Genomic DNA, 54765 nt, shown 5'->3' on the forward strand with positions numbered 1-54765 from the left:
CGCTGGTCTGCTTCTCCGATGCCCTGGAACATGCCGACTGCCTGGGCGGCGGTCAGAGACATCTCCGAGGCGAAGTGCACGTCGTTGTTCGGATCGAAAGCGACCTGGGTCTAGCTGTCGGCGTTGTTGGTGTCTGCGTAGATGGGCTGCACGGTGTCCAGGTCGACGACCTGGCCCACTCGAAGGGTGTTCAGCCCGCGGAGCATCGCGATCTCCTGCTTGCGCTCTGCGACCCCTGCGGGGCTCAGCGGCCGGCCGTCCTGCCTGAAGTTGCCCTCTTCGAGCATCTGCTCCAGCGTGTTCTTCCACTGGTCAACCTGGTACTGCGTGATCTTCTGCGTGCGGGCCATGGGGCAGTCCTCCCCTAGAAGGGCGTGATGTGGGTTGGATGCTGCGCGTGATGGTGGAGTTAGGCGCGGGGCTTCAGTGCCATGCGTCGGCGCAGGCTCTGCCCTGCGCCGGCGAGGACGTCAGTGACCTCCTTGGGAAACGTCACGTAGACGAAGTCGAGGGACGTCACCTTGTCGAACAGAAGCATCACGGCCTCGTGGCGCTGGATGCCCCGGCTCATGAGGTAGAACAGCTCCTCTTCGTCGAGCACTGGCTCCCCTCCGAGCGAGTTGAGGGTCGCTTCGGGATCCGACGCGAGCTCCATCGGGCGGTCGGCGACGACGTACTCGTGCGGCCACAGGTGCAGGTCTCCCCGGGGCGTGGCGATGACCGCCTGCTTGGGGTACACCTTGGCGGCCTGCTTGCCATGGCCGACGGTTATCGCGCCGGAGTTCAGCTGGTGGGGACGGGCACGCCACATCGACAGCTCGGGGACGCGGAACCTCGAGCGCAGCTCGGTCATCGGCTCCTCGACCACGATGATCCACGCGCCCTCCTCCGGGACGGCCTTACCGTCCTGCTCGGGGAAGTACATCGACGGCTCAGCGCCGATGGAGGCGCCGATGCTCCAGCCGTCGTCGGCGTGCTCCTTCATGGCGACGAGAGAGCGAATGTGCGGGGCGGCCTCGGTCAGAGAAGTCATGGGGTGCCTGTCTGTCAACGTTTGTTGGTGCGGATCAGCAGATCCGCGGGGAAGTCGCCGGCGTCGGGCGAGACCAGGGCGACGAGACCGTCGGTGCCGATCCTGACGATGGTGTCGGTGCGCCCGGCGATGCCATCGGTGATCGAGAGCGACCTCGCCGCGATGCGGTCCGCCGTCGCTCCTTCCGGGATCAGCACCGAGTCGCCGGCGCGCAGTGGACGGTCGAAGTAGTCGTGGACGGAGTCCGGTTCCGCGTCGGGGAGGGAGATCTCTTCGCACCCGGTGAGCTGTTCGAACACGGACTGCGGGATGACCAGTGCTTCGCCGAAGGTCACCTGGGTCTCGTCGGTGCTGCCGACGTAGACGATCAGCGGTTCACCGTCGTCGGCGAGCCGGGTCACCCGGCCGATCGCCAGGGACGCGCAGGACTCGTAGCCCTTGTCGATGCCGGGCTCGGCGACGAGGACGTAGTCACCGGGCTTGGGTCGGTCGGTGTTACGGAACATGTGTGGGCTCCATTTGGATGTGCGGGGCATCGATGCTCATGACGGGCCTCCTTCCGGATCTGCGAATTCCGTGATCCGATCGAGCAGGCCACCGATGAGGCTCCAGAGCTCGTCGTCGTTCTCGTGCTCGGCCAGCCACTCGGCCGCCCGTAGCGACTCGTCGTCTTCACGGTCGCGCAGCGCGTCGGCGAGGGCCCGCGGTACTGCGTTGTCCCAGACAGCAGGCACAGCCCCGTCGACGATGTCGATGGCGCTGCGGACGTGTTGCTTGCGCTCAAGCAAGTCCGCGCGCTGGGCGCTGCGTTCCTCGAAGCGGGCGAGGTGCGCCGCGCAGCAACTGTCGAGCGGTCCGGGCTTTTCGGTGTCCCCGGTAGGAGCTGAGGTACCGGTCGGTCTCGGCGGATTTGTCGTACAACGCGTCGATGGTGACGCTCTGCTGGCGTTCGGTCAGCTCGATGCTGATGGTGGGTTCGGTGGCCGTCATCGCGAAGCCTCTTTGTGATCGGACGCCACGCCCTCGGCACAGAGCCTGACGAGGGCCATGAGCATGTCCATGCGGTGCCCGCCCCAGTGGACGGTCCGCTGACCCTCCAACTTGACGGTGATCACCGGGGTCTGCTGGCAGCCGAGCTTCTCAGTGACGTGGCGGTGGTTCTCGTCGCCCGGCTCAAGGTCGATCTTCGTGTAGGCGATGCCTTTGCGCTCGAAGAGCTGTATGGCCTTGTCGAAGTTTGGGCAGTCCCGCGGGCCGTAGATCGTGATCGTCGGCAGAACACGCGCCGTCTGCGGGAGGTCCATGCTGTTGACGGTGGGCATGCGGATGCCTTTCTGGCTCGTGGGAGGGACTGCGGCTGTGTGGAGGCACGGTGCGCAGCTAGGGCGCGACGACGGTGACGCCCTCGTCGAGCACAGCGCGGATCTCGTTGATGCGCTGCCGGTCGATCTCCGTCGTCGGCTCAGCGGGAGAATCGGCAGCATGCCGCTGCACATGAGTGCGCTGGGCGGAGGTTCCCCTCTTCTTCGGTGGCACGCCGGCGTCCATCGAGATGGTGACGGCGCGTGCAGTGCCGCCGCTGCCGTCGGCCATGTCAGGGACCAGCTCACAGAAGTAGTGGCCGGCTTCGATGTCGAGTGCTTCGTCGAACTTCCACCCGGTGATGTATGCGGTTCCGTTGGAGTTGAGCCCACGGACTTCGTAGACGTGCTCGCCGGTCTCGTCGTCGGCGCAACGCTGCAGCATGAGCTTGCGGGCATCCCGGTCCACAAGGACGATGAGCTTCATCTTTGGCATGTTGCCCGGCCAGCGAGCACCGGCGTCGCCGGGCGATGGACGGAGCCAGTCCCGCGTGCCCGCGGACAGGGTGATCTGCGAGCGTCCGTTCTCGCTGTGGAGCACGGTGAGCTTCGCTGGTCGCTGCTTGCGCCGCGACTGGCGCAGGTCAGGGCGATAGATCTCGAAGGGCATGATTGCGCTCCTTCCAGAGGCCGGTCAGGAGGGTGTGCCTGGGTCAGCCGGCGAGGTGGTGGCTCAGACGCGCGATGTAGTCGGCATAGCCCTGCGCGACGGCGAAGCCGCTCGTCTTGGTCGCCAGCCGGTCTTCCCACGAGGCGTAGGTCTGGCGGGTGGTGTTGTAGGCCTGCATCAGCGAGCCTCCTTGGTGTCTGGTTGGCGGCCGATGCGTGTCCCAGCTGGTGCACTGAGGGGCCTCATCGGTGTCTTGCCCGGGGCATCGGCGATCAGCGTCGCCCTCCCGTCTGGCCGGTGGCTGCGACGCGTCTTGCTCGGTGCATCACCGGGACTCGGAAACGCCACTGACGAGACGTCGATGGACAAGAAGGGAACGGGCCGGGTGCACGAACACCCGGCCCGTTCCGGTATCGATCCCGCACCCGGGTCGGCTATGCCGACCCAGACCCCCGAGGCCAGCGCCCGTAGGGCGCGAAACCTAGGGGGACACGCTGTCACCCATCGGAACGTGACGCGAAGTGCTTGTTCCACCGGAGGGCGGTGATCTTCTTCATGAGGGAGTCCTCTTCTTGATCATGCGTGTTCGGTGTGCGGTCGCCGCAGTGACCGCCCGGCTGTGGGATCACAACCGGGCCGTCGTCGGATGGGTACGGGTTAGCCGGTAAAGGGCAGCGGGGTACGGGGACGGCCTCGGGCCGGGACGGGTGTCCGGGCGCGGGGCCGTGGCGGAGCTGTTCAGTGGATCGAAGCGACTGAGGGGTATGCCTTGAGGTCTCGTGTGAGTGCCGCAGCAGTGACGAGGTCCGCCGGGCGGCGGCCCGTGATCCCTACGTGAAGCACCACCTTCGGGGGCTCGTGTTGGGCGGTCGATACGTGGTAGCGCCTGCTTCGCACCTGGAAGTGGTAGCTGCCGAGGCAGATCACATCGCTGTCCTGCGGTAGCGGTGCTCCGAGGAGATCGAGCTCGAAGGTTACGTAGGTCGGGTCCTCCGGCTCCTGCTCGCCACGCAGCCGAACGACGACGCGTACAACATCTATGGTGTGCTCCTGGTCACGGGTGCTGGTGGTACTCGGGGGCTGGGGCATGTCGGTCCCTTCGGATGCGGGGTGGGGGCCGCCGGGAGCGGGGCCGTCGTCGGATGGGTACGGGTATCAGACCCGCTCGGAAGCCCAGAGGTCGTTGAGGTCCTCGCGGATCTCTTCTTCCAGGGCGGCGAGGAGTGCCTGCTCGGCGTTGAAGTCCCCGGACACGGCCTGGATGAGGTCGTCCTGGACCTGCTGCTTGCCGGCGAGCACCGAGGGCATCCGCTCGTCCTGCGTTCCCTTGGCGATGAGCCGGTGGATGATCACTGGCCGCTGCTGGCCGGGGCGGTGCAGCCGACCGTTCGTCTGCATGTAGTGCTCGAGCGAGAACGGCAGCGTGTACCAGATCATTGTCGAGCCGCCGTGCTGCAGGTTCAGGCCGTGCCCCGCGGCGGCGGGGTGGAGCAGCATCACCGGGATCTGCTTGGCGTTCCACCGGCGGACCATGTCGCGCGAGCCGTCGAAGGCCTGCGCGTCGATGCCGACCTTCCGGAGCCTCGTAAGCAGCTGCTCCTTGTCCGACTTGAAGTGATAGGCGATGAGCACGGGCTCGCCGCCATTGTTGCGCACGAGGTACTCGGCCATCTCGAGCTTCTTGTCGTGGATGACCTCGTACCGGCCCTTCGTGGCCGGGTCGTCGGGATCCGCAGTGTAGAGCGTGCCCGAAGCGAACTGCATGAGCTTGCTGGTAAGCACCGCCTGATTCTCGGCGATGATCGACTCGACGCTCTGTGTCACCTTTCCGTCGTCGTCGGTGTAGGTCCGCACGATGTCCAGGACCAGGTCACGCTTGAATTCCTTGTAAGCCTGAAGCAGGTCAGGCGGGAGCGTGACGTTGACGTCCTGGATGGTGAGCGATGGCAAGATCAGTGTGGTGTTCTGCGCGCTCATCACCAGGTGCGAGATGGCCTGATGGATCTCGGCCTCGGCGTTCGCCGTGGGGATCCACTTCGCCGGCGTCGTCGTACCGGGAACCATCTTCGGGACGAACCACCGGTTGCGGAACTGGGTGATATCCCGGCCGAGCGCTTGGCCTTGGTCGAGCAGGTAAATCTGGCTCCACAGGTCGTGGAGACCATTCGGGCTCGGTGTTCCCGTCAGCTCGATGAGCCGGGTCATGGCCGGCCGCACCGTTGCCAGGGCCAGGAAGCGCTGCGAGTTGTGCGACTTGAAACCCTGGGACTCGTCGATGATGACCGTCTGGAAGGGCCAGATGATGGTGTTCTGGCCGTTGATGTTCTGGACCGGCAGCTGGTCGACCAGACCGAAGCGGCACTGAGCGCAGCCTGCGCCGGAACAGGTTCGGCAGTCATAGGCTTCCCACGCCACCAGGGCCGACTTGAGCAACTCCTGAATCCAGGCGCGGATCTTGGCCTTGGCGGGGACCCGGTTGTTGGCGTTGCCGGCGACCAGAGCACGGTATTCGTCGATCAGCTCGTCTCGGCCCAGTGGCCCCCGTGCCTGGAGCAGACCCAGGATCGCCGTCGCCTCCGGTGAGACGGTCGGGGCAGGCACTGCGCCTGGCACTGGCGTGATCAGCTTCGTCTCCTGGGACGGCTGAGTCAGCAGCTCCTGGTTGATGAAGTACATCGTCGGCGGATCTGTGGCGACTTCCTGGAAGCGCTTCAGGCGCTTGGCCTTGGAGAGCTTCCTGTCGTTCTCGTCGACGATGAGCGACTTCGTCCGGATGGGGAAGCCCCACTTCTCGATCTCGTCGATCCAGGTGGAGCGGGCGATCGCCACGGGCGCTATGACGAGGATGTGACCCATCGGGCGGATCGTCTGTAGTACCGCGAGGGTGCTGAGCGTCTTCATGCCACCTACGGGGACCCATGCACCTGCGAAAGGGTGGTCAACGAGGAAGTCGTGGATCTGCTGCTGATGCGGCATCAGCGAGATCGGGGACGGAGCAGTAGCCGTAGTCATGTCGCTGGTCATCCCTTCTCTTCGAGTGAGTGGTCAGGCATGGAAGGCCTCTTGAATAGGGGCGAGTCGGGGATGGGCCTCGTCGGCTCTCTGTTTTTGCTGCGCGACCTCGGTCTCCAGCTCGGCGACCCTCGCTTCGAGCTGCGTGACGCGCGTTGGCTCCAGGGGGCGGTCGAGGACGCCGTCAGGCGCGGGTGCGGGCGGTGGCCTGCCGGGCGCGGAAGGTGTTGATGAGTGCTGCTGCGGCGCCCTCGGGGGAGTGGTAGGGGTCGGTGATGCCGGGTCCGGTCCAGCGGCCGTTCTCCGTGTACCGGATCGGTCCGGTCTCGGTGTCGTCGACGCGGACCGAGCGGGTGCCGGCGTCGGTCTCGCGGCCCAGCTCGGCGTCCTGGAGGGCGCTGAGGATCGTGCGGACGCTGCCGTGGCGGCCGGCGTCCTCGAGCAGGAGCGCCGTGGACTCCAGCCGAGCACTGGTGTCGGTGGCGATGGCGGACAGTTCCTGGGCGAGGGCGCGGACTTCAGGCGCGGTATCGGGGGCGGAGGCTTCGACGCTGCGGGCCGCGGTGGCCAGTTCGTCCAGGGCGGAGGCGGCCGCTCGGCAGTCGGCCCGGTTCTTCGCGCAGGGGCCGCTGGGCAGCTGGGCCGCCGCTGCGTCGAGGGCGGCGAGCGCGTGGAGGGTGTCATCAGGCAGGGAGGCCAGGGTGCGGGTGCCGGCCTGGACGTCGCGGTAGGTGCGGAAGGCGGTGGCGAGGGCCTGGTCGGCGGCGTGGGGGTCGGGGAAGGGGCCGTCGAGGTCGGAGGGCGGCTTCGACGCGGTGGCGCCGAGGCGGGCGGTGGCCAGTTCGGTGAAGGCCAGCAGGCGGGCGAGGGGGAAGGCCATCTATTCACGTTCGTCGCCGGTGGCGTCGGAGAGCAGGGCCCGGGCGGGTTCACGGACCTGGTCCAGGAGGCGGACGACGCGCAGGCATCCGCCGCGGGTACCGGACGCGTCGTGCTCCCGCACGATTGCCTCCAGGCCGTCGAGGATCGCGGCCACGTGCGGCTGGCGCAGGGCGTGGAAGAAGTAGGCGCGGGCGGCGGAGTCGACGATCTCCTGGCGCTGGAGCGGAATGGGGGAGAGCGCGGCCCGGGCCTCGGAGACACTGGAGTACGGCTGGTGCTCTGCGTCGGCCGTGCCGTGCAGGGCGATATGGAAGACCCCGACGTCCTCGGCCGCCCGCGGAGCGTCCGTGCGCCGGGGGCCGACATCCGTTCCGACGCGGCCGCGGTAGGCGCCGCCGGCGGCGTCGACCTGGCCCACGACTACGTCGTTGGCGTCGACGACTTCGGCCGATGCGGAGCCGTCGGCGGGCGGGCGCAGCCGGAATGCCGGGAACGCCTGCAGGACCGGGCTGTTCATGGGTCTCCTCTGGTGGTGGAAGTCGGGCCGGCGCGGGCGGGTGCGCCGACCCGGGGCGAGCGGATGGTCAGTTCGAAGTGCTCAGGGCGGGAAGGTTGCGGACCCGCGGGTCGGGCCCGAGGGCTTCGCGCACGCGTTGCAGCACTGCCACCGGGTCGTCAGGCTGCTCGACTGCGCCAACCTGTCCGTCCTGCTCGTTCAGTGCGGTGTTGATGACGGTGGGGTTCTACTGCCGCACCTTGTTGCGGGCGTCCTTGTCAGCCTGGTGATGCTGGTCGCTGAGCTGCTGGACGTGGCTGAGGTCGCCTCGGCGGGCGGCGGCACGCACGTTGAGGGCGAGGGCGCGTAGCAGTTCGAGTTCGCCGACGTAGGCCTCGTCGTCTGGCGTCTGGTAGTCGGCGATCTCTTCGAGCTGGGTGATCGCGTCGTTCCAGCCAGTGCCGTACCAGATGGGTCCGGTGAGGGCGGTACAGGTGACCGGGATGGCACGGAGTCGGCCGATGCACTTCTGGATGACCTCAGTGCGGTACCCATCCAGCAGTTCGACGATCTCTGCGTCGGCAGTGGCGAGCACTCCGGGGTGATTGATGATCCGATCGCGAGTGCTCATGCGGCACGCCCCGAGCAGCGGGCCGTGCGCCGGTTGGCGTCGTGGACGCTGCACCTCTCGCGGCCCTGCTTGCGGGCCCACCACGTCTGCGCGACGTCCGTCTGCGCGTTGATCTGCGCCATGTGCCCATTTACCAGGCCGATCACGGTGGTGGCGTAGCCGACGACGTACAGGCTGATGAAGACGGTGTCGGGCTCGCGCAGCATCCCGGAGGAGAACTCGTCGCGCTGGCCGGAGTCTTTGGTCTCATACTGCGGTTGCCGGGCCGCGGCTATGTATGTGTGGGTCATGGTGCTGCTCCCTGTTGGTCGGATGAGGTCTTGAGGAGGTGCGCGATGAAGACGTCGACGCTCGCCTTGTCATCGACGACGTGAACCTCGGCGCCGTGGCGGCGCAGCTTGGCGTGCGTGAGCTGTTGCAGCTTCCGCAGCTGGCCGCCGGGGCGTTTGACCTCGACGAACACGGTGCCGCGGGGGGCGACGACGATCCGGTCGGGCACTCCCCCGCGGGCTGGTGAGACGAATTTCAGGCACAGGAAGCCGTGCGCCCGGCACTGGCTGAGGAGATAGTCCTCGATGGTGCTCTCTCGCGTGCGAGCCATCAGCGCTGTGCCGTCTCGTCCGAGGAGACCGTCGGCACGCCGTACTTCAGCTCACTGGGATCGACGAGGCGGAAGCCCGAGGAGTGCTTGTGCATCCGGGAGACGCTGATGGTCGAGCGCCTCGTGCCGTAGTGGGCCCGGACCCGGGCCCTGCCGTTTTTGACGAACTCGACGACGACGCGGCGCTGGTTCTGCCGGGTGTCGAGGTCCTCCCAGATCTGACCCGGGCAGACCAGGATGCCCTCGCGGGTCGTGTTCTTTTCCTGCTGGACCTGGGCGTCGTCGTCCTCGGCGGAGGTGTCGGTCGCGGCACTCACAACTCGTCGCCCCCCTCAACGGTGCGGACGGGAAGTGTGGTCTGGAACATGACGTCTCTCGATTCTCTTGCCATGGCGAGCAAGACTCGCCTTCATCCGAAATTCGAATCGGGCCCCGAGCAGCGTCGTGTCGGCACGGCCCGGCACCCTGCGGTCCGATGGTGGAGCGGGGAGCTGATCAGGCGGCGTTCTTCCAGTTCTTGGTGAACGTCTCGTCGAGCATTCGGGTGTAGATGCCGAGATCGAGCGCCCCGATGAGCTGCTCGACTCGGGCGGCCGGCAGCGCGCGGAGGTCGTCGTTGACGACGATCACCGACCAGTGCGGGTCGATGCCGTTGATCCGGCGGATCACGACGTCCTGGTTATCGGGCAGCAGCGTGAGGCCGTCGGAGATGCTGGCCTCGCTGCGGTTCTTCGCCCACCCGTGGTGGCGCAGGATCTCCAGCGCGATCGGGTCACGTCGCACCCCGGCGCTGCCGGACTCGCGGCGCTTGCCCTGGCTGGCCGGGTTCACCTTCCATGCGCCGGCGTTGTGCAGGCTCACGGCACCATCAGTGCCGTCGTGGACGATGAAGACCCGGTTGACCATCTGCAGGGCCCGCGGGTTCACCAGCTGCGCATCGGCGTCCTCGTTGTCGTCACGGTCGGGCGCGGCGCTGACCGGGTCGGCGGCGAACGGGTAGGTGATTGATCCGCGCGAGGCGGCGAGGACGTTCTGGAACAGCAGCAGCGTCCGCACGGGATCGGCCGGGTCGATCGCCTCCTCGATCATCTTCCGGCCCAGCACAGGATCGAACGGCTCGGCGAGAGCCTCCTCTCCCCTGCTGGCGACGGTCTGCAGGTAGCGGGCCAGGGCGAAGTCGATCACGGCCGGGTGGGCCAGCGACTTCGTCGGGGTAGGACCCGCGTGGCAGGCCAGCGTCCCGCCGGAGGCGGTGATGATCGGGCTGTCGGCGACGCTCCGGTCCTCACTGGGCGACTCCAGCTCGAGCCGGTTGTTCGAGTCCTTGCTAACCTCGCCGTTTCACTTGGGTACGGCTGGCTTTGGGGCGGAAATGCGAAAGTGCCTTCCTGACCTGGGACGATGAACCTTGCTGAGGAGTTCTGTCGGTCCAGGCGGAGGGCACTTTCTACGTGCAGGCTATCGGGTTGCGTCCCAAGATCCAGGTCAGTGCAGATGGTTCGGGGGTGGTCGGGCATGCCGGGGCACGGTTACTGGCCGATCTCGCTGATGCCACCGGGCTGACCGCCGCGTACTCCACCGCGCTCAGGCCACTTCGGCCGCGCGGGACCGGGCATGATCCGGGCCGGATCGCCACCGACCTGGCGGTGGTGCTCGCCGACGGCGGTGAGGCCATCGCGGACCTGGCCGTACTGCGGGACCAGGCAGGGGTGTTCGGTTCGGTCGCCTCGGCACCGACGGCCTGGCGACTGCTCGCCGACACCGACGAGAGGACACTGGCTTCTCTGCGCGCGGCGCGTGCCCAAGCTCGGGAAGTCGCCTGGATGCAGGCCGCCGAGCAAGGCGAGGGCATACCCGCAGTCCGGGCCGCGGGACGCATTCTGCCCGGGCTGGTCCTGGACCTCGACGCCACGCTGATCACCTGCCACTCCGAGAAGGAGCAGGCCGCACCCACCTATAAAGGCGGCTTCGGCTTCCACCCGCTGCTGTGCTTCCTGGCCAACACCGGCGAGGCACTGTCGGGCCGACTGCGTCCCGGAAACGCCGGTGCCAACACCGCGAGCGACCACATCACGGTGTTCGACCAGGCACTCGCGCAGATCCCCGACGCTCAACTTCACGGCACCGACATCCTCGTCCGCACCGACAGTGCCGGATCCGCGAAAGCATTCCTCGCCCACGTCCGCGACGTGCGGAAACGAGGAATCCGTACCTTCTTCTCGGTCGGATACGCCATCACCGAGCCGGTCCGTCGCGCTGTCCGGGCCATGCCCGACCGCCTCTGGCATCCCGCCCTGGACCAGGACGGGACTCTGCGTGATGGCGCCGAGGTCGCCGAGCTGACCGGCATGGTCGATCTGGACGGCTACCCGGCCGGCACCCGCATCATCGTGCGCCGAGAGCGGCCGCACCCCGGAGCCCAGCTGTCCCTGTTCGACCAGGACGAGGGCCTGCGGCATCAGGTGTTCCTCACCGACACCCCGTACTCCGGTGGCGGTTCCGCCCAGTTCCTGGAGGTCCGCCACCGCGGACATGCCACTGTCGAGGACCACATCCGGTGCGGCAAGACCACCGGCTTCGGCCGCTTCCCTCCCGCGACTTCGCCGTCAACGCCGTCTGGCTCGAACTCAGCCTCGCCGCGATCGACCTGCTCGCCTGGACCCGTGTCCTCCTCCTGGACGGGGAGCTGGCCACCGCCGAGCCGAAGAAACTCCGCTACCGGCTACTGCACGTCACGGCCCGCCTCACCCGCGGCGGCCGACGCCTCCACCTGCGAATATCGGCGACCTGGCCCTGGAGACACGAACTGGCCACGGCCTTCCACCGCCTCGCCGCACTGCCCCGACCCGCCAGCTGACCAGCAAACCCCCGTCCGCCCACGACCCGAAAGAACCCGGAGAACCCGACCACCGCGCCGGGACTCCGACCTGCCCAAGCACCGAAATCACATCGGCCACCCAACAGTTGGCGATCAGCGACGCCGCCTCAGCCCAACCGAAACGGCGAGGCTAATGAGGAACATCAGCTCCGGTTCGATGTCGATGCCGATGGCGGCCTGCTGCTCGGCGAGCACCCGGTTGTTGGTGGTCTCATCGAAGCCGTTCTCGCCGCCGACGACGGAGTAGAGGCCGTCGGTGTTCGTCGAGATGATCCGCGCACCGGCCAGCGTCTGGGCCTGCCCGATCCGCCAGCTGAACAGCTGGCCGATGATCCGCATCGAGATGGTGCGGTTGTTCATCCTGATCGGGGTCCGGTGCGCGGCGTCAGCAGCTCCAGAGGCCGAGTTGAGGATCAGCTTCGTGCCGTTGCGCAGGGTCGTGAGCCGGGCCTTCTCCTCGGAGGAGATACCCGGCTTCTTCATCTCGAAGCCCAGGCGCTCCTTCTCGAAGAAGATCGTCGTGTAGCGGTCCGCGCCCAGCTCGGGGTTGTAGAACGCCCTCATGTTGCGCAGCAGGTTCGGGTAGTAGCTCGTGAAGTCCTCATGGATGACGAGGCCTGCCGAGGTCCGTGCGAACTTCGGGTGCAGCTTGGTGGATTTGTCGGCCTTCGCAGTGAACAGCGTGGGGGCCTTCTTCGCCGGCTCATCGCGATAGACGGCCTTGACCGCCGAGGTGACGGCCAAGACTATCTTGCCGTCGAGCACGGTCCCGTCGGCCAGGCGCACGTGCATCGCCTCGGTGTCCGGGCGCTGCGTATCCAGCAGCTGGGCCGGATCCGGCACTTGGGCCTGCGCACGCGCGAGCTGCTCGGCCTGGTCCTGGTCGCCCTTCTTCGACTTGCGGTACTTCACCTTTTTCGGGTCCGAGCCCAGCAGCACGAGCCGTTTGTCGACGGTCGTCCCGTCGGGCAGCGCGAGCAGGTTGTGCTGGCGCTTGGCCTCGGCGACGAAGTCCTTCGCGTCCGGGTAGAAGAGCTTGGCGAGGCCGATCATCGCTGCCTGTTCTCGGTGCTCGAAGGAGTCGGCGTCGAAGACTGTCATGTCTGCCTCGGCTCCGTGGATGCCGCCTGTGCTGAACGTGGCGAAGCACGATGACGGAGAGGCGTCACGGTGGAAGTAGGGCACGTTGTTCGGTGTCTTCGGCAGCTCGCGCAAGGACTTGGCCGGGAGGTCGAACAGGTCGCGGTACTCCTCGGAGTCGTTGAAGTTCTGTCCCTCGATCGAGCGGTAGTAGTTGACGACCTGCATGAACTGGCGGTGCGCCTGCGCCTGTGCCGGCGTCGCGGATGGGTCCTTGGCAGGGTCGGGGGCCACGTTGTCCTCGAAGAAGCGCACGCACTCGTCGAGCACGTTGACCTGGGAGATGCCCTGCTCCTCGGCCACCTCCTTGGCCGGATAGAGGAACGACACGGCCTCGATGTCGTTCAGCGAGGTGTACGGCGCGAGGATGCGGCCGACGAACTTCGCGGAGGACGAGTCGATGGTCAGGCGGTCCCGGCGCACCGAGCCGTTCTTGGCGTAGACGGTCTCGGAGTACTGCGCCAGCAGACCGGCCTTGAGGTCGAAGTTGCTGGCGTAGGCCGGGTGCTGGAAGAGCTGGGCCAGGCCCAGGCAGTCGGAGACGTTGTAGGCCAGCAGCTCGTAGAGATCCTCGATCGCGGCGATCGAGGTGTCGTGGCTGAGCTTGTCGGACTCCTTGATCTGGCGGCCGAGCATCCCGAGCAGGCGCTTGAGGCTCACCTTGGTCTGCAGCTCGTTGAGACGGGCGACGTCCAGGTGCCGGCCCGAGTGCATCATGGCGCGGCGGATCTTGGCGGCCGGGCCGTCCCAGCCGAGGTAGCCGGGCATGTACTCGATGTGCTCGTTGAACAGCTTGTCGTTGTGCTCGCGCATCTCGCGCGCGGTGGTCGGCTGGACAAGACGACCGGAGTGCGGAGCCGGGAAGGTCTCCATCAGGTACAGCGCGAGCATGGTCATGTCGTAGTTCAGCGAGTTGTACCCGGCCAGGAACGGGTGCTTCAGCGGGTCGTACTCGGGATCCGTGTCGCAGACCGGGCGCAGGCTCGCCGGATAGGACGAGACCTCGCTGCGGTCGTTGACCTGGTCGGCGTTCGAGAGGCCCATCAGCTCGGCGAGGCGGAGGTTGCCCCGCTCGCCGCGCAGGTTCCACAGCTGGACGCTCACCGCGGGCAGGCCCGGGTTGGAGCGCACCACGGCTTCATAGAGCGCCTGCGGGTCCACGGCGTCGGAGAGCTGCTGGTTGTCGGCAAGGAAGAAGATCTCCAGGTCGTCGACGGCTCTGCCCGGCCGCGGGGTGTAGGCGCACAGAGTGAAGACGTCCGACAACGACTCGATGTCGTAGAAGGTGAAGCGCGCCTTCGAGGCCGTGACGGGTGTTCGCTGTGTGGTCATGATGGGGATCTCCTTTCGTCGGTCCGACCATCACGGCCGGCGTCTGGGGAGGAGGCGCGCGCGGCCTCAGAGGGAGTCGTGAGGAGAGCGCCGGCGCGGGGTATGCATGCGCCGGGACGCCTCACTCATGAGCCGGGCCTCTCCACGGGGTCTGCCGTGATCTGCGAGCGGACGATGAGGTGGGTGATCCACTGCTCGCGCTCGACGTCGGACATCGCCGTGATCAGGCGGGCTTGGCCGCGGGCGAGTTCGAGTACGGCATGGGTGAGTTCGCCGAGTGCGCCAGCCGTTTTAGCCATGGGTGCATCAGTCCTGCTCGTCAGTGGTGTCGTCGGTCGGGGCGGATGGGCCCGTCTGCCGGAGCAGGCCGCGGTAGTTGGCCTGCAGCATCGGCTGGGATTTCTTCTTCGGGTCGCTGCCGGTGTAGCTCGGGTGCATCCACTTCTTCAGCTCGTACTCGGCGATAAGCACCTCGGGGGTGTGCATCATCTGGCCGGGCCGGATCTTGCGGTTCTTGTCCGGGCAGTGCCACAGGGCATCCGGCCGGACGATCGCCACGAGGTCAGTGATGAACTGCTTGTTGCTCACCGGGGAGCCCGACGGCGAGACGTCGGCGAACCAGGCCTTGTACAGGTCATAGAGGAACGTGAACGGTGCCAGGTCCCAGGCCAGCCGTCCGCGGAACTCTTCCCAGAAGGCGCGCACGGGGTCGTTGACCTCCTTGTACTCGGCCAGGACTTCCTTGGTGGCCACCGGCTCTGAGAGCTGGTAGTAGTCACCCGGAGATGACGCGCCGGCGCGGTTGACCGCGTACCAGAAGACGTACTCCAGGACCTCGCGGCGCTGGAGGTAGTCGTCCTTGATGTACTTCTTCTCGGCTCCGGTGAAGCTCTTGGTAAAGGGCACAAAGAGCTGCCGGCGGTAGAACGACTCGGACTTGTCCTTCACGCGCGGGAACTCGTTCAGGCACTGGACCATGAAGCCGAAGAACTGGTAGGCGATCGGCATCCGGTACTTGCGGTTGATCTGGATGACGTCATTGGTCACGATCGCCTTCAGATTGGCCGCCTTGTCGATGAAGGTGCCGACATCGTTCTCGTCGACGATGATCGCGTTGGCGCGCACCAGCGGTTCGAGCGCGAAGTCCTTGCCGAAGTCCGAGAGCGGAATCGAGGTGTGCGCGCCGCTGCCGACGAGGTTGCGCATGAGCGCGCAAAGCGTGCCCTTACCGTTGTTGCCCTGCTCGGAGTAGAACCAGGCGGTCTTACCCCAGCGCACGTGCGGCCGGATGATCGCGCCGATGATCTCCCAGATCAGGTCGGCAAGACCCTCGTCACCGGGCTGGTCGAAGAGCTCTTCGATCCAGGCGCCGACTTCCCAATCTCCGTCCTCAGGGTGCGTGATGACCTGCTGCGGGGCGTCGTCCACGTAGTCGACGTCGTTCTTGGTCAGCAGCACGATGGCGGGGTCGAAGGGGTGGACCTGCTTGGGCTCGAAGTGGAAGTCCTTGCCGAAGATCGTGAGGTCCAGCGGCTCGGTGCCGTAGAAGACGATGCCGTTGCGCGCGGCGATGAAGTCGCGGTTCGTGCTCTGGTGCCGACGCGGGCTGTCCTCGCGCAAAACGGCCAGGACCTCGGCGAACTCCTTGAGGGTCAGCTGGGTGTTGTACATGCGCGCCGTGGTGCGGATGTCGTCCTCGCTGGTGGTGTACGTCCCACGCGCGCGGCCCGCGGCCTGGTACATCGCCAGCAGGTCGTACTCACGGTCGGTGTCCTTGGCGTTGGGCGCGATCCGGATGACGTGGTGCAGACGCAGGAGGATCTGCGCGACCTGCCAGTACGTCAGATATCTCGGCAGGGGGTACTTCTCGGCGGCCGTGGCCGCCTTGAAATTCTCGGCCTTGATGACCCCGCCCACGATCGCCAGCAGCTCCTTCTCCAGCGCACGAGGCGTCGGAGGATCGGTCGGGTCGATCTGGTCGAGGTAGGCGGCGGTGACGTAGGTGACGATCTCGTTCTGCGGAGCCATGTCGTCGCGGCTCGAGAAGTACCCCATGACGCTGGCCAGGACGTCGGCGACGGGGTTGGTGCGCGGTCCGGCGTTGGAACCGGCGGCAGGTACGGACATGAGGGCATCAGGAGGCGTCATGTTGCTGCTTTCTCGATCATGATCGAGTTCCTGCCGGCGATGAGTGGGAAGCCGATTGGACTCGTAATCGAACGAAACGTGATCTTGACCCTACGTCATCCGAGTGCCCTTTTTCAACGATTGAGCCACCATCCAACAAGAGAGTCGACTGATGTCACGAATGGCGGCCAATGGAGGCCCAAAGGGCCACCGACAGGGACTGGAGAGAGCGCGCGACCGCCACGGCCACGCCACACGCGTCGCGAGCCTGGGTGGGACATGAGAACCAGCGACTCGTCGGGCACATGCCCCACGGAGTCGCTGGCTTCTCGTACTCGACCACGCACCCGCGGGCCAGGGCTTGATCAAGTTCCGTAGGTGTCTGGTTCGGTTGTGATGCCCAGGATGTGGAGTGCTCGTTCGGGTTCGTTTCGAATCGCTCGGGTGGTTTTGGCGATGTTGTCGGATCCGAGGGTCTTCAGGACGCCGATGGCGAGGTTGCGGAGGGTTGCCATGGCGCGGGGTGCTGTGCCGGTGTGGACGGTGGAGGCGTCTTCGGCGAAGGTGACGTCCCTGATGTGGTGTGAGGAGTTCTCGATCCCCCAGTGCCCGCGGATCGCGGTGGCAAGGCCGGCGGGGCCGGTCTGGTGGGCGTCGAGGCTGGTGACGGCGTAGAGGCTCTCCCGGGTCTCGCGCTGGCCGGTTTGCTTGCGGCGGCGGTGGACACGGATGGCCAGGCGGCCGTGGGGGAAGGAGATCCCGCCGAGTTCGTCCGGGACGGCGCAGGTCTTGATCGAGCGGGACTCGCGCCTGCCGTGCCCGGTGGTGGAGGCGGTGTGCTGGACGGGAATATCGCGCCACGGCAGGTCCGCGAGCTGGCTGTGGGCGGTCGGCTGGTTGGTCTTGGTCACGGCGATGTAGTGGGCCTTCTTCGTCTCGACCAGCCAGGAGACGTTCGCCTTGACCGAGTGCAGCGCGTCGAAGGTGACGACGGTGCCGGCCAGGTCCAGCGGTGCCAGGAGCGGTTGGAAATGTGTGGTTTCGTTCGTCTTCGCGCCCACTTCCACCTGCGCGAGGGTGACGACCGGGGCGTGGGTGACCGCGGAGAGCAGATGCCGGCGCTTCGCGGTCAGACGGGCTGATCCCTTGAGTGTCTTGCCGTCGACAGCGATCACACACGGCCGCCCGGACGCCGAGGGCGATGGCCTGTGGGCCGGCTCGGTGGCGACGCGGTGCCGGTCGGCGAGGTAGGCGCCCACCGCCCGGTCCAGGGCGTCACCGTCAACGGTCCCCAGCACCCGGCCGATCGTGGCCGGTGACGGAGTGCGTCGCCAGCCGAGCAGGTGACGCCGGATCCCGATCACTACCAGGAGTGCGTTCGAGGCGCGCTGGCCCCACTCGGCGAGTTCCTCGATGCTCCTCGCTCCCGACACGGCCGCACAGGCGCACACCAGCAAGATCGCGGTCAGTGAGTACCAACGGCCCCGCCGCGAGCGCGGATCGGGCACCGCATCGAGGTAGGAACGCAGATCGGCGACCTGACCGGCGTCCAGCGGACCCAGCCTCATCAGCACGGCAGGGACCGGAGAAGATATTGCAGCAGGCACGGGCCACCTCGTGATCATCGGGCGTAGGAACCACAATGATCACGAAACCCGTGCCTGCCCTGCTATCCACCCCAACCGACGACAGCCCGGCCAACCCTCACCACCCCGGAACTTGCAGCCGCCCTGTGGTTGGGGCGGACAGCAGAGCAGGCACGGACTGAGTGATCATTTGGGTGTCTAAGCCTGATGATCACGAGGTTGCCCGTGCCTGCCGCTGTATCTTCTCCCATCCCCGCCGTGCTGGCGAAGTTGGGTCTCCTTGACGCTGACCAGGTCGCTGACCTGCGACCCTTCCTCGAGTCGGTGCCCGATCCGCGCTCAAGGCGGGGCCGCTGGTACTCGCTGACGGCGATCCTGCTGGTGTGTGCATGCGCGGCGGTCTCCGGGGCGAGGAGCATCGACGAACTCGCCGAGTGGGGTGAGCGCGCCCCGAACTCACTGCTGGTGGTCATCGGCATCCGCCGTCATCCGCTCGGCTGGCGGCGCACACCGTCACGGACCACGATCGGCCGGGTGCTGGAGGCCGTCGACGGGGATGCCCTGGACCAAGCGGTGGGCGCCTACCTCGCCGACCGGCACCACACAGCCACCAGGCCGCCCGGCCCGCCCGGTCCCGGGCAGCGGCGCGTGATCGCCGTCGACGGCAAGGCGCTCAAGGGCTCGGCCCGCCTCGCCGCTAGGCGCAGACACCTGCTCTCCGCGGTCACCCACCACCGAGCCGTGACCCTCGCTCAGGCCGAGGTCGGCGCGAAGACGAACGAGACCACCCACTTCCGGCCCCTGCTCGAGCCCCTCGACCTGACCGGCACCCTCGTCACCTTCGACGCTTTGCACTCGGTCCAGGCGAACGTCGCCTGGCTGGTCGAGATCAAGAAGGCCCACTACCTGGCAGTGATCAAGACCAATCAGCCGACCGCCCACCGCCAACTCGCCGCACTGCCCTGGCAGGACATCGCCGTCCAGCACACCGCCACCACGAAGGGACACGGCCGCCGTGAATCCCGCTCGATCAAGACCTGCGGCATCGCGGACGAACTCGGCGGCATCGCCTTCCCCCACGCCCGACTGGCCATCCGCGTTCACCGCCGTCGCACACAGACCGGCCACCGGCAGACACGGGAGACGGTCTACGCCGTCACCAGCCTCGACGCCCATCAGACAGCCCCGGCCGAACTGGCCGGCGCAGTCCGAGGCCACTGGTCCGTGGAGGCCCTGCACCATGTCAGAGACGTCACCTTCGCCGAGGACGCCTCCACCGTCCACACGGGAACCGCACCCCGCGCCATGGCGACCTTCCGCAACCTCGCCATCGGCCTGCTGAAAACCCTCGGTGCCGGCAACATCGCCAAGACCACACGGGCGATCCGCGACCAACCAGAGCGAGCACTCCCACTCCTGGGCATCACCAACAACCCGGAACCCCAGGGAACTTGATCAAGCCCTGCCCGCGGGCGGCGTGAGCCGCCCGGCCCGCGGTCGAGGTTCGGAGGAGTTCTTCTGACCGGTCGAGCCAGCTGCCACCAGAGCATCGACCGGACGCTCTCCAGGAGGATCCCGAGCGCCGCACGCCCGCATACCCTCTAGGGGTAAACGAGCGTGTACCACTTGACGTGGTACACCTGTTCCCCCAGGTCAGAGCGAGAATTCCGGGAGTTCAAGAGCAAGGTGTACCACGTGGCACTTTCTACGTGGTACAGGTGTTTGCCCAGGTCAGGCGGTGTTTATATACCCCCCGTACCACTTGTACCAGGAAATAGAGACTAGATACACGCGCAGGGGGGATAAGAGAGCAGACTGGCGAGCTGGGGCTGGAGCCGCCTGGACCGCTCCCGAACGCGTCCCCTATGTAAACGGTCAAAAAAGCGTGGTACTCGTGGTACATCGACGGGAAATGCTGGGCGACCAGGTAAAACGTCGTACCACGTCGGCGCTCCTATGTGGTACACCCAATGCGGGAAAGAGCCTTACGGTCCAGGTGTTTTCCCAGGTCAGACGCTGCTTTCGGGTGTGTACCACGTCTCGTGGTACAGCTGGCAGCTCGATGCGCCCAGCCCCCTGGCGACCAAGTCGAGGCGGACTTCCACGCCGAGCCGCCGTGCGGCTCCCAGGCGGCGCGGCCGAGCCTCAGCGGGACTGGACATCCTCGGCGTCCTGAGGCTCGCAGAAGGCTCCTTACGCGTCCTCCGAGCGCGAGTCAGAACTCTGTCCGAGCCGTTCATCCATGAGACCCCACTGGAAGCGAGGGAGCATTTGACTGGCATTCGCTGCTCATTGCGAGTGATACACGACAGCTGCTATCGTTGACGCCAGGTGATCAATGTTGCACTGGAACGTGGAAACAGAGAGGCCGGAGAGCATCCCCGTGGGAAGGGAGCTCTCCGGCCTCTTTGCATGTGCTGATGAGTGCGAGGCGTGGATGGCGCGAATCTCCCAGGGGTGACCAGCCTTCAGCCTCGCTGGTATCCCGCATTGGAGGACTCGGGACCGCGGCTACGGGATCGCTCGTCTGCTTCGACGACGTAGAGGATCTCGTAGGAAATCGTGGTGTTGAGGTTGAGCCGGTTCTTGCTCTGGCTCTTCTCCATCGTGATCTTGCGGAAGCCGCGAACGGCCTCAGCGCGATCGAAGAACCGGCGCAGCCTCAAGTTCACGCGCTCACGGGCCTGTTCGGCCGTGACGCCCATGTCGGAGACGACGAAGACATGTGTGTGACCATGCTCGAAGGTGGGCTTCTCACCAGTGTCGAGGTCCAGACGGATCTTCGCACGGCTGATGTCGAGCGCGTCGGGACGGACGAGCTTTCCTCGTGAGTCGTACGTACAGGTGCTGACGATAGCCATGACGAGATCCTCTCCTCTCCTGATGAGTATGACTGAATAGATACTTTCAGTCACCCCCCGGTGACCGGATCACCCCGGTCACCACGAGCATGCCCTCCGCACGAAGGACCGGCGGCTGAAAGGCCAGGGCTCGTGCAAGTTCCCTGGTTGTGCGGGTGGTTGGGGCGGACAGCAGAGCAGGCACGGACTGAGTGATCATTTGGGTGTCTAAGCCTGATGATCACGAGGTTGCCCGTGCCTGCCGCTGTATCTTCTCCCATCCCCGCCGTGCTGGCGAAGTTGGGTCTCCTTGACGCTGACCAGGTCGCTGACCTGCGACCCTTCCTCGAGTCGGTGCCCGATCCGCGCTCAAGGCGGGGCCGCTGGTACTCGCTGACGGCGATCCTGCTGGTGTGTGCCTGCGCGGCGGTCTCCGGGGCGAGGAGCATCGACGAACTCGCCGAGTGGGGTGAGCGCGCCCCGAACTCACTGCTGGTGGTCATCGGCATCCGCCGTCATCCGCTCGGCTGGCGGCGCACACCGTCACGGACCACGATCGGCCGGGTGCTGGAGGCCGTCGACGGGGATGCCCTGGACCAAGCGGTGGGCGCCTACCTCGCCGACCGGCACCACACAGCCACCAGGCCGCCCGGCCCGCCCGGTCCCGGGCAGCGGCGCGTGATCGCCGTCGACGGCAAGGCGCTCAAGGGCTCGGCCCGCCTCGCCGCTAGGCGCAGAAACCTGCTCTCCGCGGTCACCCACCACCGAGCCGTGACCCTCGCTCAGGCCGAGGTCGGCGCGAAGACGAACGAGACCACCCACTTCCGGCCCCTGCTCGAGCCCCTCGACCTGACCGGCACCCTCGTCACCTTCGACGCTTTGCACTCGGTCCAGGCGAACGTCGCCTGGCTGGTCGAGATCAAGAAGGCCCACTACCTGGCAGTGATCAAGACCAATCAGCCGACCGCCCACCGCCAACTCGCCGCACTGCCCTGGCAGGACATCGCCGTCCAGCACACCGCCACCACGAAGGGACACGGCCGCCGTGAATCCCGCTCGATCAAGACCTGCGGCATCGCGGACGAACTCGGCGGCATCGCCTTCCCCCACGCCCGACTGGCCATCCGCGTTCACCGCCGTCGCACACAGACCGGCCACCGGCAGACACGGGAGACGGTCTACGCCGTCACCAGCCTCGACGCCCATCAGACAGCCCCGGCCGAACTGGCCGGCGCAGTCCGAGGCCACTGGTCCGTGGAGGCCCTGCACCATGTCAGAGACGTCACCTTCGCCGAGGACGCCTCCACCGTCCACACGGGAACCGCACCCCGCGCCATGGCGACCTTCCGCAACCTCGCCATCGGCCTGCTGAAAACCCTCGGTGCCGGCAACATCGCCAAGACCACACGGGCGATCCGCGACCAACCAGAGCGAGCACTCCCACTCCTGGGCATCACCAACAACCCGGAACCCCAGGGAACTTGATCAAGCCCTGCTGAAAGGCCGCCAGGTCCCGCACGGAGGGCACCATCGTGTTTCAGAAGAGGCTGAGTACCCCGCTCACTGCATCGCGGACTCGCCTCCCGCGCCCCGGACTGCGCCAGTCGCAGTCCCGCCGGCGACCCGCCGGTAGAGCCCCAAGGCACAACCAGCGAAGGCCAGGCGCAGGAACACCGCGGAGACGGGGTTCGCCAGAGCGCCGAGCGCCTGTGCCGGGACAAGGGCGGCAGCGAGGTTGAAGCCCAGGTGCAGGAGCACGCAGGGCCACAGCACGCGTGTGCGTTCGTAGACCAGGGCCAGGAGCACCGCCAGTGGCAGGGTCGAGGCGAACTGCACGGCGTTGCCGTGCAGCAGGCCGAACACCACGGCGGTGACCAGCGTGGAGGCGAGGATACCCACCCGCTTGCGCAGCAACGGGTAGATCAGCCCTCGGAACAGGGCCTCCTCCCCCGGGGGAGCCGCGACCAGGGTGAGCAGAAGAGTTGCCACAGCCCCGGCCGCGTGCCTCGTCTGGTTCGACGCGTCGAAGCCGGCGGACCCGGCCGTGACGTAGATCCACAAGGCCAGCGACTGGCCGGCGAGGAAGGCCAGGACCGCGCAGCCGAGGACGGGCCACCCGAAGCGTGGGATCTCCGGCCTCGGCCGCGGGGCCGACGCATGCGCGAGCCACCGGGGCCGCTGGATCCTCACCGAACCGACCAGGACGACAACAAGCGTGCCCAGGACGGCGGTCGCAACGATCGGCTCTCCGATGAGGAGGACTGCGACGGTGCCGAGGACGAGGTAGACCGCGACGGCGACGAACGGCACGAGGACGCACCACCCGATGCCGATCAGACGCGAGGCGATCGGTGAAGTCGTCAAGGTCTCCTCCTCTACGGGGCTCAAGCAGCCGTGGTGATCTGTTCGTTGATGACGGCCTGCACGCGGGTGTCGCCGCGGAAGGTGTTCAGCTGCAGCGTCGCCGTGAAGCGCAGCGTCCCGAGCTCGGTGCGGCTGGCGCGCTGCACGAAGCCCCGGAGCACGTCGAACTTCTCCTCGGCGACGTTCCACCACAGGCAGGACAGGCCGGACCGGGTGACCAGCCGCAGGTGCTGCGATTCGGATCCGATCCGGTCCACGCGCAGCCCCAGGGGCTCGATCGCGATCTCGACGACAGGAGCGGTGAAGCCGTGCCCGAAGGGCTTGAGCCCCTCGGTCCGGCGCACCAGCTCGAACAGCGGCTGCAGATCCTCGAGGCTGGCGTCGCAGTCGGCGTCCGGGCCGAGTACCAGATCACCGCTCGGTCCGTCGGTGCTGACGGCGAGCAGGGCGACCTGGGTGGCCTCCTGCAGCACGGCGACGAGGTCACCGAGCTTCTCGGCCTTCGCGATGCGGACGCCGCAGGCCTGCTGGTGCCCGATGGCGCTGAGACCGTCGTGCGGCTCCAGGCTGGTGATGATGTCGAACCACCCCGGCGCGCGACCGGAGCCGCTGACGAAATCGTCGGGGCCGGCGGGCCGGTTGACGACGACGACCGGGTGGCCGTTGAGCTCCATCATCCGGTTGGCCAGCAGCCCGTACATGCCCGGGTAGGCGTCCGAGAAGTACACCCACGGGGCCAACGGCTGGTCCCCGGTGGTGAGTTCTTCCATGTGCCCGATGACCAGCTGCTTGCGCAGATCGTTGCTCTCGATCACCTGGTGGGCGACCTTGAGCTTGACGTCAGCACCGGCGGCCGTGAACACCGCGAAGCACGGCTCAAGCGAGGCCCCCGTGCGGCGCGGGCTGTTCATCGCCGGGGCGAGGTAGAAGCCGAAGAAGCCCTCGTCGAGGTCGTCGACGTCTCGGATCTTGCCGATCTGCGCGAAGGCCTTGAGCACGATCGCGAAGCCCTCGAAGGCCCGGAGGAAGACCGGATGATGTGGCTCGGTGCGCAGCAGCTGCATCAGGATCGACTGCTCGACGTCGATGGCATCCGGGTCAGCGTCGAACCCACCCCAGGGATTGGGGATCGTCTTCGGCGCGACGACGCGCAGCAGACGGGCGATCGAGATCGCATCACGCACCAGCTGACGGTTCTCGTACAGCACGGGCATGACGTCGGAGACGGTGCCCAGGCCGGCGAACAGGCGCAGCAGGTGGATCTCCCAGAGCTTCTCGGGCCGGTGCACGCGGGTGTAGGCCTCGATCACCTGGTAGAGCACGTGGGCACCGCAGATCCCGGTGTGGGCGTAGGTCTCGTCGATCCGGCACGGGTCGACGGTGATGTCCGCGGTCGAGCCCGGCGCGAGCTCCTCGTGGTGATCGGTCACCAGCGTCGTCCAGCCCAGGGCACGCGCGGCGGCGATACCGCGGTGGGAGTTCACTCCCCCGTCGCAGGTGAGCAGGACCCGGGTGTCGGGCCACTTCGCGTGGATCTCGGCGATGTCCTCGGGCGCGAGCTCGTGACCGCGGCGGTAGTCGGGCAGGTGCAGCTCGACGTCGAAGCCGAGCTCGGACAGGCCGGCGTAGCCGAGGACGCCGGAGGAGATGCCGTCCATGTCGAAGTCGGGGGCGATGGTGATCTTCTTACCCGTGGTCCGGGCGTCATGAAGGGCCTCGACCATCTCGGCCAGGCCCAGGAGCTCGTCGTGCTCGGTGGACTCGATCTCCTTCAGGTACTGATCCGACCACCCCCTGCGCTGGCACAGCAGCTCGAAGAGGTCGGTGTCCTCGTCGGTGAGCGCATGGTCGTCGACCGTATGGAGCGTGGACATGGTGGGACCTCTCATCAAGGTTGTTGGTCGGTGGAGAACGGGGTACGTGACACCCTTCGCATTGCTGTGATTTTAGCAGCTGCATTCACCTTTTCTGCCAATTCAGCAGTGCCTTCGAGTCCCATTTGGGCTCCGAATGACACTCTTATCTCGAATGGCTGCGACAGACTTTCCAAGGTCCTTGCGCATCAGCTACTCTCGCCGGTATGGCCATTCGAAGCATTGTCGAGTCAGATCTCAGTGGTAAGCCGGATGCGGCTACGGCGACCTTCGGCCTGGGTGACACCTGGTACGAAGTCGACCTCACAGCTGAGGAACAGAAGAAGCTTGAGGAGGCGCTGAAGCCATACCTGAAGGTCGGCCGGAAAGCCGGGAAGGCGGCGCCAGTCAAGAAGCGAGTCGTACCCGAGACGACTGCCGAGGAGCGCGACAAGATCCGTGAGTGGGCCAAGAAGGAGGGCTACGAGTTCGCGGAGCGGGGGCGCATCCCGAAGAAGGTCATGAAGGCCTACGACGAGGCGCACGGCATCGATCGGAGCAAGTAGCGCTGAGCCTGGTGTTCGCCTCCCGGCCAACTTTTCCCATTCGTCCCTGAAGGGCCCTGCAGTGTGCTGCAGGGCCCTTCGCGTGTCCTCAGAACGGATGGATCACGTTGGTCGTCATGATCCCCGCAGCTCGCGCGCGAGCCCTGCAATGGATGGCGCCGTGCGAGAAGTGCCCCGGCGTATGCGGCATGAGCTGCTCCCGGCCTCGCTGCGGGCATCCGGGCTTCCGGCAGAGGTCAAGGAAGGCCGTGCACAGCACCTGAGCCCCGGCACCGCGGAAGACCTGGGCGGCGTCGACCATCTCCTGGTTGCGCTGGAAGCCGGCCCGCTTCCCATGAGCCGACCAGGCGGCGGGGAAAGTGCGGATCCCGAAGCCGGCGGCCCGCCACAGGCGCTCGGCCATGGCGTCGGCACCCTCGGCGCAATGCCCCGAGATGAGTACCGGCCGGGTGACGTTCTTGGGACCCCAGTCGCGCCAGGCGTCGTTGAACGTCTCACGCATGCTCTTCTCGTCGTTCCAGCTGCGGGAACCGGTGACGAGGACAACGTGCGAGAACGATTCTGGAATCATTTCAGCAATCATTCGAGTCTCCTCTCCTTGTGACTCGGCGGTCTCCACAGCTGGAGTCGAGAGCTGTGGCCACGATGTCTGGACAGGCGGCGGCCTGCATGTCGCTGGCTCATACCGGCCGGCTGGTACCGGGTTCGATGACGGCCAGGTCCTTCTCCCGGTGGAGCTCGACGCGGATCTGATCGTCATCACACATCGGCATGAGGTGGACGGTGTACATCCGGTCATCGCTGCGGGAGGCGTGCACGGTGACGACCGTGCCGTTCTCACCGTTGGTGAAGTCGACGTTGCCGATGCCCCCGGCTTCGCCGGAGCGCATCACCTCGGCGACGGCTTCGCTGTTCGGTTGCCACAACTTCGGCTCGCGGCGGGCTCCGGTGTCGTAGGGCGAGATTTCGGGCTGGGACTGCGTCCTGGTGGCGCCTCTTCGTGAACTCGGGTGCGGGTGGCGACCATCGAGTGCGGACCCCGGTGGGTCCGTGTGATCTCGATGTTCGACCCAGCCCCGTGCCAGCTTTGCTGGCTGACGACCCGGAAGATCTCGATGGCGTGATCTGCTCCCGGATGGATCGCGTGGCGAGCCGGCGCACGGGTCGTCACTTCTCGCCTGAGCCAGGCGCGCAGCGCCAGGCGATCCACCACTGCTGCACCCTTTGCTGCTGTCCACATCTGTGGACAACTGCAGCGGGGCAGCGGTGGGGCTTCCTCTCTCAAGCTCAGCGCTGGGCATAGCCGGAGGGAGCGCCAGCGACCGACGGACCGGCGAGCGAAGCGAGCGGTGGAACCCGTCGGCTATGCCGACTAACACGTCCTCGGAGCGCAGCGGAGAGGCCGAGCGGAGCGAGGGTCCGCAGGACACGTGTTATCAGGTTCCCTTATGCCCTTTGCCTTCTTGCCGTCGTCCTCGCTGTTCCACGGCTGGAGCGTTAGCGGAAGCCTGGAACATCAGGGGAAACGGTCCGTACCCTCTTGACCCGTACCCCTCCCCCTTTTCCGCGTAGCGGGGGTACGGGTCTGGCTGTTTCGCCTGGTCATTGCACCTTCTGGCTGTACTGCTGTTTTGCCGTCCGTGATACGGCCGTACCCCCATGCTGATCCGTCCTCGTGAGGCACGAGCGAGGCGGGGGTACGGGTCTGCTCCTGACGGGGCGCAGCCCCGGTTCATCGTCCTGCTGCCGTCGGCGGCACAGCCTTCGCCGCGCAGCGGATCCGTCCTCTCGCGACACCGTCGCTCCGGCTGTGGATAACGCTCTGCTCCACCGCTCGCTGCGGCGGCGCAGCCGGCCTCGCCCCGTCGCGTTGTGCTGGCTACACCGACGTGGATTCACCTCGCTCCGGTCGTTGCTCCGGTGCTGCCGCGGCAGCGCGCCAGCACTTCATGCACCGCGTCCGAGGCGGGCGTTCTGCACTGTGTCGACGACGCCCGTTCCGGCCCCGGGCTGTGCTCCGTCTCGCGCTTGCGCGGCGAGCCCGGGGTGGTTCTTCGTGGACGCATCAGAAGAAGAGAGGCCCGGCTGCTGCGACCAGCTGCTCATCGGGCACAGCGAGCCGCTCCAGCGTCATCGGGCCGTTGTCGTCGTCCTCCAGGGGCTGCTTCCGCAGCAAAGGCCTCTGCTCTTCCCCTATCCACGGGCCTTCGCTGCGGAAGCAAGTCCTTCCTCGCACGTTCGCTGCGTGCGGGGGTCTTCTACTCCGCCTTCGCTCCTTCTCCCTCTGCTCTCCTCTGCGCGACCATGACGGCCCGATGACACCCCTGTACCGACCGTCGCAGCGGCGCTGTGCCAACACTGTGTTGACGGCTCGCCGACGGCTGTGCTGGCTCGCTCCGCCGGCCTTCCGTGGCTGCGCTGCCGCGCCTGCCGACGGGCTTCGGCGAGGGGCACAGACAGGCTTTTCGGCCCCATGAAACAGCGTCTCTCGCGCGTCTCCGAGGTGACTCATCGGGACACGCAGGGGACGCGACTGGGACACGCATAAGACGCCTACTGCTGCCGCTGGGTCTCTCAGAGTCCCGCGCACGTCCTCACGGTGTCTCGTGCACGCTCCAACAGTGGCGCCCCGGCGTCGCACACGGTGCCCTCCGAGGGCTCGTCCGTGCAGGGGTACCGGGTTGCGTCTCATAGGAGACACCACCTGGACGCCAAGGGGACCTCATTCGTACTCCCATGCGGCTCCTCGGGATCAGTGTTGTGACCGCGGGTGTCTCGCAGGCGTCCCGCGTGAGCATTTGCCGCGTCACAGGTGGGGCCCATAGGCGCACGGTGCCGGCGACCGGCGCGCGGTCGCCCCTGGTGGAGGCACGGGGGTGTCTCACAAGTGTCCCTGCCGGTACTCGATAGGGACCCCGACAGCGTCTCTCTTGCGTATCGAATGGGACTTGCATAGGACTCAATAGGGGTACTAGAGTGAGCCCGCGTTGATTCGCATTCGAGAGGAAACGCGAAGGGCGGTGAGTCCATATGGCAGAGCGAGAGGCATCCGGCGAACGACCGGATGAAGCGCAGGTGCGAGTGGCGGGGCGAGGTGAGTGCAATGGCGAATCAGCCGGGTGAACCTCGCAAGGTCCGCTGGACCGTGCCCGCTGCCGACACCTCGGTGATCGAGTGGCTCGATCAGCAGGAGAACATCTCGCAGTCGCTGCGACTGCTCATTCGGGAGTCCATTCAGCGCGACGGATACATCGATGTCTTCTACAAGCCCGTCGATCAGCTGCCGCGTCGCGGACGGCCGCCGCTGGAGAGCACCGAGCAGCACGAGGACGACGAGGCCACAACCGATCGCCGTCCGGCCGCCAGGCCGGTTCAGCCGCAGCCCGTGGTCACCGACCAGGCCGACGCCGTCGTCGAGAAGACAGCACCAGCGCCGGTAGCCCAGCCCGAGCCGATTCCCGCACCGGTTGAGACGGCCGAGGAGCCCGCGGCAAACGCCCCCAGCGCACCGCCGGAACCGCCGAAGCAGGCATCCATCGACGAAATCAGGGTCTTCGAAGTTAGGCGGGGTGGGTGAGCCTTCGTCCTCCGGGGTTCTCACGGAGGGTGAGCGTGGGGGTGGTCGGCTCGTGGGTGCAGGGCGTCCGTGGTCATCGGCGATCATGACTGTTCTCCGGCAGTTTGATCACCAGAAACCACGGGCTTGGACAACGATACGGCGGTGCTGCTCGACTTGGACGGCCTTGCCGTCGAGAGCGTTGAGCGGCTGATGGACGGCACCCGGCGGGTGCATCTGACCACAGCGGACGAAGCCGCCCGGGCCTGTCCCTCCTGCGGCGTGTTCGCGTCACATGTGAAGGGCCTCGTGTACACCCGTCCACGTGATCTTCCTTACGGAGAACGGGGATTGGAGTTCGTGTGGTGCAAGCGGCGTTGGTATTGCCGGGAGTCCGGATGCGAGCGGAAGTCGTTCACCGAGCAGGTTCGGCAGATACCGGCCGGGGCCCGGATCACCGGCCGGCTGCGCCGGGCTGCCGCCCTGCGGGTGCGGGATGCTGCTTCCACCGTGGTCCAGGCCGCCCGTGACCTGCACGTGTCCTGGCCGACGGTGATGGACGCCTTCCGCGCGGCCGCCCGCGAGGTCACCGAGGCGCCGCTGCCGGAAGTGGAGGTGCTGGGCGTCGACGAGACCCGGCGCGGACGGCCGCGCTGGGAACAGGATGCGGACACCGGCAAGTGGCACCTGGTGCGCGAGAGGTGGCACACCGGGTTCGTCGACGCGCTCGGGGCCGGTGGCCTGCTCGGGCAGGTCGAGGGCCGTGCCGCCGCCGACGTCCTGGCCTGGCTGTCCACCACCCCTTTGGAGTGGAGAAAGAACATCCGCTACGTCGCCATCGACATGTCAGCCACCTACCGGGCCGCGATCCGCACCGGCCTGCCCGATGCCATCGTGGTCGTTGACCACTTCCACATCGTCCAGCTCGCGAACAAGATGCTCTCTGCTGTACGGCGTCGCACCACCGCCGAGATCCGGGGCCGGCGTGGACGCGCCACCGACCCGGAATGGAAGGCCCGTCGACGGCTGCTGCGCAACCGTGAGGACCTCACCGACCAGCAGTTCGCCACGATGTGGAACGCGCTGCTGGACGAGGGGCCGATCGGGCAGACGCTGCTGACCGCCTGGATCGCCAAGGAGAGCCTGCGCACCCTCCTCGCCCTGGCCCGAACCGGCGCCGACCGCGAAGAAGTAGGCCACGCCCGATGGAAGTTCCTCACCTGGTGCGCGGACTCAGACATCCCCGAAGCCTGCACCCTCGCCACCACCGTCGACCGCTGGTGGCCCGAGATCGCCGGGTTCATCGACACCGGCCACAGCAACGCCAAGAGCGAAGGCATCAACCGCGTCATCAAGCTCGTCGCCCGCAACGCATTCGGCTTCCGCAATGCCGACAGCCAGCGCCTACGCACACGCTGCGTCACCACCCGCCGAGCCCGCGGACACCTCAACCCCGCCTAACCTCGAAGACCCCGAAATCATGGCGAGCACTCGGCGCTGAGTAACGCGGTGAATTTCATTTTCCAGGCAGACAACACAGACACCGAGGGGCCGAATTCATGAGCGCCAACAGCAACGACACCATCACTCTTACCGGCGGCATCGACGTCGGCAACGGCTACGTCAAGGGCGTCATCCAGAACACGAAGCAGGGGACTTTCGACGAGATCGATCTGCCCAGCGCGGTCGTCTCGACTTCCCGCACCTCGCCGAAGGTGCCGCTCCCCGACGCGGATGCGGCCTCCGTGCTGGCCGGCGACTTCTACAATCAGATCGACTGCTCGCTCGCCACTCCCCTGGTGGCGGCGTCGGACCGCCGGATCTTCGGCCGCGCAGCGCTGTCTGTGCGTGGCTCGAAGTTCACCGAGTTCGAGGTGCTGGGCAAGCACTCCAAGGCCGATCAGGAGCTGAGCAAGGTTCTGGTCCTGGGTGTCTTCGCCGCGAAGGCCCTGCGCGACTACGTCCGCGAGAACGGCGCGCTGCCCGATCACGAGCTGCGCGTGCAGGTGCGCGCCGGCCTGGCGTTGCCGATCTCCGAGTTTGTCGCGCGCCGCCACGCCTACGCCGCCGAGTTCATCGGTCTGCTGGGCAGCGCGGATTCGACGGTGCACCTGGTGACGATCAAGAACTTCAGCACTCCCGTCTCGGTGCGTCTGCAGTTCGTCGACGTCCAGGTGATGGCCGAGGGTGCCTCCGCGCAGTTCGCCATCACCGACAAGGGCGAGCCCCTCGCGCAGGCCCTGCTCGATGATCTGCGCGCCCGTGACGCGTCCATCGTGGAAGGTGTCTCTGCCTCCGATCTGGTGGCGGTGCAGAACACCATCGGCGTCGACGTCGGCGAGGGCACCGTGAACTTCCCGGTCTTCACCGACGGCCGGTTCAACCCCGAGGCGGCCGACACCCTCGACGAGGGCTACGGCACCGCGCTGATGAACGCCATGGAGCGCATGAGCGAGTCGGACGCCACGCTGCAGTTCTCCTCGCGCAAGCAGCTGGCCGACTTCCTCCACGCGGAGCCGTCGGTGCTGGTGAAGAACCGTCACCAGCGCGCCGCCGGCTTCGTCGAGGACGAGGCGAGCTACCTGGTCGATGAGATCGTCTCCTCCTTCGGCGACGTCCTCTCCCAGGCCGGTGCGACGACCGAGGTCGTCTACGTCTACGGCGGCGGCTCGGGCCCGATCAAGCATCTGCTGCACCCGGCGCTGCTGAAGGCCGCGGGCGATGTGCCCGTGCTCTACCTCGACTCGAGCTACTCGCGGCACCTGAACCGCGAGGGCCTGTACATCGCGGCGCGCCACGTCGAGCAGCAGGCCCTCGCCGCGAAGTCCGCGGGCAAGCGCAGTAAGGAGGTGGCCTGATGTGTGAGGCACTGGATGCGACCTCGAAGGCCGAGGTCGAAGAGATCAGCAGCCGCATCGAGTTGTCGGATGAAATCGTGCTTGAGTTCATCCGCGATGGGGCGTTGGTTCTGCCCTTCGAGCAGGCCCGGCGGAAGCTGCTCAAGTCGGATGAGGAGCTTCCGGGCTCCGCCGCAGTCCTCGCGGTCGGCTCGAAGAGCAGCCCCGAGCCGGGCGTATGAGCGGGTACCGCGAGATCGTGAAGTTGCTGGCGGCGAACACCGGCGCGAAGCGGATGAGCGAAGTCTTCGACAACTTCGTCGAGATGGCGGCGCTGGCTCTGCGCAACGCCGTGGACGTCCGCGGGAGCGAGGCCTGGGGAGCGCGCGAAGGGCAGTACCTCCAGATCGCCGGCCGCTACAGCAGAACAGAGCTGGACCGCTTCGCGCACGCCCTGGCGCTGGTGACCGCGGAGATGGAGCGCGAGCCCTGCGACGTACTCGGCCGCCTCTACATGGAGTTGGAGCTCGGCAACGAGCGGCTCGGCCAGTACTACACGCCCTACGACATCGCCCAGCTGATGGCCGAGATGCAGATCGACTCGGTGGTCGAGCAGGTGCAGAGGGACGGCTTCGCCAATGTGTATGAACCCAGCTGCGGCGCGGGCGCGTTCATGGTTGCTCTGTCGCAGGCGATGCTCGAGCACGGCCTGAACCCACAGACGCAGCTGCATGTGACGGCAGAGGACATAGCACCGCAGGCCATGCACATGATCTACGTCCATCTGACGCTGCTGCACATTCCGGCGGTGGTGCGCCGTCGCGATGTCCTCACGCTGGAGACCTTCGAGTCGTGGCCCGCTCCCGCTCATGTCCTGGGCGGTTGGGGCCGGAAGCTCAGGCTGGCCCGGGCGGTCAATGGATCACGGCGACTGATCATCACCACGCCTCAGGGGACTACCGAAAAACCCGCTGATGCTCTGGAGGTGCAGCGATGACGATCACGCAAGAACACACCGATCTCTCTGACGTCGAGAGCGACGAAGCGCATGCACGTGCGTGTCAGCTGGCGGTGTCGGCGGCGAGGGGCCGGACGGCGGAGCAGACCACAGTGTCCGACGTGTCCACCGGTGCGGTGAAACTCCTCACCTGGTACATCCAGCACCGACCCGGTGAGACCGCAGCCATCCTCGGCGACATCTGCCTCAAGACCCGTGTGCGCCTGGGTGTGCATCCTTCCAAGACCGGCGAAGTGCTCCGCCGGTCCTTCCACCTGGACAGCGGTCTCGACGGCCGGACCATCGACACCCTGCTCGACATGGCCCTGCCCTCGGCAGCACAGGTATTCGGGAAACGGTAGGCAAGGCCCGTACAACCGGTAGCTGCGGCGGCGGCACCGCGTCCTGTGCCTGCGCGGACGCCCCCTCTTGCCGCCGCCTGCGTGCCATAGCTCAGGGTGCGCCTGCTCGGGTTCCGGAGCAGGAAATCCGCGTGCAGTCTCCCTCGGCGCTGGCAGGCTGTGTCCGGCACCCGAACGTGGAGAGGCGACCGATGCCCGACAACGACCGTCGCCAGGAAGACATCAGCGTCCTGGACCAGGCGCTGGAGCTGTACTCCAGTGCTTCGGTCCTTACACTGCTGCGTGCGGCACTTGAGTCTCCAGGCTGCGCCCGCTTCCATGAGCACCTCCTTCTCATCTTCGCCCGCTCGCTGGCGGCCCCGGCCCGGGACGGGCGGGCCGCGACCGTACGGGACCTGCCCGTCCTCCTTCACGCGGCCCTCCAAGCCGCCCGCAGGGGCATCACAACGCACCGCTTTCCGAACAGCCCCGCCGATGCCGTGCGCTTCACGCTCAAGGGTCGCCGGTACCTCGTCCATCCCGGCGACCTCGACCATCCGCTCCCCGTTCTGCGAAGTCTGCGAGACACAGCCGACGCCGTGGACGACCACCTGATCCAGGTCCGTGGCTTCGGCATCGACGATGTCCTCGAACTCGCCCTGCGCCACACCGACCACACCGTCGCGTGCCTCGCCGCGGCCTGGCCGCCGGCAGACGAAGCCGAACCGATGCGCGGGCAGATCACGTGTGAGGTAAGCGGGGCCGAGATCACGGCAGCTGCCGGACTCGGCATCGACCATCTGACTACCGCGGCCGCCGACGATCCGGAGCGGACGACGGCCGCGCTCGCCTACCTCACCCGGAACCTCAACGAACTTCCCCTCCTCTACGACCCCGGACTGCCTCTTCTCGGCCCCACCCTGCTCATCTCGGACGGCGAGCGGACAGTCCCCGTGCCTGCCTCCACCGCCTTGGAGGCCGTCACTGCGGCGGCCGCCGATCTGCTGGACGCCCACCCGGCACCGCCCGAGGCCCTGATGCGGCTGCGGCGCCGCGCGGCCACTCGCGTGGCAGGCCTGCTCGGTCTGGATCACGCGCCGGCCGAGCCGGAGGAGGTGTGCCGGATCAGCTCGTTGTCCCACCGTCTGGAGATCGCGATCGTTGCCACCCTCGGCGATGACCTGGCGGTCCTGGTGGAGAAGGCACGCACCGAGCTGTCGAGTGCACCAGCTGGTACGGGGAGGCTCGTCATCTACGCCGGCCCGAGGTTCCTGGGTCGCGAGGTGATCACCGACACCCTCTACGTCCACGTCGAGGAGCTGACCGAGATCTTCTCCGCGGCCGGCGGCGACCTGACGAAGGTGGCGCTGTGGGTGCTGGAGCTCACCGAGCACCCCGGTTGCGACGCCGTGGCGTACTACGACGTCCTCGACGCATGGACGGCCTGGTCCATGAAGGCAACGCTTCTGCCGCCCGGCCCCGCCGGCGAGGGCGGCGTGGTGGTGGAGCCGTGTGGGTGGGACATCTCCTGGGAGCGAGCGGCACTGTGGGCGCGCACGGACGATCTGCTGGCCGCGACCGGACTGCCGCCCGCGATCGACTGGGCCGACTGCCGCCTTGCCGCCGCATCCGAGGGCGATGGCCAGTGGGCCGACCTGCGTCAGAGGCTCGACGAAGGCATCGTGAAGGCCTGCATCAGCACGCACCCGCCGCTCGTCATCGTCGCCACGCTCGACTGCGACGAGCGGGCCCTGCTGGACGAGGCCTCCTTGGCCGGACTCGCCGACGGTATCCGGGGCACCCTCGCCGCAGACGCCAGCCTCACCCAGCACTCCACCCTGCCCGACCGCCGGCCGGTCCTTCTGCATCTGACCGAGACCCTCCAGCCCCACCGTCCGGCCGCCGACCTGGCGCCGGAGGTTCCGGACGATGCTCTGGCACTACAGATCGGCCTGGACGAGGAAGCAGCTCGCATCGACCTCGTCCTCGACCCGCTATTCCTGGCCCGCTTTACGGAGGACGGCCACCGTGTCCTCGGCCTCGTCCTCAACCACACCATCGGCCGCCTCCGCACCGCCCACGGCGCCAAGAACGGGCTCAATCAGGCGGACTTCAGCAACGCGTGGGACGCGGCGGTCCCCATCCTCACCTGGTACGCCGGCGACCCCTACGCACCCCCGCCCGCCCCGCACCACTACCTGCCGAGCAGCACGCCTCATGTGCGTGTCCGCGCGCTGCGCGTCGCCGCCGACGCGGTGCGCGCCGCAGGCCTGCCGGCCGGCACGTTCACCGGCCGCGAGGCTGTGGGCCGCGAAGGACACGCCAACCAGCTCCTGACCGCCCTGGAAGACGGTCTCACCGGTCAGCTCCGCGCCCACCGTCCCGACCTGGTGCCCGCACTGGTCCGCCACCTCAACGCAGCGCTCGCCACCCGCACTGAGGGCCGTCGGAAATCCCTGACCGGTCTGGTTCACGCCGGAGGAAAACCCTGGCAGGAAGAGGCAGAGCGGCGGGAGTCCGACGGCGCCGCCACCACCACCGCCCTGCAACTGCTGATCCAGCAGGCCCTGATCACCCCGCCCGCCGGCGACAAACCCACCGACCTCATCGCCCTGGCCGAACTGACCGCGCTGGCCGAACTCCTCCTGCGCACCGCGCTGGTCGCCATCCCCGCCAGCCGCGGCCTGCACCCGGCCACCCTCACCGTCCATCCCAGCGGCGTCTTCACCCTCGACGGCACCACCACAACGTCAGGCGCCGACAGCCCAGAACATCTGGGACTCGACATCGCGGCCTACCGCAACGCCCAGGAACAGGCCTGGTTCGCACGTGCCCGACAGAACCATCCCCAACCCCTTGCCCCCGAGGAACTGTTCACCGCCCGCCGCGGCGGGCGCACTCCGATCGCCTTCACCCGCCTGAACCCACCACCGGGCAGCACCCTGGCTCAGGCCGACCGCGACCTCACCGCATGCTGGGGCTGCGGCCTCGACGGGCTCGCCGCCGTACTCGCCACCGCAGCCGACTGGCCCACCCGCCCGGACGGAACCGCCTTCACCAGCCGCCAGGACCTCGCCCGCGAGGCCGCAGCCTGGTCCCAGCTGCCCGAAACCCAGACCCGGGCCGCCGTCGACCAGCTGGTCCTCGACCCGGCCAACGCGGCCGACTCCCTCGACCACGCCTATGCAGAGGTCGAGCGCCGCATCCGCCCCACCACCCACCCACTGATCGCCCACGACGACGGCATCATCATCGCGCCCTGGCTCGTACATACCTCCCAGCAGCTGTACGCCGCCGGTCTCGCTGACGGACGCCTGCCGCGCCCAGACGCTCCCGCGAAGGTGACCGGCCTTCTAGAGCGCCATCGCCAGCAGCAGAACAACCAGCTCGAGACCGACCTCGCCCAGGCCGCAGCCCGCGCGGGCCTGCCCCACCTCTCCCGCCTCGACCGCGGGCCGGCGGCCGCCGCCGACATACCCGGCCTCCCCGGTGAGGTTGACCTCCTCGTCGCCGACCCCCGGGGCCGGCTGTGGGTCATCGAGGCGAAGAACCCCCAACGCGCCGTCGGCATCCACAAGGTCGCCCAGAACCTCGGACGGTTCACCGGCTACCGAAAAAAGCTGCTGGCCAAGGCCGAAGTGATCCGCGCCCATGCCGCGGCAGCAGCACGGGCGTGCGGCGTCCAGACAGCGCGGGACTGGACGGTCACACCCCTCTTCGTCACCCGGAACATCGATCCCGCCGCCTTCACCACCGATCCTCAGATCGCCTTCACCACCATCGACCACCTCACCGCCCTGCTGGCCGACGGCACAGAACCCAAGGCCGGATGGAACCAATCACCCGCCAGTCCCTGACCCGGCACCGTCCCCTTCCGTCCGCATACCCATCCCCGCCGGACACCCCCATTCCGGCAGGACCCCTTCGCCGCCGCACTGGGGCTCCGGACGGGCGGGCCGCCGCCGGACGCCCGCCAGCACGGCCCGGCGCGCGAAGGGCACGCACCAGTGCGAGCGTGGAGGAAGGAGCGATACCCCAGGCTTTGCGCTGGGTGCACAGGATGGAGCACGGTCATGGCTCGGGCGATATGAGACGGCATCCAGAAAGGCCCCTCCGAAGCATGCTCACGCGTTGACCAGCCGCTCCCGCGTCACCGGCACGAGCAAGGCGGAACTGCAGAAACTGAGCAAGACAGGGTTGTACGAGTGGGCCGAGCAGAGGGTCCCGAGGCGGTCCAAGATGAGTCGCGAGCAGCTCATCAGCTCACTTCCCGGTCCCCGACACCGACGCAGCAAGAGCCCTGCCTGAACGGCCGCGAGGGCTCGCCCCAGGGCACCACCGGCGTCGCGGGGGGACCGTGCGGAAAGGACGAGTCAGTCGGTGCCTTCCGGGACCGCATCCCCCGGCTGACGCGTCTGGGAGGCATAGCGGGGCTGGCCGCACTACCGTCGTACGCGCCTTGCCTTGACAGGACGGTGGGGCTTCGGGCGGCCCTCACCGCGCGCCCTGGTCAAGGGCCGCCCTCCACCGCCCTCGACGGGACGTCGCCGACAGTCCCGTCGTCCAATCAGTGCATTTATGGATGTGGTCACCGATGCCGGGCTCCGTCTCACCTTCCGGTGCGGCACGCCAAAGGGCCTCAGCTTCCTGAGGCAGTCGGCGCGATCCGGATCTTCTCGGACGAGGGCGTCTCAGGAACCACCGCAGGCACTGACCGCCCCGGGCTGCGCGAGCTGGTGGCGGAGTTGCAGGCCGGCGACGAAGTCGTCGTGTGGCGGTACGACAGGCTCGGACGGACCCTCGAGGCGATACGGGCCGTCGTTGAGCTGATCATCGCGAAAGGTGCGACGCTGCGCAGTCTCACGGAGTCCCCCGCCAAGGGGCTGTTCTCGCTGAAGTTCATGATGGCCGCTGCCGAGTACGAGCACGCCTGGAAGCTGGAGAAGTAGGAGCACCGCCGGCCGCCGGCGAGAAAAGAAGATCCCCGCGGAGACGTGCGCTCCACGGGGATCTTCGGCGTTCAGAGTGGGTGTCAGGCACACCGTTCGATGCGCGTGGCCCCCGAGTCGTCCTGAAGCCCGGTGGCCAGGTCGTACCAGAAGCCACTACCCAGTCGGACCAAGGTCTTTTCCTCCCGACCTCCCCAGCCGGGGATTGCGGGGACGTTGCGTCGGTCGAGGACGGTGGTCGTGCAGATGGACTCTCCGGCGTTCTCGTCGAGGCTGCTCTTGACGACGACCTTGTCGCCGGCCTGAAGGTTCGCAAGATCATTCGTGCTGATGGTGCTGGTGCTCATGGCGCCGTGCTTCTTTCGGATCGAATCTGGACTGCGGTTTCAGTTCTGGGTCGCGCTCATGAGCGCCTTCTTCGCGCGGCGCTTCTCGGCAAGAGCCCGAAGGGTACGCAGGAGGATCCACCAGCACACGCCGCTGAAGGCGATGCTGACGATGATCGGCGTGTACTGGCCGGTCACGACGCAGAAGACCGCAGCCGGCGCGAGGACGATCACATTCGTCGCAATCATGAGGGTGAGGAGCACCCGGCCGATCGTCTTGACAGCGCGGTCGCGCCACGTCGAACCCGCGGTGCTGGTGGTGGCGTTCATGCGCTGGGTCCTTCCTCGATGATGTAGATCTTCTCGGCGACGTAGGCGTCGTCCTGCTCCTCGGCTGCGCTCTCGACTTCATGGGAGATCTGGCCGATCACGGGGATCAGCGTCAGCCGGTCGATCGGGGAGGCCGTGCGGACGGTGATCACGGCGGTGGTGAGTCCGGCCACAGACGGGAACGTCACGCCGTCGAGCTCCGCGTGTGCGCCACGGATGCTGTAGCTCGCCGAAATGGGCACCGTGTGCCGCGGCAGCTCCGGCATCTGCTCTGCGCGTGCGTGCAACGCAGCACTCACTGCGCCATGAACATCAGCGAACTCGCTGGCGTGCAGGACCACCGGCGCAGCGTGCTCGTAGCCCGCCGCCACCTCGAAGGCGACCTTGGCGGCCTGGACGGCGCGCGTCGGACAGTGCGGTCCCGGGTAGACCTCGTCTCGCCCCGTCATCTCGGAGCACCCGTGGCAGTGCGCGGGCCCCAGATCCGGAACGCAGTCGCAGCGCATGTGCTCCGTCTGTCGGCGATCAGTGGGTTCGAGGGGCTGGCTCATGGCTGTACTCCTGGCGCTGGACGTGATCTTTCGAAGACCAGACCGAATCAGCTCCGCTGATCAGACAAAGAGAGACCCCCGCCCAGCGAGCGTGATGCTCAGCAGGCGGGGGTTCTGCGGAGTTCAAGGAACCGGCGGACAGCCGGCCGTTCGGGTCGGCCTGCACCGGGAGGCGGGGGCGTTACGGCGCCGTCCTTGCGGCTCGGTGCGCCCCGGCGTAGTGCACCGAGCCCGTCCTGCTCGAGCAGGCCAACGGCCCCGCCCCCGCTGGTCGGCGCAGGCCGTGGGGGCGAGGTTCAGCGCATGCCCATGCTGGCCTCGATCGCGTCGCCCTCCTCCTGCTGGTCCTGCCAGCAGGGCTCGCATGGGTCGCTCTCGGAGCACTCCGGGCGGGGCTGGCCGTTGGGGCACAACTCACCGGCGGCCCCGGCGGGCTGGGCGGGGGTTCCGCCGGTGCCGCACACGCACGTGTGGGCGCAGCGCTCACAGTCCTCGCAGACCTGGTGCGGGCAGCAGCCGCAGGGCAGGAACCGGTTCGGCGGCAGGGTGCAGCGGTGCGTGGCCTCTGCGGCGGCCGCGGCCTCGGCCTCCTCGCGCTCCTCGCGCTTGCTGAGGAGTGCCTTCACGCAGGCCTGGCACGACACGTCGGTGCCGGGGGCCTCGAGGCTGCTCTCCGTGTCCTGCGGGAAGTACGTGCCGCACGCGCCGGTGTCGCCGATGCCGCCGTCCATCTGCCTGGTGGCGTGTACGGCGTACCCGCGGTTCGCCTTCTTCCGGCTCGGGTAGCCGTCGCGCCCGGCATCCCGCTCCAGCTTGGCCAGGGCCTGGCGTACGGCGTCGGCGTCGGCGTCGGTGCGGATCCCGACGGCGCGCAGCGACTTGCACGGCCACGGCACCTGACCGCCGATCGTGTGCTCGCTGCTCCGGCACTCCGGCCGGTGCGTCCCCTTGCAGACCTTCGGCGTCGCGCAGCACCCGTGCCGGGGGTTGGCCGTCTTCGGGTGCAGAGCGAGCATCGCGCCCTGGAGGCGGAGCGCGCCCACCGCGGCGGCGGCCCGGACTGCGTCCTCGTGAGCGTCGAGGAGCGCACTCGCCTCCTCGTGGAACATGGGCCCGCCGGCCTCGGGGGCGACGAGTTGGTTGAAGATGGGGCGCCGGGTCCCGTTCACAGTCGGATCCGGGGCCTGCCCGCCCAGCTCGTCGGCCTGGTCGTCCAGCCGCAGAGCGGAGATGAGGATGGCGTCGTGGGTCTTGGAGTCGGCCGTGTCCGGCAGGTTCAGTTCCGTGCGGCGCAGGAACTTCGCGGCCCGGCGCAAGGCGGGGATGTCCTTCGGGGTGAATTCGACGGCCATCGGTGTCCTAACCTCGCCGTTTCGGTTGGGCTGAGGCGGCGTCGCTGATCGCCAACTGTTGGGTGGCCGATGTGATTTCGGTGCTTGGGCAGGTCGGAGTCCCGGCGCGGTGGTCGGGTTCTCCGGGTTCTTTCGGGTCGTGGGCGGACGGGGGTTTGCTGGTCAGCTGGCGGGTCGGGGCAGTGCGGCGAGGCGGTGGAAGGCCGTGGCCAGTTCGTGTCTCCAGGGCCAGGTCGCCGATATTCGCAGGTGGAGGCGTCGGCCGCCGCGGGTGAGGCGGGCCGTGACGTGCAGTAGCCGGTAGCGGAGTTTCTTCGGCTCGGCGGTGGCCAGCTCCCCGTCCAAGAGGAGGACACGGGTCCAGGCGAGCAGGTCGATCGCGGCGAGGCTGAGTTCGAGCCAGACGGCGTTGACGGCGAAGTCGCGGGAGGGGAAGCGGCCGAAGCCGGTGGTCTTGCCGCACCGGATGTGGTCCTCGACAGTGGCATGTCCGCGGTGGCGGACCTCCAGGAACTGGGCGGAACCGCCACCGGAGTACGGGGTGTCGGTGAGGAACACCTGATGCCGCAGGCCCTCGTCCTGGTCGAACAGGGACAGCTGGGCTCCGGGGTGCGGCCGCTCTCGGCGCACGATGATGCGGGTGCCGGCCGGGTAGCCGTCCAGATCGACCATGCCGGTCAGCTCGGCGACCTCGGCGCCATCACGCAGAGTCCCGTCCTGGTCCAGGGCGGGATGCCAGAGGCGGTCGGGCATGGCCCGGACAGCGCGACGGACCGGCTCGGTGATGGCGTATCCGACCGAGAAGAAGGTACGGATTCCTCGTTTCCGCACGTCGCGGACGTGGGCGAGGAATGCTTTCGCGGATCCGGCACTGTCGGTGCGGACGAGGATGTCGGTGCCGTGAAGTTGAGCGTCGGGGATCTGCGCGAGTGCCTGGTCGAACACCGTGATGTGGTCGCTCGCGGTGTTGGCACCGGCGTTTCCGGGACGGAGTCGGCCCGACAGTGCCTCGCCGGTGTTGGCCAGGAAGCACAGCAGCGGGTGGAAGCCGAAGCCGCCTTTATAGGTGGGTGCGGCCTGCTCCTTCTCGGAGTGGCAGGTGATCAGCGTGGCGTCGAGGTCCAGGACCAGCCCGGGCAGAATGCGTCCCGCGGCCCGGACTGCGGGTATGCCCTCGCCTTGCTCGGCGGCCTGCATCCAGGCGACTTCCCGAGCTTGGGCACGCGCCGCGCGCAGAGAAGCCAGTGTCCTCTCGTCGGTGTCGGCGAGCAGTCGCCAGGCCGTCGGTGCCGAGGCGACCGAACCGAACACCCCTGCCTGGTCCCGCAGTACGGCCAGGTCCGCGATGGCCTCACCGCCGTCGGCGAGCATCACCGCCAGGTCGGTGGCGATCCGGCCCGGATCATGCCCGGTCCCGCGCGGCCGAAGTGGCCTGAGCGCGGTGGAGTACGCGGCGGTCAGCCCGGTGGCATCAGCGAGATCGGCCAGTAACCGTGCCCCGGCATGCCCGACCACCCCCGAACCATCTGCACTGACCTGGATCTTGGGACGCAACCCGATAGCCTGCACGTAGAAAGTGCCCTCCGCCTGGACCGACAGAACTCCTCAGCAAGGTTCATCGTCCCAGGTCAGGAAGGCACTTTCGCATTTCCGCCCCAAAGCCAGCCGTACCCAAGTGAAACGGCGAGGCTAACGTCTCAGTAGCCCTTGCGGGCCGCCGCGCGGGCCTGCGCTTCGGTGTCACGGGCGGGGATGGTGGCGAGGAGTTCGCCGGGGCTCGCGGCCCTGGCGAGGGACTTGGTACGGGCCGGGTCGGCGTACAGGGTCCACACGTCGCCGCCCATCCGGGGCCAGTAGGAGAGCTGCCAGAACCGGCGGTTGGCGTAGCAGATCTGCCATGAACGCGGGCTGGACGGGTGCGCGCTCACACCGGCCGGAAGGTCCGGCAGTTCCGGCGCGGGACCGTACGCGCGGTCGATGTAGGCGAGGTGTTCGGCCGTCGCCGTGATGGCGACGCGCACCGTGTGCGGCCACCGGTGCCCCTCGGGCAGCATCGGCGCCCACTCCTCCCATTGCGCCTCGATGCTCGCGCTGCCGGTGTACGGCGTCCAGGCCGCGCCGCGCGCGTAGTTGAAGCCAAGCCGCATCAGGTGCCACCCTGCGGCGATCTTCAGCCCCTCCGTGTTCGCGCCGTCGGTGATGGTGTCCAGGTAGATCCCGGCGGGGTCGTTCTCCCGCCCGGCCGCACCCCGCTCCGTGAGCGGGATCATGTGGCGTTCCGCAGTGCTCCCCTCGGCGGTCATCAGCCGCAGCGTGGCGCCCCCACCGGCGAGCGGGTACGCCATCCGGATTTCCGCGACGGTCGGCAGGGCGGCGAGTTGGCCCGCACGCATCCGCTCCAGCCGCTCGGCCATGGTGGCCGACACCTGGGAACGCTCGCCGCCCTCGGCGGCCATCAAAACGGGGCGCCGTCGTAGGGGCGGACGAGGTAGAGGCGGCCGTCGTGCACGGCCAGTCGCTCACCGTCGCCCAGCTTGAACGCGGAGACGTCGGCCCTGTAGCCGCAGCCGGTAGCGGTGCACACGTAGACCGGCCGTCCCTGCGCGTACGGGCCGGGAACGGGGGTGTAGCCGCCCCAGCCGCATTCCGCGCACACCTGCGGGCCGAACTCCTCGGACCCAATCACCATTTCGCCGGTGTGCTTCTCGGCCGCCCGCGCTGCGGCCTTCTCGCGCCGGTCGGTGCACGCGGGGTCGTCGCACGGCCGGTGCCCGATCAGGCCGTCCGTGGACGCGTGGCGGATCTCGATCAGGCCGTAGTCCCGGCACGAGCCGCACAGCGGCTCCGGGGCATGCGGCTGCTCACCGTCCACGCACCCGGTCCGGTTGGACGAGTCGTACCAGTCGCCTTGTCCGTCGGCCTCGATGTACTCGATTTCGCGGGCGCAGTGCAGACAGGTGCGGGTCTCGGAGGTGGTGCTCATCTGCCGTGGTCCTCTCGGGGGTTGGGCCGCACGCCGGTCGGTCGCGCGGCGGGGGGACCGGCCGCCAGCGGAAGGGGCGGTCGGTCGCGGGTTCAGCGGGTCTCGGCGGTGAGGTCGGCCACGCGCCGCTGGTAGGCGTCCCACACGCGGTCGGTGTCCAGGTCGGGGCCGGTGGTGTAGCCGGTGGGTGAGGAGGCGTGCGCCCATGTGCCGTGCACGGTGACGGCTTCCCGGTACTCGGTGCGCCTGGCCGGGTGGGATGCGATGGTGACCCACTGCGCACCGGTCAGGGACGGATAGGTGTGCAGGTGGGCGGCGACGTCTGCCGCCATGGCGTCGGCGGCGGCGGCCGGGTCGGTGATGCCGGCGGGCGCCTCGGTGAAGTCCCAGTGCACGTGACGGGTGTTGAAATCGTCGGTGATCACAGCACTTATGCCGAACAGTCCGGCCAGTGGCACGTCGTAGCCGGACACGGCGGGGCCGTTGGTGTGGGAGTGCGCGTCGATCCACACGTCCGGCTGGCCCGGGGCGGTGGTCACCAGGGAGGCGCCGGGCAGGGAGCGCCAGGGCTTGACCACGAGGAAGGTGACGCCGTGCGCGGTCAGCGCGGCCTTGAGGATCGTGCCGGTGCGCTCGGCGGCGGCGGGGGCGGTCTTGCTCAGGTCGTGGGGCCAGGAAGTCATGGTGTACCTCTCACATCGATGGGGTGTGGGTGGGGCTGAGTGCGTGCGGCCAGGCTCGACCGGGCACCGGCCTATCGGGCGGCGCGGGTGGATCAGAGGAGCGGTGCGTCCTGGTCCGTGCGGAGGGGCGGGGACCAGACCGGCGCTGATCGCCATACGACGCTCGGGGCTCACCCGCCGCTGAGGGGCACGCCGGGCACGCGGGGGCCGTGCCTCTGGGGCGGGGCGGCCCGACCGGCCGCAGCCTCCGCCATGGCCTCCGTGCGCGCGGTCTCGGCCGTCTCCTGCTCCTGGGTGGCCTCCGCCTCGACCGGCGCGACCTCCGTCTGCCCGAGAGTGCCGCCCGCGCCGTTGCGGTTCTCCGCCGGAGCCGGAGCCTCAGGGGCGTTGCCGTCGTGCAGCTCGGCGACCGCCGCGACGCGGGCCGCCTTGCCGCGCGCCGTGCACGGGCCCTCATGCCCTGGAGACCAGACCGGATCAGCTCCGCTGATCAGGCGGAAAAAGAGAGACCCCCGCCCGGCGAGCATCATGCTCAGCCGGCGGGGGCTCCGCGGAATTCACCTGCCGACGCCCAGAGGTGAGCCCCAGTCGGCTACGGCTGGATGCTGCCGTCCGGCACGAGGATCGTGATCCGGTCCTGGCACAGCTGCTGGCTTCCTGCGTCCGTGCCTTCCTGGTCGGGCCCGATCTTCAGCCGACTCCTGTCGTGCGGGTCGCCGGTGTAGCTCGGCTTCGACGCATCGACGGGCTCGACCGTGCAGCGCAGCCGCTCGACGCGCGGCGTCTGGTCCGCCTCCTGCGGATCGATGATCCGGACCGCGATGTCGTTGGCGAAGGTCTTCTGGTACCAGAGGAAGCCCGTCGGCCTCTGCTCCTGGGTGGTCACCGTGCCGGGCACGACGACGTCCTGGTCCTGGACCGTCGTGTAGTCGTAGGTGATGTCGGACGAATACTCCGAGGCGGTCGTGGCCCTGTAGTAGGAGCCGTCGGTGCGCTTGACGAGCTTCTGCACGGGGTCCGCGACGTAGGCGATCTTCGTATTGGCCATGGCGGCGCGATCTTGGGCTTCCTGGCTTCTCATCTGGTTGCCCCAGATGATCAGGCTCGCGACCAGGGCGGCGATGGCCGCGATCGCGATCGCCCAGCCGCGAAGGAGCGAGCGCCTGCGTAAGGGGATGTTGTACATGGTGGTGGTCTCTCTCTTTCTGCTGGTGCTCAGGCGGTTCCGAGCTCGCTGCGCACGTGCAGCCGCTTGGCTAAGAAGCCGGCCTCGATCTCAAAGTGGCCCTGGTGCAGCTCGTAGAGCGCAGGGCAGACGAGCCCGGAGGCCCAGGCCTGGCAGTAGTAGACGAGCTTCTAGAGCTTCATCGCGGTCATCGCCGGCCGGGCGGGCTCGGCCGCGGCGTGCTTCTGCAGGATGTACTCGGCGACATCGAAGACGGATGTCTGAGACTGAGCGATGGTTCCAACCTTCATCTCGCTTCGATCACCACCAGTGCCGGAACAGGTAGTCACCGCGCGGCAGTTCGCCGCGTCGGATCAGATCGGCCAGGACCAGCCGCAGCGACGGCGAGAAGGCGCGATCGGCGAAGAACCGGTCCTCGAACACGGCGTTCTCAAGGTCTTGCGTCGCCGGCGGGTTCGCCCCGACGGTGGCTGGTGTGTTTTCGTCGGCGACGCGGATGCTCAGCCAGTAGTCCAGCTCCGTCACGCCGGTCTTGAAGGCGCTCTCGCCGGTGCGGGAGTCCCAGCCCAGGTAGATCTCGGCGCCGTCGAGGTCGCCGAGTGCCTGCAGGTAGTCCCCGTCGGAGGTGAGCTCGTAGAGCTTCACGCTGTCATTGCCGATGTGCTCGTCGTCCCGCTGGCATCCGCGCAGCGAGCTGTACGGCTTGCCGTAGACGCGCTCGGCGATGGCCTCGATCGGAATGTATCCGTTCTCGGCGGTCACAAGATCAGCGTGCGGTTCCAGCGTGTAGACGCTGCGGGGCGTGTATTCGGGTGCATCGGGCATGACGGGGCCTCTTATGTGCGGTTCGGTGATGGTTGCGGGGACGAGCCAGTGCGGCTCAGTGCTCGCCTCGCAGGAGGACCGCCAAGGCCTGAGCATGGGCGTTCTTCGCTTGTTCGACGGCGGCCTGCTCCTGGAGGGAGTGGATCTTCTCCCCCGCCTGGATGCGCTCGTCGACGGCGTCCATGGCGAGAATGACGGCAGCGAGTTCGAGCCGGGCGTCCGCCACGCGGCGCTTCAGCTCGGGGTGCCGCTCGGACATCACGCCCAGCCGGTGGACGGTGTCGATCCTCTGCTCTTCACTGACGGTGGACATAGCGGAACTCGCTTTCTGCTGGGTGGTGTTGAGGGGCGTGGGGTCAGGGAACAGAGCGCAGCGCCACGAGGACGAGGAGGACGGGAGAGGTTCTGGTGCGGGGCATGGCGTCTGCTTTCTGCTTCAGTCGAGTGGGGGCGAGAACGAGGAGCCCCCGCACGGCGTGATCCCTGCGGGGGCTGATGGTGCGGATGCGTTGCGCTCGTGGGGTCAGGCCTGGGCCGGTACCCCGGCGAGGTCGACCCTCCGGCCGCGGGCCAGCTCGGCGGCCGGGACGACGATGCGGTAGCCGCCGACCGGGTAGCTCGGGTGGTTGGAGTACACCACGGCGCAGGTCCAGGAGCCGGAGTGGCGCTTGCGCGGCAGCGGCTCCTCCTCGACGCCCTCGGGCAGGAGATCCTTGCGGAACTCGATCGGCACCACGACGACGCGGTACGACTGATCGGTGCGCGGTGGCTCCCACGGCAGCTCGACGACCAGGTCCTTGGGCCACTCTTCGATGGTCACGGGCAGGGTGGACAGGTAGTGGTTCGTCGAGTCCTCGGGGGCCTGGGCCAGCCGGGCCTGCTCCTGCTCTTTCGTCTCGATGAAGCCGATGCGGCTGAGGAAACTCATGGTGATCAGTGCTCCTGAATGAGTGCTTGGTCCGGACCGCCGGCGCGGGGTCGAAGAAGGCGAGCTCGTCGAGCTCGCAGCTCACGCCGTGGATGCGCGCGGCCTCCAGGTCGGCGAGGTCCTGGTGCACGAGGTCGTCCGGCTTCGTCAGCCACTGGACGAACACCCCGGTGTCGTCGATGCCGTTCAGGGAATGCCGGACGATGATGCCGATGCTGCCGGGGACCGGGCCGAACTCGTACTCGAGGTATTCGCTGGCCTCGGCGAGGAGCGCGTAGCTGCCGACGGCGGGCCGGACGCGCTGGCCGGGCCTGTCGCCGCGGTCCTCGGGCTTCGGCCTCCGTCTGATCAGGTCCGGCAGGAGGAATGCGAGCCCCCGCTCGTCGCGAGGGCCGCGGTGAAGACGATGAGGAGGATGGCAGGCCGGGCATGGCCAGGAGCGTGCTCATCGACGTGGTTTCCTTCGAGACCGCAGTGGAGGGGAAGAGGAAAGGCAGGGCGAAGAAGCCGCTGGTCAGCGCGTCTCGCTGTAGCCGCACTCGGAGCACGTGTGCCTGACCTTCTTGGTCTTCTTGCCGGCGCGGACGCCGTAGGCGTTCGACTCCATGTCGACGGCGCAGTTCGGGCAGGTCATGGCTCGGCTCCTGACGTGACGAGGATGTTCTTCAACGCCAGATCCGGATCAGCTCCGCTGATCCCTTGTGCTCACTACCTTCACGGGACGAGCAAGGCGAGCCACGAAGAAGAAAAAACACAGCACCCCGGCGCAGCTGCTGCCCGAAGGCAGAGCGCGCACCGGGGTGCTGGGGAAGCCGGAGCCGCGGAGATCTCCAGGGACGCGCCACAGGGATCAGCTTCAGCACTGAAGGAATCGAACCTTTTCCGCGGTCGGTCTGCACGGTGTGCCCACTGGCGCACGCCGAGGATCAGTCGGCGCACTGCGGATTCGAACCGCTCCGTGCAGAAGTCCATGGCAGCAGGTCTACTCAGCCAATCGCCGTGCAGCTGCTCGGAATTCCTCGAAGGTGACAGAACTGCTGGTACCGGGCCCCACAGGGTTGTTCAGGCACCGTGTACTCAACTTGAACTCGTGATGTCGGGGTGCTGCACCTCCTCCATGTCGACCTGGCTGTCCCGTTTGTGCGCTCTTGTGGCCAGGTTCCATGGTCGGTTGGTGTTCGGCAGGAACCACACGTGATCGTCTGCGCGTGATCTGCCGGTGGAGGTGCACGGATATGAGCACAGGTCTTCCTGAAGGTATGGTCACGCCCGCACTGGTGGTGGACGTCGATGTGATGGAACGCAACATCAGCCGACTGGCGGCCGCGGCCAGGGCTGGCGGCTTCGCGGTGCGTCCCCACGCGAAGGCGCACAAGTGCCTGGAGATCGCCGATAGGCAGATTGGCGTGGGAGCGGTGGGCCTGACGGTCGCCACGGTTGGCGAGGCTGAGGTATTCGCCCGTGGTGGCGCCACCGATCTGTTCATCGCGTACCCGTTGTGGGTCGACGACAGCAAAGCTGGGCGACTGCGCCGACTCGCAGAGACCACAGCCCTGCGCGTTGGGGCCGACTCCGTCGAGAGCGTCCAGCGTCTTGGGCGTGCAGTTCGGGGGACCGCGCGCCCGGTCGAAGTGGTGATCGAGGTCGACAGCGGTCACCATCGCACCGGGGTCCTCCCGGCTGACGCCGCCATCGTGGGCAAGGCGGCAGGCGATGCCGGGTTGGACGTCGCCGGAGTGTTCACCTTCCCTGGACACGGCTACCGGCGCGACGCGCAGGCCCGTGAGCAGGCGGCGCGCGAAGAGGAAGTCGCGCTCGGCGAGGCCGCGGAAGTCCTGAACACCGTGGGCCTGCCTGCTCGGGTCGTCAGCGGGGGCTCGACACCGACGGCAGGACACTGGAAGCCGGGCGTGGTGAACGAATTGCGGCCAGGCGTTTACGTCTTCAACGACGCGACTCAGTTGGCCATCGGCACCTGCAGTGCAGCGGACCTGGCCCTGCGTGCCGTGGCGACGGTGGTAAGCGTGCCGGCCGCGGGACGCTTCGTGCTCGATGTCGGCAGCAAGGTGCTCGGGTCGGACAGGTCGCCGTGGGTGACTGGTCACGGATACCTGCCCGGCTTTCCGGACGCGACCGTCACGTCGCTGTCCGAACACCACGCCACAGTCGTGCTGCCCGAGGGCGTCAAGGCCCCAGCGCTCGGAACCGTCGTCGCGGTCGTTCCCAATCACGTGTGCACGCCGGTGAACCTGGCCGATGAACTGTTCATTATTCAGGGTGGGCAGATCGTGGACCGCTGGGCGGTGGCGGCACGAGGGGCCAATACCTGACGGGCAGGCGACGACCCGGGCCAGGGGTGGTCGCGCCTGGCCCGTGCGACCGGCGCCGCTGTGAGGGGCCGGGCGTCAGGGATCCAGCGCAAGGCCAGTGCCGGTGAGGCAGCCGTCGATCAAGTGCGGTCGGTACTGGATCATCTTGAGTTTTCGCTTCACTGCTCGGGTGATCTGGCTGAGATCGGCGGCGGCGAGGTTGCCGATGTCGCGCTTGACCAGGGACCAGATACCTTCTTGAGGGTTCAGGTCGGGTGCGTACGTCGGCAACTGGAACACGGTGAGCCAGTCGGCGTTGACCTCGAAGAACTCCCGCAGCGGCGCGACCAGGTGCATGCGCAGGTTGTCCCACACGAGCACGATCGGGCCACCGAGCTGCGTGCGGGCGCGGATGACCAGGTCGCGATAGTCCTTCCAACCGAAGCCCTTCGGTTCGTCCTTGCGGCCCCGATACTCGCGGATCGCGTAGATCAGACGGGACCGCTCGCCGGGCTTGTAGCAGGTCATGCCCGCCATCGAGACGCGACCCGAGCCTCGTCCTCGCACGCGGACGACCGGGGTGCTGCCCTTGCGGCCCCAGGTCCTGGCACGCGGCGGCGTCATCGACTGGCCGGCCTCGTCCTCGAAGACCACCCAGGCTCCGTTCACCGCCGCGGTGCTCTTACCCGCGGCCACACCTCCCGCCTCCACAGCTCCACCGCATCGTCGTCACGCTCGATCGCACGCCGGGCGGGCTGCTGCCAGGACCATCCGTGACGCCGCAGCAGCCGCCAGGTGCCCTCCACGGTGTACGAGACGTGGAACAGGCGGCCGATCATCGTCTTCACCCGGGCCAGCGTCCACCGCTGGTCGGTCCACCCGTGCGCCAGCGGGCCGCGTTCCAACTCCCGCTCCAGTCTCGCTATCTGCGTGTCAGACAATCGAGGTCGGCCAGGCGAGCCCTTCGACGCAACCCCAGCCTCGCCGTCCTCGCGCCACTGGCGCCGCCAGCGCTCCACCGACCGCTCCGAGACCCGCAGCGCGGCAGCGATCTCCCTGTTCTTCTCCCCAGCCTCGAAGCAAGCCACGGCCTGGAGCCGGACCCGCTCCCGCGCGGTCCTCTCGGCGTCGGTCAACCCGCCGCCCTGCGGATATCTCACCGCACCAGGACTACCGAAGCCACCCGCGAACTGTCCGAGGAACAGCCCGACATCACCCGATCAAGTCCAGTAGCGCCCCGGGGGGCGCGAGGGGCGTGCCGCTGATGGTGGGCACGGCCTTGGGTCCGCCAGTGAGGGCGTGCCCCTGCGGCAGGGTCGTGCTGGCCTGCCAGTGCGAGACCCGCCCCTGCGGCAGGGTCGTGCTGGCCTGCCAGTGCGAGACCCGCCCCTCCGTCGTGCGGGCCGGATACACGTACCGCGAGCTCCCCGCCGGCGACTTGGTGGTGTTCATGGCGTCCAGTAGCGTGCCGGCGACCACCTCGCCGCGCTCCTGCACGCACACGGCGGCCTCCTGCCACATGCCCTTGCCGCTGTTCTTCTCGGCGGGCAGCGTCGTGCACACCAGGAGCCGCTGGCTCGGGGCCTCGGCCCACCGGCCGCCAAGCGCGGTCCCGGCAGCCGGCTCAAGTCGGACGCCCACGATCCGGTCCGCCCGCACCCACTGGTCGCCGATCCGGACCCAGGTCGCGGCAAGTTGTGCTGACATGTCGTTTCTCCTTGTGCGTGAACGCTGCCGGGCGGGTCCGCCAAGGGCCCGCCCGGCAGCGGTGAGGGGCTGAGCCGTTGTCGGCGTCGGCCAGGCCCGTGGGGTGCGTTACTTCCCTCGCTTGCCTGTGAGGTTGATCCGGACGCGGGACTGCGGCTTGGTCTCGGCGGTCTTGTCCTGCGGCTTGGGGGTCTTGCCGGTGAGGTTGATACGGACTCGGGACTTGGGCATGTGCTGCTCCCTCGTGAGCTCGGCCAGGCCCGCCGGGGGGGTGGAGTTCTACAGATCGTCAAGCGGTCTGAAAGGGCAGCTGCTCGTCCTGCACGGCGCTGGCGTGCGCGACGGCCGGGGCGGCGGCTGCGACGGGAGCAGCCTGGGCCTGCAGGTTCTGGTTCTGGGCCTCGGCCTTGGTGACGCGCTCGGCCAGGCGGGCCTGCGTGGTGGCGCGGGACTCCAGAAAGGAGATGTTCTGGATCTCGAGCTTGACCTCGAAGACCTCGGCACCGTTCTTGGTGTAGCGGTTCAGGCGGGGCTCATAGCTGAGGCCCACCAGGTCACCCTTGTGCACGTGGGCGAACGGCCCGGTGCCCTGCGTCTCGGCACGGACGAAGGCCTCGAAGGGCAGCGCGTCGGAGATGCGGTTGCCCTGACGGTCGGTGTAGCCGCGGTCGACGAAGGCGGTGAGCATGACCTTCTTGGAGCCGTCCTTGTTCTCGAAGACCTTCGGGTCGTTCGCCAGGCGGCCGATGACGGATGCGGTGCTGTTCGGGTTCGACATGGTGGATTCTCCTTGAATACAGCGCAGCGCCCGGATCGACATCGTCGTCCGCGCGCAGTTGGGTGGGTTGTTGAGATGTTCAGTTGTCTGTCATGCCACCATCCGGATCAGCTTCGCTGATCAGATGATGTTCTCTTTCAACGCTTCATCCGAATCAGCTGTGCTGATCGAATGCTTTGTCATTCCGAGTCCCGAATCGGCTTCGCCGATCAGACTCGTGTTTCTCGCTGGTTTACCGGCCACTTCCCCGACCAGACCCCCGGCGTGATGTCACAGCGTCACCTGCACTTCGTAGGCCGTCGAGCAGTACGGCCCGACGGTGAGTGCGTGCACGGGCGTCACCAGACCTGCCTGCGCCAGGCGCGCCGTCAGGCCCGAGTGCTCGGACCAGTCCTTGATGAAGACGTTCCCGGCCTCGGGCGTGAGACCGTAGCCCTGCAGGCTGATCGAGATGGGCTCAGGACCCTCGTCGAGTTCAAGTTCCAGCACACGGTTCTCGTCGTCGTGCACGAGCGCTCCGGTCAGCTTGATGCAGCCGAAGTTGACGGTGACGTCGTGCTTCACGGTGGTCGTGGACTCAGCCATGGTGGTCTCTCTCTTCTCGTGATGTGGATTGTGGACGCCGATGGGCGCGATCAGCTGATGCCTCCTCCGCTTTCGCATGGTCCGTGGGCCTGAAGCACGAGCGATAAGGCGGGGGCGGCAGGCTGGTGGCGGTTCGCGGTCACGGCTGGTCCCCCTGGAGTACGGCGCGCAGCCGGGCGGCCAGGTCGGTGTCCTGACCCTCCAGCAGCGCCAGGGCCCGCTCGATGCGCTGCTCGGTCGTCAGGCGCCAGCGTCGCTCGAACTCGGCACGGTCGTGCAGCACCTGGATCGCGGTGTTGAGCTGCCGGTTGGTGCGGGTGCGGATGATGCGGAACATGACGTGCTCCTGGTTCAGAAGGTGATCTGTCCGACGGGGTGAGCGACTGCGGCGGCGCCGGCGTTGAACTCGTAGCGGCAGGAAGACAACCGACCTCATGGGCTCCGGCACAGCGGTGGGATTCGCCCACGAAGCGATCGCGCCCGTGGGCGAGGGGGATGCCGATGCCTCTGCAGATCTACTTCCGGATCGACTGCGTCGATCCAGATCAGTCACCGACCGGAACCTGTTCGCGATACAGCTCGCTGATCCGGGCAACGGCTTCAGCTGGAGGCTCATAGACCGGCGGCAGTTCGCTAACTGCGATGTCGAGGTCTCGGGCATCCGGCAACGGTTCAGGTCGGAGCATCGCTGCTCCGGCGGTAGTGCTCAGGTAGAGCTCGATCGCGCGCTCGATACGCCTGTTACGGGTCAGCACTCTGCTGATGCCGTTGACCTCGTCGAGGTCCAGGTCGAGGGTCACTGCTCGGTTGAGTGCCCGGCGCATGCGGTGCTCGATGGTGCAGTGCGCGTTCAGATCGATGGTGGTGTCCTTGTATCCGAGCAGCACCGCGTCGAAGACGCCCTCGATGCTGTCCGGGAGCTGCCAACCGGGGAGATGCCCTAAGGTGCCGTCCGTCTCGCGGTCGTCGGCGTCGAGCAGACGGTTCCAGTCGTCGCGCCGGCGCTTCCACTCGTCCTTCCGGATCTCCTTCGGTCGGTCAGCCTGGTTCTGGTAGTGGTAGTCGACGAAGAAGGGCCGGCCGTCGGCTTCGAGAGCCAGGAGCGCGTCGGTGTACGCGCGGTTCCCGGCGAAGGGGTACGCCAGCCGGCGCGTGCCGTAGTCGTCGTCGACCTGGCCGAAGACGATGCTGAAGCGCAGCGGGTCGTGGAACGTCATGCGGTCATCGAGCCCGGCCTGCTCGTCGAGCCAGAGCTTCCGGGCCCGGTAGACGGTGTAGTTGTGCAGGGGGCCGCCCATGTCACGTTCGCGCACCTCGGTGTCATCGACGACGCGGGCGAGGTTCCTGGCGATGACGGGCACAGCCAGCTCGCGGAAGACCTCACGCATGCGCTTGGAGATTACGCGGGTGAGTTCGAAGAGGTCGGGCGCGTGCGTGGTCAGCCGCAGCCCGTCATACAGCTTGGTGCTCATCGGATTTTCCGTTCTTGGGACGCCCCTATAGCTGTCAAGCAGCTGGAGCGGGGTTGTTTTGAGTGATGTGCGTGGCCGGTGGGCTGCCAGGAGCGTGGTGGACCTCGCGGGCGCCGATTCGCTTGAGGCAGCGCATGATGTCCGTCTTGGACAGCCCTGCCGTGGTGCGGCGTTCGACATAGGCGCGGATGCGCTCGTCGAAGCGCATCCGGACCAGCACGATGGTGTGCAGCGCGTTGGTCGCGGCCCGGTCACCGCCGCGGTTGAGGCGGTGGCGGTGGGTGCGGCCGGAGGTAGTCGAAATCCGAGCGGCACCGGCGAGGTGCACGAACGCCCTCTCGGACCACATGCGTTCGGGATTGTCCCTGGCTGAGGCCAGCAGCTGGCCGGCGGTCTCGGGGCCGATTCCGAACAGCTCCGGCAGCGTGGGGTCCGCCTGCTTGACCGGCGGGCCGATTCGGCGTCCAGGGCCTGGTGGAGGCGGGCGGTCCACAGCGCCCTCACCGCCTCGACCACGCCGTCCCGCCTCATTGGTGTGCCGGTGGCCAGCCGGACAGCACGGCCGTCGCGGCGGCGTACATCACTTCGCCGACCATCCGACCGACCCGATCTCGCTGTCGAAGATCGGCGGGACCCTGACCAGGTCAAATCAGTGCAGCGCCGCGTCAGCCCGGACCCCCGCCAGCCCGCTCCACCAGCGATGGGCGAGCTCGCCGGTACCGCATCGACGACGTCTTGGTGGCCGGTCTCCAGCAGGC

General features: G+C 67.7%; 58 protein-coding genes and 2 pseudogenes. 13 read left to right on the forward strand and 47 right to left on the reverse strand.

Annotated elements, in window-relative coordinates; all coding sequences use genetic code 11:
- Window positions 1-110: 110 nt before the first annotated feature.
- The 17 genes from OHB41_RS08875 to OHB41_RS08955 form a co-directional block, all read right to left on the reverse strand.
- Complete coding sequence (locus OHB41_RS08875; protein WP_006378843.1) at window positions 111-350, reverse strand: hypothetical protein; 240 nt, start codon at window positions 348-350, stop codon at window positions 111-113.
- A 59-nt stretch (window positions 351-409) separates the two neighbouring features.
- Window positions 410-1033, reverse strand: coding sequence for a SufD family Fe-S cluster assembly protein (locus OHB41_RS08880; protein WP_266697357.1), 624 nt, complete (start codon window positions 1031-1033; stop codon window positions 410-412).
- Window positions 1034-1047: 14 nt separating this feature from the next.
- Window positions 1048-1539, reverse strand: a complete 492-nt coding sequence (locus OHB41_RS08885) for a hypothetical protein (protein WP_210539416.1) — start codon at window positions 1537-1539, stop codon at window positions 1048-1050.
- A gap of 36 nt (window positions 1540-1575) precedes the next feature.
- Window positions 1576-1821 (reverse strand): hypothetical protein, encoded by a 246-nt coding sequence (locus OHB41_RS08890; protein ID WP_266697358.1) that lies wholly within the window; start codon window positions 1819-1821, stop codon window positions 1576-1578.
- Complete coding sequence (locus OHB41_RS08895; RefSeq protein WP_266697359.1) at window positions 1814-2023, reverse strand: hypothetical protein; 210 nt, start codon at window positions 2021-2023, stop codon at window positions 1814-1816. The genes OHB41_RS08890 and OHB41_RS08895 overlap by 8 nt, the downstream gene beginning before the upstream one ends.
- Window positions 2020-2355 (reverse strand): glutaredoxin family protein, encoded by a 336-nt coding sequence (locus OHB41_RS08900; RefSeq protein WP_006378589.1) that lies wholly within the window; start codon window positions 2353-2355, stop codon window positions 2020-2022. Before OHB41_RS08900 ends, OHB41_RS08895 begins: the two co-directional genes overlap by 4 nt.
- 58 nt (window positions 2356-2413) lie before the next feature.
- Complete coding sequence (locus OHB41_RS08905) at window positions 2414-3004, reverse strand: hypothetical protein (protein WP_266697360.1); 591 nt, start codon at window positions 3002-3004, stop codon at window positions 2414-2416.
- A gap of 43 nt (window positions 3005-3047) precedes the next feature.
- On the reverse strand, window positions 3048-3182 hold the full coding sequence (locus OHB41_RS08910; RefSeq protein WP_258039954.1) for a hypothetical protein: 135 nt from the start codon (window positions 3180-3182) through the stop codon (window positions 3048-3050).
- Window positions 3183-3742: 560 nt separating this feature from the next.
- On the reverse strand, window positions 3743-4093 hold the full coding sequence (locus tag OHB41_RS08915; RefSeq protein WP_256905595.1) for a hypothetical protein: 351 nt from the start codon (window positions 4091-4093) through the stop codon (window positions 3743-3745).
- A 66-nt stretch (window positions 4094-4159) separates the two neighbouring features.
- Complete coding sequence (locus OHB41_RS08920) at window positions 4160-6028, reverse strand: SNF2-related protein (RefSeq protein ID WP_199846735.1); 1869 nt, start codon at window positions 6026-6028, stop codon at window positions 4160-4162.
- Window positions 6029-6200: 172 nt separating this feature from the next.
- Window positions 6201-6896, reverse strand: a complete 696-nt coding sequence (locus OHB41_RS08925) for a hypothetical protein (RefSeq protein WP_266697361.1) — start codon at window positions 6894-6896, stop codon at window positions 6201-6203.
- Window positions 6897-7415, reverse strand: a complete 519-nt coding sequence (locus tag OHB41_RS08930) for a hypothetical protein (protein ID WP_266697362.1) — start codon at window positions 7413-7415, stop codon at window positions 6897-6899.
- A gap of 226 nt (window positions 7416-7641) precedes the next feature.
- Window positions 7642-8025 (reverse strand): hypothetical protein, encoded by a 384-nt coding sequence (locus OHB41_RS08935; protein ID WP_006379146.1) that lies wholly within the window; start codon window positions 8023-8025, stop codon window positions 7642-7644.
- Window positions 8022-8315, reverse strand: coding sequence for a hypothetical protein (locus tag OHB41_RS08940; protein ID WP_030213961.1), 294 nt, complete (start codon window positions 8313-8315; stop codon window positions 8022-8024). The genes OHB41_RS08935 and OHB41_RS08940 overlap by 4 nt, the downstream gene beginning before the upstream one ends.
- On the reverse strand, window positions 8312-8626 hold the full coding sequence (locus OHB41_RS08945; RefSeq protein WP_006378588.1) for a VRR-NUC domain-containing protein: 315 nt from the start codon (window positions 8624-8626) through the stop codon (window positions 8312-8314). The genes OHB41_RS08940 and OHB41_RS08945 overlap by 4 nt, the downstream gene beginning before the upstream one ends.
- Window positions 8626-8943 (reverse strand): hypothetical protein, encoded by a 318-nt coding sequence (locus tag OHB41_RS08950; RefSeq protein WP_006378714.1) that lies wholly within the window; start codon window positions 8941-8943, stop codon window positions 8626-8628. The genes OHB41_RS08945 and OHB41_RS08950 overlap by 1 nt, the downstream gene beginning before the upstream one ends.
- 178 nt (window positions 8944-9121) lie before the next feature.
- Window positions 9122-9811: a hypothetical protein gene (locus tag OHB41_RS08955; protein ID WP_266697363.1), complete on the reverse strand. Its 690-nt coding sequence runs from the start codon at window positions 9809-9811 to the stop codon at window positions 9122-9124.
- A 236-nt stretch (window positions 9812-10047) separates the two neighbouring features.
- Here OHB41_RS08955 and OHB41_RS08960 point away from each other — a divergent pair.
- A pseudogene (locus OHB41_RS08960) lies at window positions 10048-11483 on the forward strand (IS1380 family transposase).
- A 114-nt stretch (window positions 11484-11597) separates the two neighbouring features.
- Here OHB41_RS08960 and OHB41_RS08965 read toward each other — a convergent pair.
- From OHB41_RS08965 to OHB41_RS08980, 4 genes are all read right to left on the reverse strand, one after another.
- Window positions 11598-13976 (reverse strand): hypothetical protein, encoded by a 2379-nt coding sequence (locus OHB41_RS08965; RefSeq protein ID WP_266697364.1) that lies wholly within the window; start codon window positions 13974-13976, stop codon window positions 11598-11600.
- Between the two features lie 125 nt (window positions 13977-14101).
- Window positions 14102-14275 carry a hypothetical protein gene (locus OHB41_RS08970; protein WP_006378624.1) on the reverse strand — a complete coding sequence of 58 codons (174 nt, stop codon included), beginning with the start codon at window positions 14273-14275 and terminating at the stop codon, window positions 14102-14104.
- Window positions 14276-14282: 7 nt separating this feature from the next.
- A complete protein-coding gene (locus OHB41_RS08975) occupies window positions 14283-16103 on the reverse strand; it encodes a DNA primase family protein (RefSeq protein WP_266697365.1) in 1821 nt (606 codons plus the stop codon).
- Between the two features lie 365 nt (window positions 16104-16468).
- Window positions 16469-17671 carry an ISAs1 family transposase gene (locus OHB41_RS08980; protein ID WP_266705746.1) on the reverse strand — a complete coding sequence of 401 codons (1203 nt, stop codon included), beginning with the start codon at window positions 17669-17671 and terminating at the stop codon, window positions 16469-16471.
- A gap of 276 nt (window positions 17672-17947) precedes the next feature.
- Between OHB41_RS08980 and OHB41_RS08985 the strand changes: the two genes are divergently transcribed.
- Window positions 17948-19144 (forward strand): ISAs1 family transposase, encoded by a 1197-nt coding sequence (locus OHB41_RS08985; protein ID WP_240361089.1) that lies wholly within the window; start codon window positions 17948-17950, stop codon window positions 19142-19144.
- Window positions 19145-20157: 1013 nt separating this feature from the next.
- On the opposite strand, the gene OHB41_RS08990 is transcribed toward OHB41_RS08985, so the two are convergent.
- A complete protein-coding gene (locus OHB41_RS08990) occupies window positions 20158-20550 on the reverse strand; it encodes a hypothetical protein (protein ID WP_266697366.1) in 393 nt (130 codons plus the stop codon).
- 267 nt (window positions 20551-20817) lie between these two features.
- On the opposite strand from OHB41_RS08990, the gene OHB41_RS08995 reads away from it, so the two are divergent.
- Complete coding sequence (locus OHB41_RS08995; protein ID WP_266697367.1) at window positions 20818-22014, forward strand: ISAs1 family transposase; 1197 nt, start codon at window positions 20818-20820, stop codon at window positions 22012-22014.
- Between the two features lie 75 nt (window positions 22015-22089).
- On the opposite strand, the gene OHB41_RS09000 is transcribed toward OHB41_RS08995, so the two are convergent.
- Window positions 22090-22893 (reverse strand): CPBP family intramembrane glutamic endopeptidase, encoded by an 804-nt coding sequence (locus OHB41_RS09000; RefSeq protein ID WP_266697368.1) that lies wholly within the window; start codon window positions 22891-22893, stop codon window positions 22090-22092.
- Window positions 22894-22913: 20 nt separating this feature from the next.
- Entirely contained in the window at window positions 22914-24767 is a 1854-nt protein-coding gene (locus OHB41_RS09005) for a DHH family phosphoesterase (protein ID WP_266697369.1), read from the reverse strand.
- Window positions 24768-24973: 206 nt separating this feature from the next.
- On the opposite strand from OHB41_RS09005, the gene OHB41_RS09010 reads away from it, so the two are divergent.
- Window positions 24974-25312: a histone-like nucleoid-structuring protein Lsr2 gene (locus OHB41_RS09010; RefSeq protein ID WP_006378738.1), complete on the forward strand. Its 339-nt coding sequence runs from the start codon at window positions 24974-24976 to the stop codon at window positions 25310-25312.
- Between the two features lie 88 nt (window positions 25313-25400).
- On the opposite strand, the gene OHB41_RS09015 is transcribed toward OHB41_RS09010, so the two are convergent.
- Together OHB41_RS09015 and OHB41_RS09020 are read right to left on the reverse strand one after the other, a co-directional pair.
- A complete protein-coding gene (locus OHB41_RS09015; RefSeq protein ID WP_158697443.1) occupies window positions 25401-25931 on the reverse strand; it encodes an SLOG family protein in 531 nt (176 codons plus the stop codon).
- Between the two features lie 61 nt (window positions 25932-25992).
- A complete protein-coding gene (locus OHB41_RS09020; RefSeq protein ID WP_256905584.1) occupies window positions 25993-26238 on the reverse strand; it encodes a hypothetical protein in 246 nt (81 codons plus the stop codon).
- Between the two features lie 2177 nt (window positions 26239-28415).
- Here OHB41_RS09020 and OHB41_RS09025 point away from each other — a divergent pair.
- From OHB41_RS09025 to OHB41_RS09060, 8 genes are all read left to right on the forward strand, one after another.
- Complete coding sequence (locus OHB41_RS09025) at window positions 28416-28889, forward strand: hypothetical protein (protein WP_266697370.1); 474 nt, start codon at window positions 28416-28418, stop codon at window positions 28887-28889.
- 126 nt (window positions 28890-29015) lie between these two features.
- Entirely contained in the window at window positions 29016-30329 is a 1314-nt protein-coding gene (locus OHB41_RS09030; RefSeq protein WP_266696430.1) for an ISL3 family transposase, read from the forward strand.
- A 98-nt stretch (window positions 30330-30427) separates the two neighbouring features.
- Window positions 30428-31726: a ParM/StbA family protein gene (locus tag OHB41_RS09035; RefSeq protein WP_266697371.1), complete on the forward strand. Its 1299-nt coding sequence runs from the start codon at window positions 30428-30430 to the stop codon at window positions 31724-31726.
- A complete protein-coding gene (locus OHB41_RS09040; protein WP_266697372.1) occupies window positions 31726-31947 on the forward strand; it encodes a hypothetical protein in 222 nt (73 codons plus the stop codon). Before OHB41_RS09035 ends, OHB41_RS09040 begins: the two co-directional genes overlap by 1 nt.
- On the forward strand, window positions 31944-32702 hold the full coding sequence (locus OHB41_RS09045; protein ID WP_266697373.1) for an N-6 DNA methylase: 759 nt from the start codon (window positions 31944-31946) through the stop codon (window positions 32700-32702). Before OHB41_RS09040 ends, OHB41_RS09045 begins: the two co-directional genes overlap by 4 nt.
- Complete coding sequence (locus OHB41_RS09050; RefSeq protein WP_266697374.1) at window positions 32699-33064, forward strand: hypothetical protein; 366 nt, start codon at window positions 32699-32701, stop codon at window positions 33062-33064. The genes OHB41_RS09045 and OHB41_RS09050 overlap by 4 nt, the downstream gene beginning before the upstream one ends.
- A gap of 191 nt (window positions 33065-33255) precedes the next feature.
- Window positions 33256-36900, forward strand: coding sequence for a hypothetical protein (locus OHB41_RS09055; RefSeq protein WP_266697375.1), 3645 nt, complete (start codon window positions 33256-33258; stop codon window positions 36898-36900).
- 762 nt (window positions 36901-37662) lie between these two features.
- The gene (locus OHB41_RS09060) at window positions 37663-37992 is read left to right on the forward strand and encodes a recombinase family protein (RefSeq protein ID WP_103545225.1); all 330 of its coding nucleotides are present in this window, start codon (window positions 37663-37665) and stop codon (window positions 37990-37992) included.
- A gap of 83 nt (window positions 37993-38075) precedes the next feature.
- Here OHB41_RS09060 and OHB41_RS09065 read toward each other — a convergent pair whose 3' ends face one another.
- From OHB41_RS09065 to OHB41_RS09125, 13 genes are all read right to left on the reverse strand, one after another.
- A complete protein-coding gene (locus tag OHB41_RS09065) occupies window positions 38076-38339 on the reverse strand; it encodes a hypothetical protein (RefSeq protein WP_006378837.1) in 264 nt (87 codons plus the stop codon).
- Between the two features lie 39 nt (window positions 38340-38378).
- Window positions 38379-38648 carry a hypothetical protein gene (locus tag OHB41_RS09070; protein ID WP_266697376.1) on the reverse strand — a complete coding sequence of 90 codons (270 nt, stop codon included), beginning with the start codon at window positions 38646-38648 and terminating at the stop codon, window positions 38379-38381.
- The gene (locus tag OHB41_RS09075; protein WP_159054403.1) at window positions 38645-39097 is read right to left on the reverse strand and encodes a hypothetical protein; all 453 of its coding nucleotides are present in this window, start codon (window positions 39095-39097) and stop codon (window positions 38645-38647) included. The genes OHB41_RS09070 and OHB41_RS09075 overlap by 4 nt, the downstream gene beginning before the upstream one ends.
- A 398-nt stretch (window positions 39098-39495) precedes the next feature.
- A complete protein-coding gene (locus OHB41_RS09080) occupies window positions 39496-40551 on the reverse strand; it encodes a hypothetical protein (RefSeq protein WP_059073259.1) in 1056 nt (351 codons plus the stop codon).
- 162 nt (window positions 40552-40713) lie between these two features.
- Window positions 40714-42150, reverse strand: a complete 1437-nt coding sequence (locus OHB41_RS09085; RefSeq protein WP_266705748.1) for an IS1380 family transposase — start codon at window positions 42148-42150, stop codon at window positions 40714-40716.
- 98 nt (window positions 42151-42248) lie between these two features.
- Window positions 42249-43007, reverse strand: coding sequence for a hypothetical protein (locus tag OHB41_RS09090; RefSeq protein ID WP_200705394.1), 759 nt, complete (start codon window positions 43005-43007; stop codon window positions 42249-42251).
- Window positions 43007-43534, reverse strand: coding sequence for a hypothetical protein (locus tag OHB41_RS09095; RefSeq protein WP_059073256.1), 528 nt, complete (start codon window positions 43532-43534; stop codon window positions 43007-43009). The genes OHB41_RS09090 and OHB41_RS09095 overlap by 1 nt, the downstream gene beginning before the upstream one ends.
- 92 nt (window positions 43535-43626) lie before the next feature.
- Complete coding sequence (locus tag OHB41_RS09100; RefSeq protein ID WP_266697377.1) at window positions 43627-44217, reverse strand: hypothetical protein; 591 nt, start codon at window positions 44215-44217, stop codon at window positions 43627-43629.
- A 170-nt stretch (window positions 44218-44387) separates the two neighbouring features.
- Window positions 44388-44747, reverse strand: a complete 360-nt coding sequence (locus OHB41_RS09105; RefSeq protein ID WP_103542855.1) for a hypothetical protein — start codon at window positions 44745-44747, stop codon at window positions 44388-44390.
- 62 nt (window positions 44748-44809) lie between these two features.
- Window positions 44810-45403 (reverse strand): hypothetical protein, encoded by a 594-nt coding sequence (locus OHB41_RS09110; RefSeq protein ID WP_266697378.1) that lies wholly within the window; start codon window positions 45401-45403, stop codon window positions 44810-44812.
- 300 nt (window positions 45404-45703) lie between these two features.
- Window positions 45704-46228: a hypothetical protein gene (locus OHB41_RS09115; protein ID WP_103546066.1), complete on the reverse strand. Its 525-nt coding sequence runs from the start codon at window positions 46226-46228 to the stop codon at window positions 45704-45706.
- A 55-nt stretch (window positions 46229-46283) separates the two neighbouring features.
- Window positions 46284-46541: a hypothetical protein gene (locus OHB41_RS09120; protein WP_030213880.1), complete on the reverse strand. Its 258-nt coding sequence runs from the start codon at window positions 46539-46541 to the stop codon at window positions 46284-46286.
- A gap of 210 nt (window positions 46542-46751) precedes the next feature.
- Window positions 46752-47156, reverse strand: coding sequence for a hypothetical protein (locus tag OHB41_RS09125; RefSeq protein WP_199846737.1), 405 nt, complete (start codon window positions 47154-47156; stop codon window positions 46752-46754).
- 1235 nt (window positions 47157-48391) lie between these two features.
- Between OHB41_RS09125 and OHB41_RS09130 the strand changes: the two genes are divergently transcribed.
- Window positions 48392-49486, forward strand: a complete 1095-nt coding sequence (locus OHB41_RS09130; protein ID WP_266697379.1) for an alanine racemase — start codon at window positions 48392-48394, stop codon at window positions 49484-49486.
- A 75-nt stretch (window positions 49487-49561) separates the two neighbouring features.
- Here the strand turns inward: OHB41_RS09130 and OHB41_RS52590 are convergent.
- The 8 genes and pseudogenes from OHB41_RS52590 to OHB41_RS09175 form a co-directional block, all read right to left on the reverse strand.
- Window positions 49562-50625 (reverse strand): IS630 family transposase gene (locus OHB41_RS52590; RefSeq protein WP_526024902.1). Its coding sequence is split into 2 segments (ribosomal slippage): window positions 49562-50176 and window positions 50179-50625, totalling 1062 coding nucleotides; the frame shifts between segments, so codons are not numbered across the junction.
- A 52-nt stretch (window positions 50626-50677) separates the two neighbouring features.
- Window positions 50678-51172, reverse strand: a complete 495-nt coding sequence (locus OHB41_RS09145; RefSeq protein ID WP_266697382.1) for a hypothetical protein — start codon at window positions 51170-51172, stop codon at window positions 50678-50680.
- A 108-nt stretch (window positions 51173-51280) separates the two neighbouring features.
- Window positions 51281-51403, reverse strand: coding sequence for a hypothetical protein (locus tag OHB41_RS09150; protein ID WP_256905569.1), 123 nt, complete (start codon window positions 51401-51403; stop codon window positions 51281-51283).
- A 58-nt stretch (window positions 51404-51461) separates the two neighbouring features.
- On the reverse strand, window positions 51462-51950 hold the full coding sequence (locus OHB41_RS09155; protein WP_030213869.1) for a single-stranded DNA-binding protein: 489 nt from the start codon (window positions 51948-51950) through the stop codon (window positions 51462-51464).
- Between the two features lie 270 nt (window positions 51951-52220).
- Complete coding sequence (locus tag OHB41_RS09160) at window positions 52221-52535, reverse strand: hypothetical protein (protein WP_051713629.1); 315 nt, start codon at window positions 52533-52535, stop codon at window positions 52221-52223.
- 139 nt (window positions 52536-52674) lie between these two features.
- A complete protein-coding gene (locus tag OHB41_RS09165; protein ID WP_030213862.1) occupies window positions 52675-52872 on the reverse strand; it encodes a hypothetical protein in 198 nt (65 codons plus the stop codon).
- A 208-nt stretch (window positions 52873-53080) separates the two neighbouring features.
- Window positions 53081-54007, reverse strand: a complete 927-nt coding sequence (locus OHB41_RS09170; protein ID WP_030213859.1) for a hypothetical protein — start codon at window positions 54005-54007, stop codon at window positions 53081-53083.
- Window positions 54008-54041: 34 nt separating this feature from the next.
- Window positions 54042-54446: pseudogene (locus OHB41_RS09175) on the reverse strand (transposase); the annotation flags it as partial.
- Window positions 54447-54765 lie beyond the last annotated feature (319 nt).

Origin of the sequence: Streptomyces sp. NBC_01571 (assembly GCF_026339875.1) — a bacterium.
In the GTDB taxonomy this organism is placed as follows: Bacteria; Actinomycetota; Actinomycetes; order Streptomycetales; family Streptomycetaceae; genus Streptomyces.

What these genes read in the sequence shown, in the direction of transcription:
- OHB41_RS08875 (WP_006378843.1), bottom strand. Translation starts at nt 350, where the DNA reads ATGGCCCGCACGCAGAAGATCACGCAGTACCAGGTTGACCAGTGGAAG.
- OHB41_RS08880 (WP_266697357.1), bottom strand. Translation starts at nt 1,033, where the DNA reads ATGACTTCTCTGACCGAGGCCGCCCCGCACATTCGCTCTCTCGTCGCC.
- OHB41_RS08885 (WP_210539416.1), bottom strand. Translation starts at nt 1,539, where the DNA reads ATGTTCCGTAACACCGACCGACCCAAGCCCGGTGACTACGTCCTCGTC.
- OHB41_RS08895 (WP_266697359.1), bottom strand. Translation starts at nt 2,023, where the DNA reads ATGACGGCCACCGAACCCACCATCAGCATCGAGCTGACCGAACGCCAG.
- OHB41_RS08900 (WP_006378589.1), bottom strand. Translation starts at nt 2,355, where the DNA reads ATGCCCACCGTCAACAGCATGGACCTCCCGCAGACGGCGCGTGTTCTG.
- OHB41_RS08905 (WP_266697360.1), bottom strand. Translation starts at nt 3,004, where the DNA reads ATGCCCTTCGAGATCTATCGCCCTGACCTGCGCCAGTCGCGGCGCAAG.
- OHB41_RS08910 (WP_258039954.1), bottom strand. Translation starts at nt 3,182, where the DNA reads ATGCAGGCCTACAACACCACCCGCCAGACCTACGCCTCGTGGGAAGAC.
- OHB41_RS08915 (WP_256905595.1), bottom strand. Translation starts at nt 4,093, where the DNA reads ATGCCCCAGCCCCCGAGTACCACCAGCACCCGTGACCAGGAGCACACC.
- OHB41_RS08920 (WP_199846735.1), bottom strand. Translation starts at nt 6,028, where the DNA reads ATGACCAGCGACATGACTACGGCTACTGCTCCGTCCCCGATCTCGCTG.
- OHB41_RS08925 (WP_266697361.1), bottom strand. Translation starts at nt 6,896, where the DNA reads ATGGCCTTCCCCCTCGCCCGCCTGCTGGCCTTCACCGAACTGGCCACC.
- OHB41_RS08930 (WP_266697362.1), bottom strand. Translation starts at nt 7,415, where the DNA reads ATGAACAGCCCGGTCCTGCAGGCGTTCCCGGCATTCCGGCTGCGCCCG.
- OHB41_RS08935 (WP_006379146.1), bottom strand. Translation starts at nt 8,025, where the DNA reads ATGAGCACTCGCGATCGGATCATCAATCACCCCGGAGTGCTCGCCACT.
- OHB41_RS08940 (WP_030213961.1), bottom strand. Translation starts at nt 8,315, where the DNA reads ATGACCCACACATACATAGCCGCGGCCCGGCAACCGCAGTATGAGACC.
- OHB41_RS08945 (WP_006378588.1), bottom strand. Translation starts at nt 8,626, where the DNA reads ATGGCTCGCACGCGAGAGAGCACCATCGAGGACTATCTCCTCAGCCAG.
- OHB41_RS08965 (WP_266697364.1), bottom strand. Translation starts at nt 13,976, where the DNA reads ATGACCACACAGCGAACACCCGTCACGGCCTCGAAGGCGCGCTTCACC.
- OHB41_RS08970 (WP_006378624.1), bottom strand. Translation starts at nt 14,275, where the DNA reads ATGGCTAAAACGGCTGGCGCACTCGGCGAACTCACCCATGCCGTACTC.
- OHB41_RS08975 (WP_266697365.1), bottom strand. Translation starts at nt 16,103, where the DNA reads ATGTCCGTACCTGCCGCCGGTTCCAACGCCGGACCGCGCACCAACCCC.
- OHB41_RS08980 (WP_266705746.1), bottom strand. Translation starts at nt 17,671, where the DNA reads ATGAGGCTGGGTCCGCTGGACGCCGGTCAGGTCGCCGATCTGCGTTCC.
- OHB41_RS08990 (WP_266697366.1), bottom strand. Translation starts at nt 20,550, where the DNA reads ATGGCTATCGTCAGCACCTGTACGTACGACTCACGAGGAAAGCTCGTC.
- OHB41_RS09005 (WP_266697369.1), bottom strand. Translation starts at nt 24,767, where the DNA reads ATGTCCACGCTCCATACGGTCGACGACCATGCGCTCACCGACGAGGAC.
- OHB41_RS09010 (WP_006378738.1), top strand. Translation starts at nt 24,974, where the DNA reads ATGGCCATTCGAAGCATTGTCGAGTCAGATCTCAGTGGTAAGCCGGAT.
- OHB41_RS09025 (WP_266697370.1), top strand. Translation starts at nt 28,416, where the DNA reads ATGGCGAATCAGCCGGGTGAACCTCGCAAGGTCCGCTGGACCGTGCCC.
- OHB41_RS09035 (WP_266697371.1), top strand. Translation starts at nt 30,428, where the DNA reads ATGAGCGCCAACAGCAACGACACCATCACTCTTACCGGCGGCATCGAC.
- OHB41_RS09040 (WP_266697372.1), top strand. Translation starts at nt 31,726, where the DNA reads ATGTGTGAGGCACTGGATGCGACCTCGAAGGCCGAGGTCGAAGAGATC.
- OHB41_RS09045 (WP_266697373.1), top strand. Translation starts at nt 31,944, where the DNA reads ATGAGCGGGTACCGCGAGATCGTGAAGTTGCTGGCGGCGAACACCGGC.
- OHB41_RS09050 (WP_266697374.1), top strand. Translation starts at nt 32,699, where the DNA reads ATGACGATCACGCAAGAACACACCGATCTCTCTGACGTCGAGAGCGAC.
- OHB41_RS09055 (WP_266697375.1), top strand. Translation starts at nt 33,256, where the DNA reads ATGCCCGACAACGACCGTCGCCAGGAAGACATCAGCGTCCTGGACCAG.
- OHB41_RS09065 (WP_006378837.1), bottom strand. Translation starts at nt 38,339, where the DNA reads ATGAGCACCAGCACCATCAGCACGAATGATCTTGCGAACCTTCAGGCC.
- OHB41_RS09070 (WP_266697376.1), bottom strand. Translation starts at nt 38,648, where the DNA reads ATGAACGCCACCACCAGCACCGCGGGTTCGACGTGGCGCGACCGCGCT.
- OHB41_RS09075 (WP_159054403.1), bottom strand. Translation starts at nt 39,097, where the DNA reads ATGACGGGGCGAGACGAGGTCTACCCGGGACCGCACTGTCCGACGCGC.
- OHB41_RS09080 (WP_059073259.1), bottom strand. Translation starts at nt 40,551, where the DNA reads ATGGCCGTCGAATTCACCCCGAAGGACATCCCCGCCTTGCGCCGGGCC.
- OHB41_RS09090 (WP_200705394.1), bottom strand. Translation starts at nt 43,007, where the DNA reads ATGGCCGCCGAGGGCGGCGAGCGTTCCCAGGTGTCGGCCACCATGGCC.
- OHB41_RS09095 (WP_059073256.1), bottom strand. Translation starts at nt 43,534, where the DNA reads ATGAGCACCACCTCCGAGACCCGCACCTGTCTGCACTGCGCCCGCGAA.
- OHB41_RS09100 (WP_266697377.1), bottom strand. Translation starts at nt 44,217, where the DNA reads ATGACTTCCTGGCCCCACGACCTGAGCAAGACCGCCCCCGCCGCCGCC.
- OHB41_RS09105 (WP_103542855.1), bottom strand. Translation starts at nt 44,747, where the DNA reads ATGATGCTCGCCGGGCGGGGGTCTCTCTTTTTCCGCCTGATCAGCGGA.
- OHB41_RS09110 (WP_266697378.1), bottom strand. Translation starts at nt 45,403, where the DNA reads ATGTACAACATCCCCTTACGCAGGCGCTCGCTCCTTCGCGGCTGGGCG.
- OHB41_RS09115 (WP_103546066.1), bottom strand. Translation starts at nt 46,228, where the DNA reads ATGCCCGATGCACCCGAATACACGCCCCGCAGCGTCTACACGCTGGAA.
- OHB41_RS09120 (WP_030213880.1), bottom strand. Translation starts at nt 46,541, where the DNA reads ATGTCCACCGTCAGTGAAGAGCAGAGGATCGACACCGTCCACCGGCTG.
- OHB41_RS09125 (WP_199846737.1), bottom strand. Translation starts at nt 47,156, where the DNA reads ATGAGTTTCCTCAGCCGCATCGGCTTCATCGAGACGAAAGAGCAGGAG.
- OHB41_RS09130 (WP_266697379.1), top strand. Translation starts at nt 48,392, where the DNA reads ATGAGCACAGGTCTTCCTGAAGGTATGGTCACGCCCGCACTGGTGGTG.
- OHB41_RS09145 (WP_266697382.1), bottom strand. Translation starts at nt 51,172, where the DNA reads ATGTCAGCACAACTTGCCGCGACCTGGGTCCGGATCGGCGACCAGTGG.
- OHB41_RS09150 (WP_256905569.1), bottom strand. Translation starts at nt 51,403, where the DNA reads ATGCCCAAGTCCCGAGTCCGTATCAACCTCACCGGCAAGACCCCCAAG.
- OHB41_RS09155 (WP_030213869.1), bottom strand. Translation starts at nt 51,950, where the DNA reads ATGTCGAACCCGAACAGCACCGCATCCGTCATCGGCCGCCTGGCGAAC.
- OHB41_RS09160 (WP_051713629.1), bottom strand. Translation starts at nt 52,535, where the DNA reads ATGGCTGAGTCCACGACCACCGTGAAGCACGACGTCACCGTCAACTTC.
- OHB41_RS09165 (WP_030213862.1), bottom strand. Translation starts at nt 52,872, where the DNA reads ATGTTCCGCATCATCCGCACCCGCACCAACCGGCAGCTCAACACCGCG.
- OHB41_RS09170 (WP_030213859.1), bottom strand. Translation starts at nt 54,007, where the DNA reads ATGAGCACCAAGCTGTATGACGGGCTGCGGCTGACCACGCACGCGCCC.